The following is a 53,596-nucleotide window of genomic DNA, read 5'->3' on the forward strand; positions in this document are numbered from 1 at the left end:
GATGACCCCCGCGGGTTCGGTGTCCTGGCCCCGGGCGGGGGGGGCGGCCGCCGCCGGGGGGCGGGGGGGGGGGGGGGGGGGCCCCCCCGGGGCCCCCCGCCGCCGGAAACGGGGAAGCGGGTGGTTCCGGGCCGGAAGGCCCGAGACCACCCGCTTCCCCGTCGCGCCGTCAGGCCGTGACGGGACTGAACGGGGCGAGCAGCGCGGCGAGCTCGCTGTGCACCCGTGCCTTGATCAGCGTGCCGTCGGCGGTGTGCTCCTCGGAGAGCACCTCGCCCTCGGCGTGCACCCGCGAGACCAGCCCGCCCTGGGTGTACGGCACGAGCGCCTCGATCTCGACCTCGGGGCGGGGCAGCTCGGCGTCGATCAACGCGAGCAGTTCCGCGATGCCGGCGCCGGTGCGCGCCGAGACGGCGATGGCGTGCTTCTCGACCCGCAGCAGCCGCTGGAGGACGAGCGGGTCGGCCGCGTCCGCCTTGTTGACCACGACGATCTCGCGCACGTTCGTAGCGCCCACGTCGCGGATCACCTCGCGCACGGCGGCCAACTGCTCCTCCGGGGCGGGGTGCGCGCCGTCCACCACGTGGAGGATCAGGTCGGACTCGCCGACCTCCTCCATGGTGGAGCGGAACGCCTCGACCAGATGGTGCGGCAGGTGCCGGACGAACCCGACCGTGTCCGCCAGCGTGTACAGACGGCCGCTCGGCGTCTCGGCCCGGCGGACCGTCGGGTCGAGGGTGGCGAACAGCGCGTTCTCCACCAGCACGCCCGCGCCGGTCAGGCGGTTGAGCAGGGACGACTTTCCGGCGTTGGTGTACCCGGCGATGGCGACCGACGGCACCTTGTTGCGCCGGCGCTCCTGCCGCTTGATGTCGCGGCCGGTCTTCATCTCCGCGATCTCCCGGCGCATCTTCGCCATCTTCTCGCGGATCCGCCGCCGGTCCGTCTCGATCTTGGTCTCACCGGGACCGCGGGTGGCCATGCCGCCACCGCCGCCGCCACCCATCTGACGGGAGAGCGACTGGCCCCAGCCGCGCAGCCGCGGCAGCATGTACTGCATCTGCGCGAGGGCGACCTGTGCCTTGCCCTCCCGCGACTTGGCGTGCTGGGCGAAGATGTCGAGGATCAGGGCGGTCCGGTCGACCACCTTGACCTTGACGACGTCCTCGAGGTGGATCAGCTGGCCCGGGCTCAGCTCACCGTCGCAGACGACGGTGTCGGCACCGGTCTCCAGGACGATGTCCCGCAGTTCCTCGGCCTTGCCGGAGCCGATGTAGGTGGCCGGGTCCGGCTTGTCGCGACGCTGGATGACTCCGTCCAGCACGAGCGCGCCCGCCGTCTCGGCGAGGGCGGCCAGCTCGGCCAGGGAGTTCTCCGCGTCCTGCACGGTCCCCGAGGTCCAGACGCCCACCAGCACGACGCGCTCCAGGCGCAGCTGCCGGTACTCGACCTCGGTGACGTCCTCGAGCTCGGTGGACAGGCCCGCCACGCGTCGGAGCGCCGCGCGCTCCGAGCGGTCGAGCTGCTCGCCGTCCCGCTCGCCGTCGATCTCGTAGCTCCAGGCGACGTCCTCTTCCATCAGGGCATCGGCCCGAAGGCTCTCGGCGCGGGTCAGCTCCGCGGAGCTCTGCTCGTCCTGGGAAGGGGAAGAAGAGGAGGTCATTTGATCCTTACGTCGATGGAAAAAAGCGGTACGTCGGTGACAACGCGTGCTCTCCCCGATTGATTCCCGGGAAGGCGCCGGGTGATGCCCCGGCCGCGCCGCCGACGTGACGATGGTCGCACGGGGTGGATGACCGCGTCACGCGGGTTTCGCGTTCGACGGGGCCTTGCTGCGCCAGTCGGGGTGGCCGGGCATGGCGGGGGTCCGCTCGCCGTACAGCCAGCCCCGCAGGAAGCGCGTCAGGTCGCGGCCCGCGACGTCGGAGGCGAGGCGGACGAAGTCGGCGGTGCCGGCCGTGGCGTGCGCGTGCCGGGTGACCCAGCGGCGCTCCAGCTCGCGGAAGGCGGTGTCGCCGATCTCCTGGCGCAGGGCGTACAGGACGAGGGCGCTGCCGTCGTAGACGACGGGGCGGAACAGGCTGATCTTCTGTCCGGGCGCGGGCGGGCGGGGTGCGGCGGGGGGTCCGCCGGCGGCGCGCCACCGGTCGGAGGCGGTGTACGCCTCGCGCATCCGGCTCTCCAGGGTGCGGTGGCCGGCGTCCTCGGCCCACCGCGCCTCGTACCAGGTGGCGTGGCCCTCGTTGAGCCACAGGTCGGACCAGGCCCGGGGGGAGACGCTGTTGCCGAACCAGTGGTGCGCCAGCTCGTGCACCATGATCGACTCGATGTACCAGGCGGGGAGGTCGGGGTGGGTGAACAGGCCCCGCTCGAAGAGGGAGAGGGTCTGGGTCTCCAGTTCGAAGCCGGTGGCCGCGTCGGCCACGAGCACCCCGTACGTCTCGAAGGGGTAGCGGCCGACCTCGTTCTCCATCCACCGCAGGTGGTCCGGGGTCTTCGCCAGCCACGGCTCCATCCGCTCCCGGTCGGCGACCGGGACGACGTCGCGGACGGGCAGGCCGTGCGGGCCGGTGCGGCGGACGACAACGGAGCGGCCGATGGAGACCTGGGCCAGTTCGGTCGCCATGGGGTGGACACCGCGGTAGGTCCAGGTGGCGGCGGGGCCGGCGACGCTCCGCGCGACCGGCAGCCCGTTGGCCACGACGACGAGGTCCTTGGGGGCGGTGACGTGGAAGGTGAAGTACGCCTTGTCGGCCGGGTGGTCGTTGCAGGGGAACACCCGGTGGGCGGCGTCCGCCTGGTTGGCCATGGCGAGGCCGTCGGAGGTGCGGATCCAGCCGCCCGACGCCTTGGGCGCGGCGGGGTCGCTCGTGTGGGCGACGGTGACGGTGAGCCGCGTGCCCGGTTCGACGGGCCGCCCGGTGTCGACGACCAGGTCCTCGCCGGTGCCGGTGAAGTCGGCGGGGCGGCCGTCGACGTGGACCGTCTTGACGGTGCCGTGGGAGAAGTCGAGGTTGAGGCGCTCCAGCCGCTGGGTGGCCCGGGCGTCGATCCGTGTGACGGCGTCCAGCGGGGTGCGGTTGTCACCGCCGTAGGTGAGGGCGATGTCGTAGGCGAGGACGTCGTAGCCGGGGTTGCCGAGGTGGGGGAAGAGGGGGTCGCCGATGCCGAGCGGCTCGGGTGCGGGCACGGCGGCTGCGATGAGCCCCGCGGACGCCGTGGCCACGAGCGCGGCGCGCAGGCGTGGAGAGGTGAGGGACATGGCCTCACCGCTACCAGCGCCCCCCGCGCACGCCCCGGCGGCGCGCGCCCGGCGCACCCGAACGGACGGCCGCCGAGGGCACACCCGTGCGCCGTACGGCCCCCTCCGGACGCCCCTCGGCGGCTGGCCCGGCGCGGGCGGCCCCGGGGGTGGGCGCTTCGGTCAGTGGGCGCCCGCCGGGTGCTGGGCGCGGCTCACGTCGTACACGCCGCGCACGTCGCGCATGGCGCGCATGAGGGCGGGCAGGCCGGTCGCGTCGGGGAGCTGCAGGGTGTACGTGTGGCGGACGCGCTGCTCGCTGGGGGGTTCGACGGTGGCGGAGACGATCGCCGCCCCGGCGGTGGCGATGGCGTCGGTCAGGTCGGCCAGCAGACAGGGCCGGCCGAACGCCTCGGCGACCAGCGTGACGCGGCACTGCGCGGGTCCGCTCCAGCGCACGGTGACCGGCTGCCTGCCGAGGTTCCGCATGCGGAGCACGGCGTGGCACTCCGCGCGGTGCACCGTGACGGCCCCGCCGCGCACGGCGAAGCCGGTGATGGTGTCGGGCGGTACCGGCGTACAGCAGCCGGCCAGGCGGACGCCGGTGTGCGGGGCGTCGACGACGGCGTTCGCCGTGGGCTGGCGGTCGGCGACGACCGCGGAGGGCGGGCGCGGGTCGGCGGCGGGCATGTCGGGGCCGTGGGGGTGGGCGGTGAGCCAGCGGTCGATCGCGATGCGGGCGGTGGGTGTGCGGGCGTGTTCGAGCCAGTCGGGCGACGGGCCGGAGCCGCTGTCCGCGGCGAGCAGCGGTTGGACGGTGTCGCCGTCGCGCAGGACGGTGCCGAGGGTGGCGAGGCGTCCGTTGACGCGGGCGCCGACGCAGGCGTGGGCGGTGGTGCCGTACTGCTCGTAGGCGGCGTCCACGCAGGTCGCGCCGGCGGGCAGGGCGAGGGTGCCGCCGTCGGGGAGGAAGACGGTGATCTCGCCGTCCTGGGCGAGGTCGGCGCGCAGGGAGGTCCAGAAGGTGTCCGGGTCCGGCGTGGACTGCTGCCAGTCGAGGAGGCGCGAGAGCCAGCCCGGGCGCGTGGGGTCGGCGCGCTCTCCGTCGTCGCCCGGGTCGGAGCCGTCGGCCGGGGCGGCGGCGTAGGGGTTGCCCAGGGCGACGACGCCGGCCTCGGCGACCTTGTGCATCTGGTGGGTGCGGATGAGGATCTCGGCGACGGCTCCGTCGGGTGCGGCGACGGCGGTGTGGAGCGACTGGTACAGGTTGAACTTGGGGGCGGCGATGAAGTCCTTGAATTCGGAGGTCACAGGCGTGAAGCAGGTGTGCAGCTCACCGAGGACGGCGTAGCAGTCGGCGTCCTCGCCGACGAGGACCAGCAGCCGCCCGAAGTCCGTGCCGCGCAGCTCGCCGCGTTTGCGGCTGACCCGGTGCACGGAGACGAAGTGGCGGGGGCGGATGAGGACCTCGGCGGTGATGCCGGCCTCGCGCAGCACGGTCCGCACGTCGTCGGCGACCGCGGCGAGGGCGTCACCGGCGGTGGCGTTGTCGGCGATGAGGGCGCGGGTCCGCTCGTACTCGACGGGGTGGAGGATCGCGAAGACCAGGTCCTCCAGCTCGGTCTTGAGCGCCTGCACGCCGAGTCGTTCGGCCAGGGGGATGAGGACGTCCCGGGTGACCTTGGCGATGCGGGCCTGCTTCTCGGGGCGCATGACGCCGAGGGTGCGCATGTTGTGCAGCCGGTCGGCGAGCTTGATCGACATGACGCGGACGTCGTTGCCGGTGGCGACGAGCATCTTGCGGAACGTCTCGGGTTCGGCGGCGGCGCCGTAGTCCACCTTCTCCAGCTTGGTGACGCCGTCGACGAGGTAGGCCACCTCGTCGCCGAACTCCTCACGGACCCGGTCGAGGGTGAGGTCGGTGTCCTCGACGGTGTCGTGGAGGAGGGAGGCGGTCAGTGTCGTGGTCTCGGCGCCGAGCTCGGCGAGGATGAGCGTGACGGCCAGCGGGTGCGTGATGTAGGGCTCGCCGCTCTTGCGGAACTGACCGCGGTGGGAGGACTCGGCCAGTTCGTAGGCGCGGCGCAGGACCGCGAGGTCGGCGTCGGGGTGGTGGGCGCGGTGGGCGTCGGCGACGTGGCCGATGGCGTCGGGGAGGCGGCCGCGGGCGGTGGGGCCGAGGAGCGCGGCGCGGCCGAGCCGGCGCAGGTCGAGTCTGGGGCGGCCGCGCCTGCGGCTGGGGACACTGGGATTGGTGGCCTCTGCACTCATGGGCACCTCCGGCGGCGTCGACCGGCGGTGGGTGGGGCACGGCGCCGGTGCTTGATGCTACCGAGCCCACCACGTGGCGCAGTCCCGCTCTCGCTCAGCGTGAAGGGGATCACCCATTCGAGCGACGTTTGGACGGCCGTGGTTTCGCTCCGTGACCGACGCGGGCTCCGGCGTGGGTGTCGAGGCGGGTATCGACGTGCGCCGGGGCCGACCGGACCCGTCGGTGCGCGAGCGGGGCCGGCCGGGCTCGTGGGCGCGCGGGAGCGGCCGGGCGTCAGGCGGAGGCGCCGGCGAGCCAGGCGGCGTCGATGTGGCCGTCGGCGACGATGACGGCGGGCCCGGTCATCTCGACCCGGCCGTCCGGCCGCTCCGTGATGAGGAGCGTGCCGCCGAGGACATCGACGGTGTACGTGACGGGGGCGCCCGTCTCCGCCGGGTCCAGGCCGTCGCGGCGGGCGGCGGCCACGGCGACCGCGCAGGCGCCCGTGCCGCAGGAGCGGGTCTCGGCGGCACCCCGCTCGTGGACGCGCATGGCGACGTGCCGGGGGCCGCGGTCGGCGACGAACTCGATGTTCACCCCGTCCGGGTAGACGGCCGCCGGGGTGTACGGGGGCTCGGTGTGGAGGGTGCCGGCGTGGGCGAGGTCCTCGACGAAGGCCACCGCGTGGGGGTTGCCCATGTTGACGTTGCGCGCGGGCCAGGAGCGGCCGTCGACGGTGACGGTGACGCCGTCACCGGACAGGACCGCGCGGCCCATGGAGACCGTGACGTCGCCGTCCTTGTCCAGGTGGGCCTGCTTGACGCCGGCGCGCGTGGCGACCGCGACGTCACCGGCCGTGATGTGGCCGGCGTGCTCCAGGTAGCGGACGAACACGCGGACGCCGTTGCCGCACATCTCGGCGGCGGAGCCGTCGGCGTTGCGGTAGTCCATGAACCACTCGGCCTCGTCGGCCATGTGGCGGGCGTCGGGGTGGGCGGCGGCGCGGACGACGTGCAGCACCCCGTCACCGCCGATCCCGGCGCGCCGGTCGCAGACCCGGGCCACCAGGGAGGCGGGCAGGTCGATGGCGTTGTCCGGGTCGGGCAGGATCACGAAGTCGTTCTCGGTGCCGTGGCCCTTGAGGAAGGCGAGGGGTGCGGTGCTCACGCGATCAATCCTACGGGGCGGGTGCGACACCGTGCCGAGCCGTCCGGCCGCCGGAACCACGCCGCGCGCGGGGCGGCCCCGGTCACGGACGGGACCGTCGGATGGGCTCGGTCCGGGTGGGCCGTCGGGGGGCTCGCTCCGGCTCCCTTCGGTCCGGACGGGCCGTCGGGTGCTCCTTCCCGGCTCCGCCCGCTCCGGGTGGCTTCAGCGGAGGCGGGCGACGCGCCAGACGGCGAGGACGACCAGGAGGGTGACCCCGGCCGCGTACAGGGCGATCACGCGCCAGTCGGGGCGCCCGCCCGAGCCGCGCGGGGGCAGGCCGGGCCAGGTGTACCCGACGCGACGGGCGGCCATCATGCCCCAGCCGGCCGCGCAGCCGCAGAGCAGGAGCCCGAGCATCGCGAGGACCGCGCCGCCGTCACCCGAGCCGAAGGCCAGGGGGAAGGCGAACATCAGGGAGCCCAGCGCGCCGAGGCCGACGATCGGGGCGAGCTGCCAGATGCGCAGCCGCCGCTGGGGGCGCAGCTCGACCTCGACCTCGTCGGGGACGACCTCCTGCACCCCGTCCTCGGTCAGCTCCGGGCCGTCCGGGGTGAGTCCGGGGGCCTCCGGAACCGACGCGTCGCCGCCGTCCGGTGCCTGAGCCGCTTCTCTGTCGCGAGGGCCGGCCTCCATCGCCACGCGCCCTCCCCACTCGGATCCACTGGTCGATCGATGCTCGATGATGGCACGCTCCCGGCCGCCTGCATGACGGACAGTGCGTCCCGATGCCATCACGTGATCAGGCTGTGACCGCTCGTTCGACCAACGTCAGTGCCCGCCCGGGGAGTTCCCCGCGGTCGGCGACCGCGCCGCTGAGCCAGTGGACGCGCGGGTCACGGCGGAACCAGGAGTCCTGGCGGCGCGCGAAGCGCTTGGTGGCGCGGACGGTCTCGTCGCGGGCCTCCCGCTCGGAGCACTCCCCCGCGAGCGCGGCGAGGACCTGCTGGTAGCCGAGGGCGCGGGAGGCGGTGCGGCCCTCGCGCAGGCCCCGCCCCTCCAGTGCGCGGACCTCGTCGACCAGTCCGGCGTCCCACATCCGGTCCACGCGCGCCGTGATGCGGGCGTCCAGCTCGGGACGCGCCACGTCGACGCCGATCTGCACGGTGTCGTACACGGAGTCGTGGCCGGGGAGGTTGGCGGTGAAGGGCCGACCGGTGATCTCGATGACCTCCAGGGCCCGCACCACGCGGCGGCCGTTGCTGGGCAGGATCACGCGCGCGGCCTCGGGGTCGGCGGCGGCGAGCCGGGCGTGCAGGACGCCGGAGCCCCGCTCCTCCAGCTCGGCCTCCAGACGGGCGCGGACGGCGGGGTCCGTCCCGGGGAACTCCAGGGCGTCGATGGCGCCGCGTACGTACAGCCCTGAGCCGCCCACGAGGACCGGGGTTCGCCCCTCGGCGAGCAACCGGTCGATCTCGGCGCGGGCCAGGCGCTGGTACTCGGCGACGCTGGCCGCCTCCGTGACGTCCCAGATGTCGAGGAGGTGGTGCGGAACTCCGCCGCGTTCCTCCGGCGTCAATTTGGCGGTGCCGATGTCCATCCCTCGGTACAGCTGCATGGAGTCGGCGTTGACGACCTCCCCGCCGAGTTCACGTGCCAGGTGGACGCCCAGATCGGACTTTCCTGCTGCGGTGGGGCCGACGACGGCGATGACGCGCGGGGCGGGGTTCGTGCTGCTCACCGCATCAGTGTCCCAAACGTCGGGGGGTGTCCCCGAACGAGTTACGTGACGGGGCGGGAGCGGCGTCGTTCCCAGTTGCGAGGTTCCGACCGCCGGTTCCAGGGACCGGCCTCGCCGGGCGCCGCAATGGGACGCTCCGGACTGCGCGGGATTTCGCCCACACGAGTACGCTATGGAGTTGATATGGGCGTTTTTGCATGGTTTCGCCGGAAGGGTGAGAAGGGCGAGGAGACGGCCGGAGCCACCCCCGACGAGGCGGCGGGCACCACGGTGACGGACGGGCCGGAGGAACGGGCGGAGGAGCGCGCCGAGGGGTCGTCGGACGGGGCGGAGACCCCGGGAGCCGAGGCCGCGGCCGCGAAGGCCCCGGCGGAACCGGCCTCCGATGAGGCGGCGTCCGGTGAGGCGGCCGACGGCGTGGACATCCCGAAGCAGCAGTCCGCCGGGGAGGCGGCGGACAACGAAGCCGGCGAAGGCGCCCGCACGTAGGTGTGCCGGTGCGTCCGGCCCGTACGGAGGGAAGGTGGGCCATGAGCTTCCTGGACACGCTGAAGACCAAGCTCGGCCCGGCGAGAGGCAAGGTCTCGGACCTCGCCCATCAGCACGGCGACAAGATCGACCACGGCATCGAGAAGGCGGCCCGGATGGTCGACCAGCGGACCAAGGGCAAGTACAGCGACAAGATCGAGTCCGGCACGGTGAAGGCCCGGAACGCGGTGGACCGGCTCGCGCACCGCGACGACGACGGCGCGGCGCCGCCACCGCCTCCCCCTCCGCCGACGGCCTGACCCCCGGGTCCGGGGCCGGGCGGCGACACGGCGGGGGGGGGGGGGGGGGGGGGGGCGGCCGCCGGCCCGCGCCGGGCCGTGCGGCCGGGGCCGGGGGCCGGGCAGGCGCGCAGGGGGGGGGGGAACAGCACCAGCCGCAGCGGCAGGGTGCGGGGCGCCGGGGGGGGGCGGCCGCGCCGCCGGCCGGCGTGCAGGGCGCCGTCGCCGTGGCCGCCCGCCGTGTGTCGTGTCGCCGGCCCGGCGACGACCTTCGTGAGGGCACGTGTCCACGGCGCCCGCGTCAGGGCGGCGCACCGTGCCCGTCCGGGCCGGCCCCGTGTGAGGACGCTGCCCGTCCCACGGTCCGCGGGACCCGGCGGCCCCAGGCCCGTCGCGGGTCCGTGCCGCGAGGGTCAGTGTCACGAGGCCCGTGTCACGAGGTCCGTGTCACGACCAGGTGGCGACGGTGTAGCCGACGCCGTAGGGGGCGCCCTCGTACAGCAGGCGGCCCTCCAGACCGCCCTCCACGCGCGCGGGGCCGTCGCCCCGGCCTGCCGCCGCCCCCGCGAGCACCTGCCACGGGGCGCGGCCGGCCGCCTTCAGCTCGTGGGCGAGGTCGGCGTCGAGCGCGGCCAGGGCGGCCACGTCGGCGGAGCCCAGCGCGCGCGTGGCGGCCGCGTCGAAGTCCTCGGCGCGCTCGTCGAGGTACCCGGGCGCCTTGACGCTGCGGCACGCGCTGCCGTCGCCCATCACCAGCAGCGCGACGCGCGGCGCCCTCGCGGCGAGCTCCCGTCCGACCTCCGCGCAGCGCGCGGGTGCCAGCCGCTCGGCCACGCCGAGACCCTCGACGGGGGCGTCGGCCCAGTCGGCGCGCTGCAGCAGCCACGCGGCCACGGCCAGCGGGGCGGGCAGGGGGCGCGCGGGGGCGTCCCGGGGCTCGCCGGGCCCGAGCCGTACGTCGAGGTCCACGCCGAAGCCGCGGAGGTCGCCGGCGGCTCCGTGCGGGTAGGGCAGGGTGCCGCCCCGCGCGGGATCGGCGTGCGGGTCGGGGCCGACCACGACGAGCCGGTCGGGCCGCGAGGCGGCCAGGACGCCCAGGGCGTCGACACAGGCCGTGCGCGCGTCGTCCAGCTCGGGCGCGGCGCCGGCGGCGACGGCGGGGACGAGGAGCGGCGGACAGGGGCAGACGGCTGCGGCGACAAGCATGATCCGCAGCGTAACGGCCCGGGAGCGCCGGAGCGGCGCCGCCCGGCCCGTCGACGACGCGTCACGGCCACCCGCGCGCGGGTGGCCGTGAGGATGGAGGGCCGGGGGTCACCCGGACGGGCGGGTCAGTTGACGGCGCAGCCGTTCGTGGCGGGCGGCAGGGGGGCCGGGACGCCGATCCGGGGCAGGCCGAGCATGACGCCCGACGGCGTGGGCGCCTGGGCGGTCGTACGGCGCTCCCAGGCGTCGCCGGCCCGGGTGCGGCGCACCGCCGCGACCGGGCCCTCGGCGAGCAGGTGGTGCGGGGCCGCGTACGTGATCTCCACGGTCACCACGTCGCCCGGGCGGACGTCCTCGTCGGGGCGGGTGAAGTGGACGAGCCGGTTGTCGGCGGCGCGGCCCGACAGGCGGCGGGTGGCGTCGTCCTTGCGGCCCTCGCCCTCCGCGACCATGACCTCCAGGGTCCGGCCGACCTGCTTCTTGTTCTCGTCCCAGGAGATCTCCTCCTGGAGGGCGACGAGCCGCTCGTAGCGCGCCTGGACGACCTCCTTGGGGATCTGGCCGTCCATCTCGGCCGCGGGTGTGCCGGGGCGCTTGGAGTACTGGAAGGTGAACGCCTGCGCGAACCGGGCCTCGCGCACCACGTGCAGGGTCTGCTCGAAGTCCTCCTCCGTCTCGCCGGGGAAGCCCACGATGATGTCGGTGGAGATCGCCGCGTGCGGGATGGCGGCGCGGACCTTCTCGATGATGCCGAGGAAGCGCTCCTGGCGGTACGAGCGGCGCATCGCCTTGAGGACGGTGTCCGAGCCGGACTGGAGGGGCATGTGCAGCTGCGGCATCACGTTCGGCGTCTCGGCCATCGCCGCGATGACGTCGTCGGTGAAGTCGCGCGGGTGGGGCGAGGTGAAGCGGACGCGCTCCAGCCCCTCGATGCGCCCGCAGGCGCGCAGCAGCTTGCCGAACGCCTCGCGGTCGCCGATGTCGGAGCCGTACGCGTTGACGTTCTGGCCGAGCAGGGTGATCTCGGAGACGCCCTCGGCGACGAGGGCCTCGACCTCGGCGAGGATGTCGCCGGGCCGGCGGTCCTTCTCCTTGCCGCGCAACGCCGGGACGATGCAGAAGGTACAGGTGTTGTTGCAGCCGACGGAGATGGAGACCCACGCGGCGTACGCCGACTCGCGGCGGGTGGGCAGGGTGGAGGGGAACGCCTCCAGCGACTCGGCGATCTCGACCTGCGCCTCCTCCTGGACGCGGGCGCGCTCCAGCAGGACCGGCAGCTTGCCGATGTTGTGGGTGCCGAAGACGACGTCGACCCACGGCGCCCGCTTGACGATCGTGTCGCGGTCCTTCTGGGCGAGGCAGCCGCCGACGGCGATCTGCATGCCGGGTCGCCCGGCCTTCTTCGGAGCGAGCCGGCCGAGGTTGCCGTACAGCTTGTTGTCGGCGTTCTCGCGGACCGCGCACGTGTTGAAGACGACGACGTCCGCCTCGCCGTCGGCACCCTCGGGCGCGCGGACGTAGCCGGCGTCCTCCAGCAGGCCGGAGAGACGCTCGGAGTCGTGGACGTTCATCTGGCACCCGTAGGTGCGCACTTCGTAGGTTCGCTTGACGTCCACTGCCTGGCTCCGGTCGCTGCTGGTCATGGGACAAGGGTAGGCGGTGCCGGGACCGCCTCCGCCCCGAGCCGGGGAACGCCGGGGGCCGGGCACAGACACGGGCCCGGGGCGCGGTGCGGCGGGTCGTCGCGGTCCGGCGGGTCGTCGCGGTCCGTACCCGCCCTCGGTTCCCCCGGCGGGGGCGCGGCTGGCAGGATCGCCCCATGCCTGCCTCCCCGAACCGGTCCGCCCGCGTGCTCCGCGCCGGCCGCCGCCGCGCCCTGCCGCTCGCGGCGGCGCTGCTGGCGCTGGTCGGGGGGGTGCTGTGGTGGCTGCTGCCGCTCGGGCAGGAGCGCCCGAGCGGGGAGATCACCTTCAGCACGGGCGTGCGGACCGGGGTCTACCAGCGGTACGGCCAGCTCCTGAAGGAGGCGCTCGACCGGCGTCTGCCCGACGTGACGACCACGCTGCGCGACAGCGAGGGATCCCAGCAGAACCTGGCGCGCGTGGCCTCCGGTGAGGCGCACTTCACCATCGCCACGGCCGACGCCGTCGCCACGTACGTCCAGGAGGGCCGGCCCGGCGCGGCCGGCCTGCGCGGCTGTACCCGGCTGTACGACGACTACGTCCAGCTCGTCGTGCCCCGGGGCTCCGCCGTGCGGTCCGCGCGCGACCTGGCCGGGCTGCGGGTCGGCGTCGGGCAGCCGGGTTCCGGCGTGCGGCTGCTCGCGGACCGGCTGCTGGGTGCGGCGGGGCTGGACCCGACGAAGGACATACGGGCCGTGTCGGCCGGCATCGACACCATGCCGGCGCTGATGGAGGGCGACCGGCTGGACGCGTTCTTCTGGTCCGGCGGCCTGCCCACCAACGCGGTCCTGCGGCTCTCGGAGCGCTTCCCGATCCGGCTGGTGCCGCTGGAGCAGGAGCTCGTCGACACGGTCCACGCGGAGGGCGGCCCGAGCCGGTACTACCGTTCCGCCGTGATCCCGGCGGACGCCTACCCGCTGGCCCAGGAGGGCGAGCCGGTGGCGACGGTGGCCGTGGCGAACCTGCTGGTGACGACCGAGCGCATCGACCCCGCGCTGACCGAGGGCGTCACGCGGACGGTCATCGGGAGCAGGGACCGGATCGGCCGGGAGGTGCACCCCGCGCAGGTCGTCGACCTGCGGACGGCGCTCTACACCGACCCGCTGCCCCTCCACGACGGCGCCCGGCGCTACTACCGGTCGGTCAAACCGTAGGCGCCGGCGACGGCCGGGGGCTCGGTGCGCGGCAGGGAGACCGTCACGCGCAGGCCGTGGGGGTCGTTGCGGGCGAAGTCGAGGGAGCCCCCACCGGCGGCGAGCAGCGCCCGCGTGATGGACAGGCCCAGTCCCGAGCCCTTGACGTTCTGGTGCCGGCCGCTGCGCCAGAAGCGGTCGCCGACGCGGCCGAGCTCCTCGTCGGTGAGGCCCGGGCCGTTGTCGCTGACCACGACGGTGGTGGTGTCGCCCCGGGCGGCGACCTCGACCGTGACCTCCTCCCCGCGCGGGGTGAACTTCAGGGCGTTGTCGATCACCGCGTCGAGCGCGCTCGACAGCGCGACGGGATCGGCCCACGCGGTGACGGCCGGTCCCCGCCCCGTCAGCCGCACCCCCCGCTCGTCGGCGAGGGGCCGCCAGGCGGCGATCCGCTCGGCGGCCAGCTCCTTGATGTCGGTGAGGCGCAGGTCGGCGGAGGCGTGCTCGGCCAGCGCCAGACCCAGCAGGTCGTCGAGGACCTGGGCCAGGCGCTTTCCCTCCGCCTGGACGGAGGCGATCTCCTCGTTGCCCTCCGGCAGCTCCAGCGCGAGCAGCTCGATCCGCAGCAGCAGCGCGGCGAGCGGGTTGCGCAGCTGGTGCGAGGCGTCGGCGACGAAGGCGCGCTGCTGCTCCAGCACCTGCTCGACGTTGTCCGCCATCTCGTTGAAGGAACGGGCCAGGCGGCGGAGCTCCGGCGGTCCCCCGCCGGCGGCGACGCGGGAGTTGAGGCGGCCGGTGGCGATGTCGTGGGTGGCCGCGTCGAGGACGCGGACGGGCCGCAGCACCCAGCCGGTGAGCCGGAAGGCCGCGCCGACGGCGAGCAGCATGGCCGCGCACTCGCCGGCGGCGATGACCAGCCAACCGCGCAGGATCCGACCGCGCAGCTGCCCGGTCGGCGAGTCGGTGACCACCACCGCGACGACGTCCCCGTCCCGTACGACCGGTGAGGCGACCGCCAGGCGGGCGTCCGGCTGCCAGGGCCACACCTGGGGCGGGTCGTGCGAGCGCCGGCCGAGCCGGGCCTCGACGAGGGCGCGCCGCAGCTCGCCCTCGTCCGGTACGCGCCACCCCTCGGGGGCGGCGGCCATGGCGCTGCCGTCGCGGTAGAAGACGCCGGCGTGGATGCCGTACACGTCCTGGTAGCGCAGCAGCTCGCCCTGGAGGGTGGCCTTCCGCTCGTCGATGCCGGGGCCGCTCTCGGTGACGTACTGGGCGAGCGCCGCGAACCGGGCCGTGTCGTCGATGCGGTCGACGACGACGGTCTGCTGGTAGGCCGAGGCCATGCTCACGGCGAGCGGGAAGCCCAAGGCGAGCAGGACACCGGCCATGAGGACGATGAGGAGCGGAAGGAGTCGTGTGCGCACGGTCGCCCGTCGTTCCGGGGCCCGGCGCTAGACGCCCGGAGGCGCGGCGGGGGGCGTGGCGGGCGGCACGGGCGGGGGCGCGACGGGGGGCGCGGACGGGGCGGCCGGGGACGCGTCGCCGGGCACGGTCGGCGCGGTCGGGGGCATGGCGGGTGGCATCGCGGGCGGAGGCGCGTCGCCGACGGGCGCCGGGGGCGTGACGGGCGCGGGCGGGGCGGCACCGGGGGGTGTCGTCGGGACGACGAGGCGGTAGCCGACACCGCGCACGGTCTCGATGAGCGTCGGCATCCGCAGCTTCGCGCGCAGGGACGCCACGTGGACCTCCAGGGTCCGGCCCGTCCCCTCCCAGCTGGTGCGCCACACCTCGCTGATGATCTGCTCGCGGCGGAACACCACGCCGGGCCGCTGGGCGAGCAGGGCCAGCAGGTCGAACTCCTTGCGGGTGAGGGGGACGAGCGTGCCGTCGACGCTGACCCGGCGCGTGGGCAGCTCCACGACGACCGGACCGAGGCGCAGCGGCTCGGCCGAACTCCCGACCACGGGCAGGGAGCCGGTGTCCTCGGGGTCGGCGCCGCCGGTGGCGCGCCGGCTGACGGCGTGGATGCGGGCCAGCAGCTCACCGGTGTCGTACGGCTTGACGACGTAGTCGTCGGCGCCGAGGTTGAGGCCGTGGATGCGGGAGCGCACGTCGGCCCGCGCGGTCACCATGATGACCGGCGTCGAGGTGAGCTTCCGGAGCTTGCCGCAGACCTGGTAGCCGTCCTGGTCGGGCAGGCCGAGGTCGAGGAGGATCACGCCGAAGGGGCTCCTGCCGGGCTCGTCGGAGGGGAGGACGGCCTTGAGCGCCTCCTCGCCGTTCCTGGCGTGCGTGACGGCGAAGCCGTGCTTCTTGAGGATGGCGGACAGGGCGGCGGCGACGTGGTCGTCGTCCTCGACCAGCAGCAGTCTCAATTCGGGCCCCCCTCCGGAAGCGGTCCTGTGGCGTACGGCGTGCGAGCGTACGTGCATACCGGCGCATAGGCGTTCACTCGTGCGGGTGAGCCCGCGCGAGCACTCGGCGGCGTACGGTCGGTGCGGTGTGTCGGGTGCAGCGTCGTCGGTGCACCTGAATGGTGCCAGGGCATGGCGGTGCCCGGGCGCCGTTTCGTACTCCGCATGAACTCCGATGGCGGAGCGCGAGTCAAGTGCGGCGCCGGGGACCGCCGCGATCCGTTATGCAGCCGGTATTGCGACACCGCCCTGTTCACGCGGTGTGTCCGGTTGCGGCCGGATCGTTATGCTCAATTTCCGCTCAGATGTGATGACGCTGCTCGTGGGGCGTGCTTAATGTCCTCTGCAACCGAGCAGGACGGAGCGAGAGGCGATGAGCGGAGTGTCAGTCACCAAGGGCGCAGCGGACGCCGCACCGACGGCGGGCGACCTGGTCGTACTGAGCAACGTCAACAAGCACTTCGGCGCGCTGCACGTGCTCCAGGACATCGACCTGACGATCGCCCGCGGCGAGGTCGTGGTCGTCATCGGGCCGTCCGGGTCCGGCAAGTCCACGCTGTGCCGCACCATCAACCGCCTGGAGACCATCGACTCCGGCACGATCACCATCGACGGCCGGCCGCTGCCCGACGAGGGCAAGGAGCTGGCACGGCTGCGGGCCGACGTCGGCATGGTCTTCCAGTCCTTCAACCTCTTCGCGCACAAGACGGTGCTCGAGAACGTGATGCTGGGCCAGCTCAAGGTCCGCAAGACCGACAAGCAGGCCGCCGAGCAGAAGGCCCGGTCCCTGCTGGACCGGGTCGGCGTCGGTTCGCAGGCGGACAAGTACCCCGCGCAGCTCTCCGGCGGCCAGCAGCAGCGCGTCGCCATCGCGCGGGCGCTGGCCATGGACCCGAAGGTCATGCTCTTCGACGAGCCCACGTCGGCGCTCGACCCCGAGATGATCAACGAGGTCCTCGAGGTGATGCAGCAGCTGGCACGCGAGGGGATGACGATGGTCGTCGTCACCCACGAGATGGGCTTCGCGCGGTCCGCCGCCAACCGGGTCGTCTTCATGGCCGACGGCAGGATCGTCGAGGAGGCGTCGCCGGAGGAGTTCTTCAGCAACCCGCGCAGCGACCGGGCCAAGGACTTCCTGTCGAAGATCCTCCACCACTGACCACCCCGATGCCGAACCACCACGGCCGGACCACGACACAAGGGATGTTCACCATGCAGTTCCGCAAGACCAGTGCGGCCCTCGCCGCGGTCGCCACCCTCTCGCTCACGGCGACCGCCTGTGGCTCCGGCAGTGGCGACGGCGACGGCGACAAGATCGTCGTCGGCATCAAGTACGACCAGCCCGGCCTCGGCCTGAAGACGCCGGACGGCAAGTACACCGGCTTCGACGTCGACGTCGCCACGTACGTCGCCAAGGAGCTCGGCTACAGCGCCGATAAGATCGAGTTCAAGCAGGCGCCCAGCGCCGAGCGCGAGAACCTGATCCGCAACGGTGACGTGAAGTTCGTCGTCGCCAGCTACTCGATCAACGACAAGCGCAAGGCCGTGGTGGACTTCGCCGGTCCCTACTTCCTCGCCCACCAGGACCTGCTGGTCCGCGCGGACGACAACTCCATCAAGCAGGCGTCGGACCTCAACGCCAAGAAGCTCTGCTCGGTCACCGGCTCGACGTCGGCGCAGAACGTCAAGGAGAAGCTCGCCCCCAAGGCCGACCTCCAGGAGTTCGGCGGCTACTCCGAGTGCATCACCGGCCTGGAGAACGGCGCGGTCGACGCCCTGACCACGGACAACTCCATCCTGGCGGGCTACGCCGCGCAGAAGGAACACCAGGGCAAGTTCAAGCTGGTCGGCCTGAAGCTGAGCGACGAGCACTACGGCATCGGCCTCAAGAAGGGCGACAAGGAGCTCCGCGACAAGATCAACGCCGCGCTCGAGAAGATGAAGTCGGACGGCTCGTGGGAGAAGGCCGTCAAGGCCAACTTCGGCCCTGCCAACTACAAGAACGAGCCCGCGCCGGCGATCACCGAGAAGTGATCCGGCCCCGTCGCGCCTGAGCGGCGGCGGTCCCGCCGCCCCGGGGCGGCGGGCGGAGCACAGCCAGCAGCAGCGGAGAGGCGCCGTCGGCCCCGGCCGGGCCGGCGGCGCCCTCACGATCCAACCAGGGGAGAGCGCGGGTCATCGTGTTCGACTTTCTAGATAATCCGCAGTACGACCTGCTCGGCGCGTTCTGGGTGACGGTCCAGCTCGCCCTCTACTCGGCGCTGGGGTCCCTGATCCTCGGCACGCTCCTGGTGGGGATGCGGGTCAGTCCCGTGCCGCTGATGCGGGGCTTCGCCACCACGTACGTCAACGCGGTGCGCAACACGCCGCTGACCATCGTGCTCATCGGCTGCTCGCTCGTGCTCTACCAGACGCTGGGGATCACGCTCGCCGGAGGCGACTCCAAGACCATCGGGTTCCGCATGGCGGTCCTCGGCCTGGCGGCGTACACCGGCACCTTCGTCTGCGAGGCCCTGCGCTCCGGCATCAACACGGTGCCCGTGGGGCAGGCGGAGGCGGCGCGGGCACTGGGGCTCAGCTTCTTCCAGGTGCTGACGCTGATCGTGCTGCCGCAGGCGTTCCGCTCGGTGATCGCCCCGCTCGCCAACGTCCTGATCGCGCTGACGAAGAACACCACCGTCGCCGCGGCGATCGGTGTCGCGGAAGCCTCCCTCCTCATGAAGGAAATGGTCGAGAACGAGTCCGACTCGCTGCTCGCCGTGTTCGGCGTCATCGCCTTCGGGTTCGTCCTCCTCACCCTCCCCACCGGCCTGCTCCTGGGCTGGGTGGCCAAGCGCATGGCGGTGAAGCGATGAGCTCCGTGCTGTACGACACCCCGGGCCCCCGGGCCAAGCGGCGGAACCTCCTCTACTCCGCGCTCTTCCTCGTCCTGCTGGCGGCCGGCGTCTGGTGGGCGCTGTCGATGATGGCCGAGAAGAACCAGCTGACCGCCGAGAAGTGGTCGCCGTTCGTCACCGATTCCGCCATCTGGACCACCTTCCTGTTCCCCGGCCTCGGGGAGACCCTCAAGGCGGCGGGGCTCGCGCTGGTCATCGCGCTTCCGCTGGGCGCCCTGCTCGGCATCGGGCGACTCTCCGACCACGCCTGGGTACGGGTGCCGATCGGCGCGGTGGTGGAGTTCTTCCGCGCCATCCCGGTCCTGGTGATGATGGTGTTCGCCAGCGCGATGTTCGTGCAGTTCACGACCATCGAGTCGGAAGTCCGGCCGCTGTACGCGGTGGTCACCGGGCTCGTCCTGTACAACGCCTCCGTCATCGCGGAGATCGTTCGCGCGGGCATCCTCTCCCTGCCGTCCGGACAGACGGACGCCGCCAAGGCGATCGGCATGCGCAAGGGCCAGACGATGCGGTACGTGCTCCTGCCGCAGGCCGTGACGGCGATGCTGCCGGCCCTGGTCAGCCAGCTCGTGGTCATCGTGAAGGACACCGCCCTCGGCGGCGCGGTCCTCGGTTTCTCGGAGCTGCTCTTCCAGATCCGCTCGATCACCGCCAACTACGGCGCCAACACGATCGCGGCGTTCACCGTCGTCGCGCTCATGTACATCGCCGTCAACGGCCTCCTCACCCGGTTCGCCGGCTGGCTCGAGCGCCGGCTGCGGCAGGGCGGGAAGAGCTCCGGCGCGACGGTCGACATCACGGACATCGACACGGAGCTCGGCGGCGGTGTCGCCGAGGAGGTGGCCGTCCGCAAGGGTCACGGCACCGGGACCTGACGGCCGGGGAGCGCCGACGGCGTGGGCGGAGGTCCGCGCCGTCACGGGAAGGGGTGGTGGCATACGGCCGCCGCCCCTTCACGCGTTCGTGCGCCACTGCCCCGTCACTTGACGCAAGCACGCGCAGTGGGTTGCATACGTTCTGTGATCAATCACCGGGTTCTCGTCGCACTTCCACGTGTTTCCCCTGCTCGTCGCATGACCACTCAGGTCGCAGGAGCCACAGGAGTCACGCCGTGGATCCGGTGATCGTCGTCGGCGCGGGACCGGTCGGTCTCGCCCTGGCCCTCGCGCTCGCCGCGCAGGACGTGCCGTCGGTCGTCCTGGACGAGGCTGCCGGTGCGGACGAGTACCGCCCGGCCAGGACCGCCGTACTGCGGCCGGACACCGCCGCCTTCGTCGAGCGGCTGGGCTGCGCCGAGACGCTGCGCGAGGAGGGCACCCGCTGGTCGGGGTGGCGGTCGATGCGCCGTCGGCAGGTGGTCCGGCACGTGGCCTTCGCCGACGCGCGTGGTGGCGTGTCCGGTGGCGAGGCGGGTGGCGCGGACGGCCGGGGGCCCGATGACGGGTCCGGTGAGGGGTACGACGAGAGGCGCGGCGGGACGACGGCCCGGGAGGCGCCGGGCAGGGGTGGACAGCAGCTCGGGCCGGGCGACGGACCGGCGTACGGGCCCGGCGACGAGCCGGGCGTGGAGTCGCCGCTGCACGTCCCGCAGCACGCGCTCACCCTCGCGCTCCGCCAGGCCGTCGCGGCACCGCAGACCCGGGGTCTCGTGCAGATCGTCGGGGACAGCCGTCTGGACGCGCTCGACCAGGACGCGAGCGGTGTCTCCGCGCACACCCGCGGCCCGCGGTCGGCGTGGTGGCGGGGCAGCCATCTGGTGGGCTGCGACGGTGCCCGGTCCACGGTCCGCAAGCTGCTGGGGATCCGCTTCCCGGGGCGCACGGCCGTGGAGCGCCACGCGGTCGCCATGCTCCGCGCCGAACTGCCCTGGCCGGGCGAGGCGGTCCTGCACCGCCAGCCGCCGTGGCGCGGCGGCGGGGACGAGGTGACGGCGCGTCCCCTTCCGGCGGGCGGCTGGCGGCTGGACTGGCTGCTGCCGCCGCGCGGAGACCTGGTGACACCCGAGGCGCTGGTAGGGCGGATCCGGGAGACTCTGGCCGGGTGGTGCGCGGAGGTCCCCCCGTACGACCTGGTCGACACCGGTGTGTACACGCTGCACCACCGGCTCGCGCGGAGCTGGCGCGTCGACCGGGCGTTCCTGGCCGGGGACGCGGCGCACCTGCTCGGCGCGCTGGGGACGCAGGGCCTGGACGAGGGGCTGCGCGACGCGGAGAACCTCGCGTGGAAGCTGGCCGCGGCGTGGCACGACGGGCCGTCCGAGGTGCTGCTCGACAGTTACGAGGCGGAGCGGCGCACGGCGGTGGCCGCGCGGCTGCGGGCAGCGGACCAGTCGCTTCCGGTACTGCGCGGCGGGGGCGGGCTGCGGACGTACCTCGGCGGTTCGCGGCAGCACGACGCCCTGCTGACCGACGGGCACCTGGGTCTCGGCCCGCTGGGCGCCCCGCCGTCGTACGTCCACTCGCCGCTGGCGCCGCTCGGTCCCGAGGCGCGGGTGGAGGTCGGTACGGAGGCGGGTGCGCCGGTCGACGACGTGCCGGTGACCTCGCCGGACGGCGCGACGGGGCGGCTGCGGGATCGGTTGGGGCGGGGCGTGCTCGTGGTGCTGGTGGCCCCGGGGACCGGGGTGTGGGACCGGCGCCACTGGGTGAGCGCGGGGGTGATGCCCCGGCTGGCGGAGGCCGTACGGGCGCTGCCGGTACGGGGCGAGCTGCTGGTGACCGAGGCGTACCCGGGGGCGGCCGCGCACACCGTGCTGCTGGTGCGGCCCGACGGGCATCTGGCGGCGGCCTTCGCGGGCGTGCGGCCGGCGGAGCTGCGCGCGGCGGCGGAGGCGCTGCGGGGCGGACCGGGGCGGGACGCGGACGGCGAGGTGCGCGCCGAGGAGACGGCTGACGTCCACTGACGGTCCTCCGCCGGGCTCCCTGACGTCCCGCCATGGCGCCCGGCCGGCGAGGCCGTGTCGTGAAGCCGCCGGCACTCTGTCGGCCCCGGCTGACGCCCGACCTGACCGCGAGGCCCGACGCCCCCACCACCAGAGGCTTGGCTGGCTGACGCCTGACCGCGAGGCCCGCCGGCTCCCGCCGCGGAGCCCCGTGACGGCCACCGGAGCTCTCTCTGACGAAGCGAGCCGCGGGGAAAGAAGCCCGCGGATGACCTGGGAGCGCCGCGAAGCCCCTGGCGCCGGTGCGGACCGTGTGGTCCGGCCTCCCCGGCCCCGTGCGGACCGTGCGGTCCCGGCCTCCCCGGCCCCGTGCGCCGGAACGTCACATGGTGTCGAAGTCCAGATCCTCGGTCTCCTCGCCCTCCTCCTCCAGCGCGCGGCGGACGACGCGGAGGGCCAGACCCTCCGGGTAGCCCTTGCGGGCGAGCATGCCGGCCAGGCGGCGGAGCCGGCGGTCGCGGTCGAGCCCCCGGGTGGAGCGGAGCTTGCGCTGGACGAGCTCGCGCGCGGTCTCCTCCTCCTGTTCGGCGTCGAGCCGGCCGACGGCCTCGTCGATCAGGGCGGAGTCGACCCCCTTGGTGCGCAGCTCGCGGGCCAGGGCGCGGCGGGCCAGGCCGCGGCCGTGGTGCCGGGACTCCACCCATGCCCCGGCGAACGCGGCGTCGTCGATCAGACCGACGTCCTCGAAGCGGGAGAGGACCTCCTCGGCGACCTCCTCCGGGATCTCCTTCTTGTGCAGCGCGTCCGCGAGCTGCTTGCGGGTGCGCGGCGTCCCGGTGAGCAGGCGCAGGCAGATCGCCCGCGCCCGCTCAGCCGGATCTTGGGGCGGCAGCTCCTTCTCGGCCCTCGACGAGTCGGGGCTGCCGCCCGGCCATTCGGTGCGCCGGGCCATGGGTTACCCCTTGGCCGCCGCTGCGGCCTTGGTCGCCTTGGTGGTCTTGGTCACCGGGGCGGGGACCGACTTGGCCGCATCGGCCGCGGCGTCCGCCGGGGCCACCGCCGCGTCGACCGCGCCCGGCTCGGCCGCCGGGGTCTCCGGCCGGACTCCGACGCCCAGCTTCTCCTTGATCTTCCTCTCGATCTCGTTGGCGAGGTCGGGGTTGTCCTTGAGGAAGTTGCGGGCGTTCTCCTTGCCCTGGCCGAGCTGGTCGCCCTCGTACGTGTACCAGGCGCCCGCCTTGCGGATGAAGCCGTGCTCCACGCCCATGTCGATCAGGCCGCCCTCGCGGCTGATGCCCTCGCCGTAGAGGATGTCGAACTCGGCCTGCTTGAACGGCGGGGCGACCTTGTTCTTGACGACCTTGCACCGGGTGCGGTTGCCTACCGCGTCCGTGCCGTCCTTGAGGGTCTCGATGCGGCGGATGTCGATGCGCACCGAGGCGTAGAACTTCAGGGCGCGGCCACCGGTCGTGGTCTCCGGCGAGCCGAACATCACGCCGATCTTCTCGCGGAGCTGGTTGATGAAGATCGCGGTGGTCTTGGACTGGTTGAGCGCGCTGGTGATCTTCCGGAGGGCCTGGCTCATCAGGCGGGCCTGGAGGCCCACGTGCGAGTCGCCCATCTCGCCCTCGATCTCCGCGCGCGGCACGAGCGCGGCGACGGAGTCGATGACGATCAGGTCGAGCGCGCCGGAGCGGACCAGCATGTCGACGATCTCCAGGGCCTGCTCGCCGTTGTCCGGCTGCGACAGGATCAGGTTGTCGATGTCGACGCCGAGCTTCTTGGCGTACTCGGGGTCGAGGGCGTGCTCCGCGTCGATGAAGGCGACCTGTCCGCCGGCCTTCTGCGCGTTGGCCACCGCGTGCAGGGTCAGGGTCGTCTTACCGGAGGACTCCGGGCCGTAGACCTCCACCACACGGCCGCGCGGCAGGCCACCGACGCCGAGCGCGACGTCGAGCGCGGTCGAGCCGGTCGGGATGACCTCGATGGGCTCGTTCGACCGCTCGCCCATGCGCATCACGGCGCCCTTGCCGAATTGCCGTTCAATCTGTGCGAGCGCGGCGTCGAGCGCCTTCTCGCGGTCGGTTCCTGCCATGGGTTCCACCCGATTTGCTTGAGTCGATCGCTTCACGTCAAAGACGCTAACCCCTGCCACTGACAACGCGCCCCGACGGACCTCCCGGCCTGTGGAAAACCTCCCGCCGCTGACGCGGAGGGCCAGGCCACGCCCCCATAAGAATGGATGTTCGATTTTGGTGTCAAGCGAGCCACACCGGCTGTGGACGAAGCCGCCGGGGCGCCGCTCCGGCACGGCCACGGCCTCGCCGTGCCCCCGCCACGACACCCCCACCCGCCGCACCGCCTACCCCGCCACACCCCGTGCCACCGCCGCACCACCTGCCCCGGCACGCACCCGCGCCACCACCGCGCCGCCTCCGTGGTGGCGCCTATCCTTCCTGGCATGCCCCTCCGCTCCCCCGTCCGCCGCGTTCGGACGTCCGTGCGGTCGGCCTCGCCGCCCGACGCCCCGAGGGACGCCGAGGACATCGCGCCGCCCGCCGTGAGGACGGCCGACCTGGTACTGACCGCGGTCGTCACCCTCTTCGTCGTCGGGTGGACCGCCGTCTCCGTGGCCGCGGGTGAGGAGAGCGAGCCGTCGGGCCGTACGGCGCTGGGCTGGGCGCTCGTGGCGGTCGGCTGCGGGTCCCTCGTGCTCCGGCGCCGCGCGCCCGTCGCCGTCGCCGCGGTCACCCTCGCCGTCTGCGCGGTCTACTACCCGACGAGCACGTACGACGGTCCGCTCCTGGTCACCTTCGCGCTCGCCCTGTACACGACCGCCGCCGAGGGCCGGTTCGCCGCCGCCGTCGCGCTGGCCTCCGTCACGCTGCTCGCCGTCGGGGTCGGTGAGATCCGCCAGGGGCCCGGCCGCCGACAGATCGACGACACGTCCCTCGTGATGCTCGCGGGCTGGTTGATCAGCCTGGTCGCCGTGGGCCGCGCACAGCGCACCCGGCTGGCGTACCTCCACGAGGTGGAGCAGCGGGCGCTGGCGGCCGAGCGGGAGCAGGAAGCCAGGGCCCGGCAGAGCGCCACGGAGGAGCGGCTGCGCATCGCACGCGAGGTGCACGACGTCCTCGGCCACAGCATCTCGCTGATCAACGTCCAGTCCAGCGCCGCACTGCACCGGCTGGCCAAGGGCCCCGGTCCCGCCGAGGCGCTGCCCGCCGCCACGGAGGCCCTGGAGGCCGTCAAGGCGACCAGCAAGGACGCCCTGCGGGAGTTGCGCGGCACGCTCGTGGCGCTGCGCCGGGCCGACGAGCCGGCGCCGACCGCACCCGTGTCCGGACTGGAACGGCTCGGAGAACTGGCCGAGCGGACCCGTGCCGCCGGGCTGACGGTCGTGACCCGCACCGAGGGCACCGCGCGGCCGCTGCCGCCGGCCCTGGACCTGGCGGCGTACCGCATCGTGCAGGAGTCGCTGACGAACGTGACCCGGCACGCCCGCGCGAGCACCGTCGTGGTGACCCTGGCGTGGACCCCGGACGAGCTGCGTCTGCGCGTCGAGGACGACGGCGGGGGCTCGCCCGACGGGCCGTCCCCGGGCAGCGGCGTCCAGGGCATGGCCGAGCGCGCCAGGGCCTTCGGGGGCGAGCTCACCGTGGGCAACACCGACCGGGGGTTCCGGGTCTCGGCCCGGCTGCCGCTCACCACCGACACCGCCACCAGGGGGACCGCATGATCCGCGTCGTGCTCGCCGACGACCAGAACCTCGTACGGGCAGGGTTCCGGTCGATCCTCGACGGCGAGGCGGACATCGAGGTCGTGGGCGAGGCCGCGGACGGCGACCAGGCCGTCGCCCTCGCGCACGAGATGCGCCCGGACGTCGTCCTGATGGACATCCGGATGCCGGGCATGGACGGCCTGGAGGCCACGCGTCGCATCACCGGTGACCCGCGCCTGACGGATGTGCGCGTGGTCATCCTGACCACCTTCGACGTCGACGACCACGTGTACGGGGCGCTGCGCGCGGGGGCGTCCGGTTTCCTGGTGAAGGACACCGAGCCGATGGAACTCCTGCACGGCGTGCGCGTGGTGGCGCGCGGCGACGCGCTGATCGCACCGGCCGTGACCCGCCGCCTGATCGCCGAGTTCGCGGGCCGGGCCCGGCAGCCGGATCCGAGCCCGCGGCTGAACGCGCTGACCGAGCGGGAGCGGGAGGTCATGGGCCTGGTCGGCGCCGGCCTGTCGAACGACGAGATCGCCCGGCGACTGGTCCTCTCGCCCGCCACCGCCAAGACGCACGTGAGCCGGATCATGACGAAGCTCGCCGTCCGCGACCGGGCGCAGTTGGTGGTCCTCGCCTACGAGTCGGGGATGATCACGCCCGGCTGGCTCGCCTGACGCCTGTTCGACGCCCCCTACCCGTACTCCCCGATCAGAGTCAGGGGCAACGGGAAGGGCCAGGGGGGCAGGGCCAGGGGGCCCTGAGAGCGGTGGTCCTGCTCGCGGACCCCACCCGCGCGCGGGATGCCGGTCCGGGCCGCAACCAGGGGGGTACGCGCGCGGGGCCGGGCGCAACCCGTGGGGTACGGCGACCGACGACCGTGGGGTGACGACCGGGCCCGGGTCGTACGCCGAGGCTGGCCGTGTGGAACCAGACGCCTCGGAAGTCCTCGACCTCGCCCGGCTGCAGTTCGCGCTCACGGCCGGCGGCCACTTCCTGTTCGTCGCCCTCACGCTGGGCCTCGCGACCGTCGTCGCGTGCCTGCAGACGAAGGCGACGGTCGGGGGCCGCGCGCTGGACGCGCGCCTGGTGCGGTTCTGGGGGCAGCTGTACGTCGTCAACTACGCCGTCGGGATCGTCACGGGCATCGTGATGGAGTTCCAGTTCGGGCTGAGCTGGAGCGGTCTGACGCACCACGCGGGCAACGTCCTCGGGGCGTCGCTGGCGGTGGAGACGATCGTCGCGTTCTTCGTCGAGTCCACCTTCCTCGGCCTGTGGATCTTCGGCTGGCACCGGCTGGGCCGCTGGGCGCACCTCGCGGCGATCTGGATCGTCACCCTCACCGCGTACGCCTCGGCCTACTGGATCCTCGTCACGAACGGCTTCCTCAACAACCCGGTGGGACACCGCGTGGCGGGCGGGCGGCTGGTCCTCGACGACCCGGTCGCGGTGCTGACCAACCCGAGCGCGCTGCTGGCCTTCGGCCACATCGCGGCCGGGGCACTGCTCACGGCGGGCTTCTTCATGGCGGGGGTGAGCGCCTACCACCTGTTCCGGCGGACGGCCGAGTGGGAGTTCTTCGGCCGCAGCCTGCGCGTCGGGGTGTTCCTGTCCTTCCCCGCCCTGTTGGCCACGGCGGTTCTCGGTGGCCTCCAGCTGTCCTCGCTCGCCACGGTCCAGCCGGTGAAGGCGGCGGTGTTCGAGGGCGACCGGGCGGAGATCGCCAGGTTGCAGGCGGAGTTGACGGCGACCTTCGGGCCGGGCGACTACGTCCCGTCGGAGGCGTGGACCCGGGGCGGCGCCCTGGTGATGCTGATCGTCTTCGCGCTGATGCTGTACTTCACGTTCGCCGGGTTCGTGCTGGCGTGCTTCCGGACGGTCGTACTCCGGTTTCGGCTGTGGCACGTGGCGCTCATCGCCGCGGTGCCCCTGCCGTACGTGGCGATGACCAGCGGCTGGGTGTTCCGCGAGGCGGGCCGCCAGCCGTGGGTGGTGTACGGGCTGCTGAAGACGGAGGACGCGGTCTCCGACCTCTCCCCCACCGCGATGCGCGCCTCCCTGGTCCTCTTCACCGCCCTCTTCGCGCTGCTCGCCGCCGTCAACGCCTGGCTGCTGGTGCGGCTCGCCCGGCGCGGCCCGGTGGACATGGGCCTGGGCCGCGACGAGCGCGGCGCGGGCGCGGCGCCGGACGGCGACCCGGGCGGGTCGGACGGCCGGGCGGGCGGACCGGGCGGGTCGGACGGCACCCCCGGCGGACCGGACGGCCGGGCGGGCGGACCGGGCTGCGGGAATGGACCGGGCGACGGGGGCGGTCCGGGTGACTCCGACGACCCCGCCGACGCCCTGCCCGCGCCGCGCTACTGACCCCGACCCCGAGGAGCTGTCCGTGGACACCCTGGCCATCACCCTGCTCGGCTTCTACGCCGCCGGGTACTTCGTCCTCGCCGGTGCGGACATCGGCACCGGGATGCTCCTGCCCCACCTGGGCCGCTCGGACGACGAGCGCCGACTGGTCGTCGCGTCCTTCGCGCCGTTCCTCCTCGGCAACGAGGTGTGGCTGGTCGCCACTGCGGGCGTGTTCATCGGCTGCTTCCCGGTGCTGGAGGGCGAGGTGCTCAGCGGCCAGTTCACGGTGGTCGTCCCGTTGCTGGCCGGCTGGATGGTCCGGGACGCGGGGCTGTGGTCGCGCGGGCGCGTGACGGGCCGGGCGGGGCCCGTCTGGCGGGCCGTGTGCGACGGCGCCACGGTGTGCGGCAGCTGGGTGGTGGCCTTGTCCTGGGGCCGGCTGCTGGCCGGGCTGCTCGCCGGTACGCCCCACGTGCCCGCGAGCGGCGCGGCGGCGCTGGTCGCGGCCCTCGCCGTGGCCGCGCTGTTCGCGGCGCACGGGGCCGGCTTCGCGGCCGTCCGCCTGACCGGCCCGCCGTTCGAACGGGCCCGGCGGCTCGTCGGGCGGACCCGTCCCTGGCAGTCGTTCGCGCTCACGGCCGTCCTCATGGCGGCGCTGCCGGTGGCCGCCGGGTCGTCGCTGCCGCTGGCCCGGTCGGCGGCGGACGGCGCCACCCTCGCCCTGCTCGTCCCCGCCCTGCTCGTGGTCACGCCGCTGCTCGTCGCCGTCCAGGCGTGGACCTGGCACGCCTTCCGCCGGCGCGTGACCGGGCCGTCGTACCTGTGACGCCGGTGGACCGCTCCGCGGGCGGCGGCGCCGGTCAGGCGCCGCCCGGCGGCGTCCCGTCCCGGCCGCTGGCGCGCAGCGCCCGCTGCACCCGGGCGAGGACCATCTCGCCGTGCCTGCGGTGCCCGTGGACACGCGGGTCCTCCGTCACGGCATACCGCTTGACGTAGGCGCCGAGGAACGCCTGCAGGGTGGCGACCGCGGGGATCGCGATCAGCGCGCCGACGGCCCCCAGGAGCGCGGTGCCCGCCACGACGGAGCCGAAGGCGACCGCCGGGTGGATGTCCACGGTCCTCGCGGTGAGCTTCGGCTGCAGCAGGTAGTTCTCGAACTGCTGGTACACGACGACGAACGCCAGCACCCACAGGGCGTACCAGGGGGCGACGGTGAACGCGATGAGCATCGGCAGGGCGCCCGCCAGGTATGTGCCGATGGTCGGCAGGAACTGCGAGACGAGGCCGACCCACACGGCGAGCGCCGGCGCGTAGGGCACGCCGAGGAACTCCAGCAGGACGAAGTGGGCCAGGCCGGAGAAGAGCGCCATCAGCCCGCGCGAGTAGATGTAGCCGCCGGTCTTGTCGACGGCGATCTCCCAGGCGCGCAGGACCTCCGCCTGCTTCGCCGGGGGCAGCACGGAGCACAGGGCGCGGCGCAGCCGGGGACCGTCGGCGGCGAAGTAGAACGAGAACAGGAAGATCGTCAGGAGCTTGAAGAGGCCCCCGAGGACGGTGGTGGAGACGTCCAGCACACCGCTCGCGCTGTTCTCCACGTACTTCCGCAGCCACTCCGAGCGCAACAGGCTGTCCTGGACGGCGACCCTGGACAGCTTGGTGTCGAAGGTCTGGTTGCTCCAGTTGATCAACGAGTCGAGGTACTTGGGCAGGTCGTCGACCATGCTGACGATCTGGCCCGCGAGCATCGACCCCAGCAGGACGACGAAGCCCACGCCCACCACGAGGACGCCCAGGAACACCAGCATCGTGGCCAGGCCCCGGCGCATCCCCCGGGCCGCCATGCGGCCCACGGCGGGCTCGACCGCGAGGGCGAGGAAGAACGCGATCAGGATGTTGACGAGCAGCCCGATGAGCTGGTGGAAGGCCCAGCTGCCCAACTGGAAGCAGGCGTAGAGGGCCAGCGCGAGCACCATGGCGCGGGGCAGCCAGCGGGGCATGCGCGCCGGGAGCACCGGTGCCCCGGTCGGACCCGCCGAGCCGGCCGGGGCACCGGTGCTCCCGGCGCCGGCCGTCGTACCGGCCGCCGCGGGGGCCGGTGAGGCCGCGCCCCGCACGGTCTTGGTCCCGCCGGCACCGGCGGCCGCGGGGTCGTCGGCGGCCGTGGGGGCCGCTGCCCCCGGGGTGGCAGCCGGGCCGGTGGCGGGGGCGACGGTGGGATCGGGTCGGGGAGCCCCGTGGGAGGACGGTTCGGGGTCGGGGCTGGGGTTCTGGGTCTCGTCAGTCGGGGCCACGGGGCAAGTGTCGCTCACCGCTGCGACAACCCGCCGTGGCCCTGTGGACAACCGGCCACGGACGGTCGGCGGACGGCTGGTGGACGGCTGGTGGACGTACCGGCGACCGACGGACGGACCCGGGCCGGCCGGACGGCCGGGGGCCCGGGACCGGGGACCGGCCACCGTGGCCCGGGGCCGGGGGCCCGGTGGGGTCCGGGGGCGGACCGGACGCCGGAGCTCCGGTCAGCGCTTGTCGGCGGGGACGCCCACGGCCGCGCACACGGCGCGCCACACGTCCTTCGCCTCCCAGCCGGCGTCCAGCGCCTCGTACACCGTCCGGCCGCCCAGTTCGGACATCACGTGGTCGCGGGCGAAGGACTCGGCGTACGCCGCGCCGAAGTGGTCCGCCATCCGCTCCCAGAAAATCGTCAACCGCATGCGTCCAGTATCGCGCTCCTGAGAGTGCTGCCCGGTCCCCGCGCCCCGACGGCAGCCGTTCACGCCCTACGGTCGGGACATGGGTCGACACATGGCTGGAACTCCCCTTGCGCGGGCCGAGCGGTTCATCTGGCTCACGGCTCGCGTGCTCGAACAGCGCCGGTTCGCCTACCACTTCCTCGGTGGGGGCGCAGACGCCGTCGAGACCGCCCTCGCCCCGTACGCCAACGACGACGGCGGCTACGGGTACGCCCTGGAACCGGACGTACGGGGGCCGGTCAGCCAACCGCTGCACACCGCCCACGCGCTGCGGATCCTCGACTCGATCGGCCGGTGCGGCGGGCGGCGCGTGGAGCGCGTCTGCCGGTACCTGACCTCCGTGTCGACGTACGACGGGGCGCTGCCCGCCGTCCACCCGTCCGTCCGTGGCCATCCCGTCGCGCCGTTCGTCCCGGTCGTCGACGACCCGCCCAGCGACCTGCTGGCCACGGGCCCCGTGGTGGGGCTGCTCCACCGCAACCAGGTGTGGCACGCGTGGCTGTTCCGGGCGACCGACTTCTGCTGGGCGGCGGTGGGTTCGATCATCGAGGAGGGGCGGTCCCACCCGTACGAGGTGGAGGCGGCCGTGGCGTTCCTCGACGGCGTCCCCGACCGCACCCGGGCCGAGGCCGCGGCGGACCGGCTCGGGCGCGTGGTGCGGGAGCGGCGGCTCGCGGTGCTGGAGCCGGACCGCGTCGACGCGTACCCGACGGCACCCGGGTACGCGCCGGGCGAGCACCACTTCCCGCACGACTACGCGCGCGTGCCGGACTCCTTCGCCCGGGGCTGGTTCACCGACGCGGAGATGGCCCGCTCCCTGGACCACCTGGCGGCCCGGCAGGACGAAGACGGCGGCTGGCCGGTCACCTGGCGCCAGTGGGCCCCCGGTACGGCCCTGGAAGCCCGCCCGGCCGTCACGATCGAAGCCCTGCGCACCCTGCGGGCCCACGGCCGCACCGTCGACTGACCGGTGCCGGCACCGGCACGAGCCCGGCCGCCCCGTGGCGTGCCGTACCGGGTCGGCACGGCATGCCCGACCGGCACGGTCGGCACCGCGCGGCGCGGGCGGTCAGGCGCCCAGCGCCCGGACCCCCGCCGTCACCACCACGGCCGCGGCGACGACCACCAGGAACGGCGCGCGCAGCAGCAGGGCGAGGGCGGCCGCCGCGATACCGGCCGCCCGCGCGTCGAGGACCAGCGCACCCCCGGAGGCGAACGTCTGCTGGGCGGTGAGCGCGGCGAGCAGGGCCACCGGCAGCAGCCCCGACAGGCGCCGTACCAGCGGGCGCTCCAGGGTCTCGGCCGGCACCAGCAGTCCGCCGAGCTTGAGCAGGTAGCAGCCGACGGCCGTCAGGCCGATCGCGAGCCAGATCCCGGTCCCGCTCATCGTCCGGCCTCCCCGCGTCCCTTGAGCCACAGCACGGCGGGTGCTGCCAGCGCCGCCACGAGCACGGGCACCCCGGCGGGCAGCACCGGCAGGAAGCCGAGCCCGAGGAGGACCGCGAGTCCGGCGACGGCCCGCTCCGTGGCCGTCCGCAGCATGGGGGCGAGCAGGGCGAGGAAGACCGCGGGCCCGGCCGCGTCCAGGCCCCAGACGGCGGTGTCGCCGATGGCCTCGGCGCCGAGCGCGCCGAGGAGCGTGGTGAGGTTCCACAGCACGTAGAGGGTCAGGCCGGTGACCGTGAAGCCGATCCGCGCGGCGCGGCGGTCCGGCTGGGCGAGGGACACCGCGGCGGTCTCGTCGATCACCCAGTGTGCGGCGAACGGGCGCACCGCGCGCGGGAGCGCCAGCAGCTGCGACAGGCGCAGTCCGTAGAAGGCGTTGCGCGCGCCGAGGAAGAAGGCTCCCGCGGCGGCGGTGAAGGGGTTGCCGCCGGCGGCGAGCGCGCCGACGAGGGCGAACTGCGAGGCGCCGGTGAAGACGAGCAGGCTCAGGGCACAGGTCTGGAGGAGGTCGAGGCCCGCGCCGACCGAGGTCACGCCGAAGGCGAAGCCGGAGAGTCCGACGGCGACGCCCACACCGAGGGAGTCCCGCACGACGGCCCTGCCCGGCTTCCCCGTCTCCGGCTCCACCACGTCCGAGCCGACCCCACGCGAGCCCACCGCGTCGGGCCCCACGCCACGCGAGCCCACCGTGTCCGGCCCCATGGCAAGCGGCTCGACCGCACGCGGCTCCGCACCGCTCGGCCCGGCGGGCGGTGCGCCGGGCGGACCGGCGCGACGTGCTGCTGATGTGTTTCGTTCTGCCACGCCCGGGACGCTACGGCGGCCCCTGCCGACCGGTCTTGTACGTTCTTGCACGCTCACGCTGGTACGCGCCGGGCGGCACCCCCACGATGCGGGTGAAGTGCCGGTTCAGGTGCGGCTGGTCGCTGAAACCGACCACCGCGGCCGCCGCGGCGGGTGCCGTACCGTCCTCCAGGAGGCGGCGGGCGGCCCGTACGCGCGCGTTGGTGAGCCATGTGTGGGGTGGCATCCCGTACGCCGCCTTGAAGGCCCGCAGCAGCGCGAAGGGGCTGGTGTCCAGCTCCCGGGCGAGCTCCTCCAGGGAGGGCGGCGCGGCCATGCGGTCGAGGAGCACCTCGCGCGCGGTGGCGGCGGCGCGGGCCCCGGCGACGAGGGGCGTGCGGGGCGGGGCGCTGCGGCCGTGGCGGCGCAGGAGTCGGGCGACGGCGACGCGCAGGACGGTGTCGGCGGCCAGGGCGTTGCCCTCCTCGGCCGCCCGGTGCACGGCCCGGACCAGCCGCGCCGTGCTCTCGTCCTCGACGATCGTCTCGGCGAACGCGACGGTGCCGCGCAGGGTGGTCTCCTCCTCGGCGATGCCCGCGACCAGCCGCGACGAGGGGTAGAGCGTCGCGTACGACCAGCCTTCGGGCACCCCGGCGTGCGCGGAGTGCGGCACCTCCGGGTTGATCATCACGACCGTGCCGGGGCGGGCCTGGATCGTGCCGTCCGGCAGCACCACGTCCTCGACGCCCCGGCGGACCGCGCCGAGGACGTACCCCTCGTGGCTGTGGCGGGAGAAGGAGTGGCGGACGTAGCGGGCGCGCAGCAGGTCGAGCCCGGGCACGCCCGGGTACTGCCAGTGCCTGGCCCACTCGTCGGTCCGGTCGCCGCCCTGATTGCTCCCCATGACTCCATTCTGCGTCCCGGCCCACCCTTCCTGACCTGCGTGTCCGCCGCGTGGACGGCCTTTGTCAGTGGCGCGGTGCACGATGGTGGGCATGGCCGGGACCGCACTCGACTCCTTCTCCCCCGCGACCCGCGGCTGGTTCACGGGGGCGTTCGACGCGCCCACGCCCGCCCAGGAGGGCGCCTGGCGGGCGATCGGCGCCGGGTCGGACGTGCTGGTCGTGGCGCCGACCGGCTCCGGCAAGACGCTCGCCGCCTTCCTGGCGGCCCTGGACCGGCTCGCGTCGACGCCGCCGCCCGCCGACGCGAAGAAGCGCTGCCGCGTCCTGTACGTGTCACCGCTCAAGGCCCTCGCCGTCGACGTCGAGCGGAACCTCCGCAGTCCGCTGACGGGCATCCGGCAGGAGGCCGTGCGGCGGGGGCTGCCGGAGCCGGAGGTGCGGGTCGGCATCCGCTCGGGCGACACCCCGGCCGCCGAGCGGCGCTCGCTGGCGACGCGCCCTCCGGACATCCTGATCACCACGCCCGAGTCGCTCTTCCTCATGCTCACCTCGGCCACCCGGGACGCGCTGGCGGGCGTGGAGACCGTCATCCTCGACGAGGTGCACGCCGTCGCCGGCACCAAGCGCGGCGCCCACCTCGCGCTCTCCCTGGAGCGGCTGGACGAGCTCCTGCCCCGCCCCGCGCGCCGCATCGGCCTGTCGGCGACGGTCCGGCCGGTGGACGAGATCGCGCGGTTCCTGTCGCCGCAGCGGCGGGTCGAGGTGGTCCAGCCCCCCTCGGGCAAGGAGTTCGACCTGTCCGTGGTGGTGCCCGTCGAGGACCTGGGCGAACTCGGCGGCGCCCCCGCCGCCGACAGCGGGGGCGGGGGCGGGCCCGCCGAGAAGGCGTCCATCTGGCCGCACGTGGAGGAGCGGATCGCGGACCTCGTCCAGGCGCACCGCTCGACGATCGTCTTCGCCAATTCGCGGCGGCTCGCGGAGCGCCTGTGCAATCGGCTCAACGAGATCGCGTACGAGCGGGCGACGGGCGAGCCGTTGCCCGCCGACGCCTCCCCGGCGGAGCTGATGGCCCAGTCCGGTGCCGCGAAGGGCGCTCCCGCGCTGCTGGCGCGGGCGCACCACGGCTCGGTCTCCAAGGAGCAGCGGGCCCTGGTCGAGGAGGACCTGAAGGCCGGCCGGCTGCCGGCGGTGGTGGCGACGTCCAGTCTGGAGCTGGGCATCGACATGGGCGCGGTCGACCTCGTCGTCCAGGTGGAGTCACCGCCGTCGGTCGCGTCCGGGCTGCAGCGCGTGGGCCGGGCCGGGCACCAGGTGGGCGCCGTGTCGCGGGGTGTGGTGTTCCCGAAGTACCGGGGCGACCTGGTGCAGTCGGCCGTGGTGACGGAGCGGATGCGCCAGGGCGCCATCGAGTCGCTGCGCGTCCCCGCCAACCCGCTGGACGTGCTCGCCCAGCAGCTGGTCGCGATGGTCGCGCTGGACACGTGGAGCTACGACGACCTACTGGCCCTGGTGCGGCGGGCCGCCCCGTTCGCCTCGCTGCCCGAGTCGGCGTTCACGGCCGTCCTGGACATGCTCGCCGGCCGTTACCCGTCCGACGCGTTCGCGGAGCTGCGGCCGCGCGTGGTGTGGGACCGGATCACCGGTGCGATCACCGGGCGCCCCGGCGCCCAGCGGCTCGCCGTCACCTCCGGTGGCACCATCCCCGATCGGGGCCTGTTCGGCGTGTTCCTGGCCGGCGCCGATCCCAAGCGGGGCGGTGGCCGCGTCGGTGAGCTCGACGAGGAGATGGTGTACGAGTCGCGCGTCGGTGACGTGTTCACGCTCGGCACGTCGTCGTGGCGGATCGAGGACATCACCCGCGACCGGGTGCTGGTGTCGCCCGCGCCGGGCGTGCCGGGCCGGCTGCCGTTCTGGAAGGGCGACCAGCTGGGCCGCCCGCTCGAACTGGGCCGCGCCCTCGGGGCGTTCCTGCGGGAGATCGGCTCGCTGACGCCACAGGACGCGCGACTGCGGCTGACCGCCGCGGGGCTCGACGCGTGGGCCTCGGAGAACGTCCTGGGATACCTCGACGAGCAGCGCCGCGCCTGCGGGCACGTCCCCGACGACCGGACGATCCTGGTGGAGCGGTTCCGTGACGAGCTGGGTGACTGGCGCGTCGTCGTGCACTCGCCGTTCGGAGCGCAGGTGCACGCCCCGTGGGCGCTCGCGCTCGGCGCCCGCCTCGCCGAGCGGTACGGCATGGACGCGCAGGTCATGCACGCCGACGACGGCATCGTGCTGCGCCTGCCGGACGCCGACCTGATGGGCCTGGACTTCCTCGACCAGGACCCGGCCGCGCCGGCCGCGCCGGGCGGCGGACCGGAGTACGACAGCGAGCAGTCCCCGATCGGCGCCAGCGACGTCGTGTTCGACAGCGCCGAGGTCGACCGGATCGTCACCGAACAGGTCGGCGGTTCGGCGCTGTTCGCGTCCCGCTTCCGGGAGTGCGCGGCCCGTGCGCTGCTGCTCCCCCGGCGCACCCCGGGCCGGCGCACGCCCCTGTGGCAGCAGCGCCAGCGCGCGGCGCAGCTCCTGGAGGTCGCGAGCGAGTTCGGTTCGTTCCCCATCGTCCTGGAGGCCGTCCGCGAGTGCCTGCAGGACGTGTTCGACGTGCCGGGCCTGAAGGAGCTGATGGGCGACCTGGAGGCGCGGCGCGTGCGGCTGGTGGAGGTGACGACGCCCGAGCCGTCGCCGTTCGCCCGCTCGCTCCTCTTCGGCTACGTGGCGCAGTTCCTGTACGAGGGCGACTCGCCGCTCGCCGAGCGCCGCGCCGCCGCCCTGTCGCTCGACTCGCGGCTGCTGTCGGAGCTGCTGGGCCAGGCGGAGCTGCGCGAGTTGCTCGACCCCGAGGTCCTGGCCGAGCTGGAGCGGGAGTTGCGGTGGCGCACGGACGACCGGCGACTGAAGGACGCCGAGGCGGTCGCGGACGCCCTGCGCGTACTGGGCCCGCTCACCGACGCCGAGCTGACCGAGCGGGGCGCCGACCCGGCGTGGGCGCAGGAGCTCGCGGCGACCCGCCGGACGATCCGGGTGCGGATCGCGGGCGCCGACCACTGGGCCGCCGTGGAGGACGCGGGACGGCTGCGTGACGCTCTCGGCACGGCCCTGCCGGTCGGTGTCCCCGAGGCGTTCACCGAACCGGTGAAGGACCCGCTCGGCGACCTCCTGGCGCGCTTCGCCCGCACGCACGGCCCGTTCACCTCCGCGGACGCCGCCGCGCGGTTCGGCCTCGGCACGGCCGTCACCGACGGGGCCCTGCACCGGCTCGCCGCGGGCGGCCGCGTCGTACAGGGCGAGTTCCACCCCTCCGGCATCGGCCAGGAGTGGTGCGACGCCACCGTCCTGCGCCGGCTGCGGCGCCGCTCCCTGGCCGCGCTGCGCCAGGAGCTGGAGCCGGTGGCGCCCGCCGCCCTCGCCACGTTCCTGCCCCAGTGGCAGCACGTGGGCGGCAGCAGCCTGCGCGGCCTCGACGGCCTGGCCCGGGCGGTCGAGCAGTTGCAGGGTGCCCCCGTGCCCGCGTCGGCGCTGGAGCGGCTGGTCCTGCCGTCCCGCGTCCGCGACTACAGCCCCACCCTCCTCGACGAGCTCACGACCACCGGCGAGGTCGTCTGGGCGGGCGCGGGCGCCCTGCCCGGCAAGGACGGCTGGGTGTCGTTGTACCTCGCCGACGCCGCGCCCCTGCTCCTCCCGCCGCCCCACCCGCTGGAGCTGACCGCGCTGCACGAGTCGGTGCTCACGGCCCTGTCCGGCGGGTACGGGCTGTTCTTCCGCCAGATCGCCGACCAGGTCCGCGCCACCACGCACCCGGAGGCCACGGACCCCGCCCTGGCCGACGCCGTGTGGGACCTGGCCTGGTCGGGACGGCTGACCAACGACACCCTGGCCCCGCTGCGCGCCATGCTCGGCTCGGGCCGCACGGCGGGTTCCACGGCGCACCGCGCGCGACGCCCGGTCCCCCGCGGCCGGTACGGCACGCTCACGGCGGCGGCCCGGACCGCGTCCCGCTCCGGCCCGCCCACGGTGAGCGGCCGCTGGTCCCTGCTGCCGCCCACCGAGCCGGAGCCCACGCACCGCGCCCACGCCCTGGCCCGCACCCTGCTCGACCGGCACGGCGTCGTCACGCGCGGAGCGGTGGCCGCCGAGGGCGTCGAGGGCGGCTTCTCCGCCACGTACCGGGTCCTGTCCGTGTTCGAGGACAGCGGCCAGGCCCGGCGCGGGTACGTCGTGGAGGGCCTGGGCGCCGCACAGTTCGCCATGGACGGTGCCGTGGACCGGCTGCGGGCCGCCGCGGCGGCCCGGGACCGCGCCGACGGCACCACCGCCCCGCAGGCGGTGGTGCTCGCCGCCGCCGACCCGGCCAACGCGTACGGCGCCGCCCTGTCCTGGCCGGAGCCGCCGGACGGCGCCTCGCACAAGCCGGGCCGCAAGGCCGGCTCCCTGGTGGTGCTGGTCGACGGCGAGCTGACGCTGTACGTGGAGCGCGGCGGCAAGACGCTGCTGTCGTGGGCCACCGATCCGGACGCACCCGCCCTGCAGGCCGCGGCGGGCGAGCTCGCCGCGGCCGCCCGCGCCGGCGCGCTGGGCACGGTCACGGTGGAGCGGATCAACGGCACGGCCGCCCTGACCTCCCCGCTCTCCCGCGCCCTGGAGGCGGCGGGCTTCCACGCGACGCCGCGAGGTCTGCGCCTGCGCGCGTAGCGGGCCTCGTACGGGCGCGTGCGTGTCCGGCGGGCCCCGTACGCCTCGCCTGCGGACCGAAGCCTGGCGGGCCCGTACTCGTAGGGACGTGGAGACGTCGCGAAGGCGTGGCGCCGACCTGCCGGCGGGGAACGGACCGCGACGCGGACGCGCCGCGTACGGGTGTGGACGGGCCGGGCCCGAGCATCATGGACCCATGCCCGAAGGAGACACGATCTGGCTCACCGCCCACCGCCTCCACGGCGCCCTCGCCGGCCGCCTGCTGACCCGGTCGGACCTGCGGGTGCCGAAGCTGGCGACGGTGGACCTCACCGGGCGCACGGTCGTCGACGTCACCTCGCGCGGCAAGCACCTGCTGACGCGGATCGAGGGGGGCCTGACCCTCCACTCGCACCTGCGGATGGACGGCTCCTGGCGGCTGTTCACGGCGGGCGAGCGCTGGCGCGGCGGTCCCGACCACCAGATCCGCGCGGTCCTGGGCACCGCCGAGCAGACCGCGGTCGGCTACCGGCTGCCGGTGCTGGACCTGCTGCGGACGGTGGACGAGCCGACCGTCGTCGGCCACCTCGGGCCGGACCTGCTGGGCCCGGACTGGGACTTCGAGGAGGCGGTGCGCCGTGTCGTCGCGGACCCGGCGCGCCCGCTCGGTGAAGCGCTGCTCGACCAGCGCAACCTCGCCGGCATCGGCAACGTCTACAAGTGCGAGCTCGCCTGGCTGGCGCGGGTGACGCCGTGGCTGCCCGTCGGGGAGCTGGAGACCGGCGTGCCCGAGCGGCTCGTCGCGACGGCGCACCGCCTCCTGGAGGCGAACAAGCACCGCTTCGACCGCCGGACCATGCCGGGCGACCGGCCCGACCGCCGCCTGTACGTCTACGGTCGGCTGCGCCGCTCCTGTTACCGGTGCGGGACCCCGATCCGCAAGCACGGCGCGGACGACGATCCGCGCGACCGCGTCTCCTACTGGTGCCCCGGCTGCCAGACCGGCCCGGCGCCCACCGACTGACCCGGCGCCACCGGCCTGGCGGAGCCCCGCCCGGCCACCGCTGACGCGGCGCCACACCGTCGATCGCGGCGCCGACCACGGCCGTTCCTCGCTACCCGCCGTCCCCGTGGCCGGCTCGGCGCTCATCAGGCCGCTCGACGGCCTCACCCAGGGCGCCCACCGGCTCTCCGCGTTCCCGGCGAAGCTCCCGGACCCCCGGCCCCTCCAGGCCCTCCGGACCTCCCGGGCCCTCGCTCCGCTCCTCGCGCGCCCGCCGCGGTCCTCCTCGGCCGAGGGCCCGTACGACGTCCCACACGACGCCGCGCAGGGCCTCGGGGAACGACTCCCGCACGAGGGTCCGCCAGCGGGGGCGCCGTCCGGCTCCGCGGGCGGCGCCGGGCGCGGCGGTGACGTGCACGGGCAGCAGGCTCAGGCCCCAGCCGCTCGCCGCGGCGGCCTGTTCGACGATCCCGACCTGTTCCGGTACGAGGGCCAGGCGCAGCACCGCCCACCACCACAGCCCGCCCAGTACGAGCGCCGACGCGAGCGCCGGCAGCGGGACCCGTCGCCCTACCATGGCCGCCTCCTCCGGTCGACGCTAGACCGGGCCGATCACCAGGCGGCAGGGCGCACCGGAGCGATCACCGGCGCGTCCGGCGCCCCGTGCCCCGCTCGCGGTGCCGCGACCCCGCGGCGCGGCGCCCCGGGCGTCGTGCCCGGGGCGCCCGCGGCGGGACGGCTCCCTGCCCTGGTGGTGCGCATCAGGCGTTCTCGGCCTGGAACATCCACGCGTGCTTCTCCAGCTCGCCCGTCAGTCCGATCAGCAGGTCCTGGGTGATCGGGTCGGGCTCCTCGGTCACGGTGATGCGCTCACGCATGCGCTCGATGACGGTGACGAGGGCGTCCACCAGGATCCGCACGGCGTCGCCGTCCTGGATCCAGCCGGTCGGGACGGACGCGATGGCGCTGCCCGAGGCGACGGTGGCGGCCCGGCCGTCGGGGTTGATGCCCAGGGCGGACGCGCGCTCGGCCATGACGTCGGAGTGGGTCCGCGCGGTCGTCACGACCTCGTCCAGCTGCAGGTGGATCGACCGGAAACGCGGGCCGACGACGTTCCAGTGGACCTGCTTCGCGACAAGCGACAGGTCGACGAGGTCCACCAGCGCGCCCTGCAGGGCTTCACCGACCACCTTGCGGTCGGCCTCGGACAGCGAACTCTTGACGACAGCCATGCGAATCCTCCATTCCGTGCGCACGTTCACCATGACACACAGTGCACAAAACAGGCATTCGCTGCAAAGGATGCAAAGCGAAGGCCCCGGTCAGTACCTCGGGTACCGACCAGGGCCTGGCTTCAAACGTCGATCCTGCGAATCCGGACTGGTCCGGGCGGGATCGGGGTCTCAGGCGGCGACGACGTCGACCGCCTCGGCGGGTGCCTTGATGGTCACCCGCTCCGTCGGCACACCCGCCACCGACGTCACGGACACAGAATTGAGCATCGGACGTACTGGCGCGGGCACCGGCTCACTCGCCGCTGCCGATTCCGCCAGCTCCGCCAGCGACAGCTCGTCGCTCACCTCTCGCATGAGCTCGGACATCCGTACGTCCAGCGCGTCGCAGATAGCGGAGAGCAGCTCGGAGGAAGCCTCCTTCTGCCCCCGCTCCACCTCGGAAAGATAGCCGAGCGATACTCGGGCGGACGAGGAGACTTCGCGCAGAGTACGGCCCTGGCGCTGGCGCTGCCGACGCAGCACGTCACCCAGCAGGCGACGGAGCAGAATCATCGGTGGCTCCCTCCTCGGACCGCGTAGCCGCATCCTTCACGCCCCACCGTACCGCCTCGTGCTGCGGCCGTGCGGGGAGCGATGTCGTGTTCACTCAGGGCTGCAAACATCAATTCTCCCCGTTCTGTTCCGTATCCTTTGCCCGCGCATTCTCCGAGAGTTCGCCCATGAGGAGCTCCAGCACGCTCCGTACGCTCTCCCTACGGATTTCCGCACGGTCGCCGTTCAACCTCAGTGCGGCCACTTTCCCGGTCCCGGCGGTGCTGTCGGGCGGTCCCCAGACGGCGACGAACACCGTGCCCACGGGCTGCCCGTCCTGCGGTTCCGGGCCTGCCACGCCCGTGGTGGCGGCCCCCCAGCAGGCGCCCAGCCGACTGCGGACACCCCGCGCCATCTGCAGTGCCACGTCCGCGTCGACCGCGCCGCGCCGCTCCAGCAGCCCGGCGTCGACGTCCAGCAGATCCCGCTTCAGCGGGGTCGCGTAGGCCGTGACGGACCCGCGGAAGGTGCGGGAGGCCCCGGGTACCGCCGTCAGCTCGGCGGCCACGAGACCACCCGTGAGTGACTCCGCCACGGCGAGGCTCTCGTCACGCTCGGCGAGCAGACCCAGGACGCGCGCCGCCGCGGAGGCCGTCCCCGGACCGTCGGCCGGGCGCCCGGCCGCGGCCCGTGCCGGCTCTCCTTCGCGTACCGCCCGTCTCACCGGGGCGGCTCCGGAGCACTCGACGCGGCGGGTCCGGCGGGTCCGGCGGAGGCAGCCGGGCCGGCGGGATCCGCAGGATCCGCGAGACGGGCGGACGCAGCGGGGTCAGGGACAGCAGTGGGCGCGGCCGGACCGGCGGACCCGGCGGGTTCGACGGAGGCGGCGGGCCCGGCCGTACCCGCGGGTTCCACCGGCACGGCACTCGCGAGGGCCCGCTCGGCGGCCAGCCCCCGGCGCCGCAGGACGACGGCCTGGCGCACGTAGTCGAGGCCCGTGACGAGCGTCAGGACCACGGCGAGGGCCATCACCCACCAGCGGAGGGTGGCCAGCGGGCCGGTGAGCGCCAGGACGTACATGCCCACCGCGGCGCCTTGGGCGAGCGTCTTCACCTTGCCGCCGCGGCTGGCCGGGATGACCCCGTGCCGGATGACCCAGAACCGCAGCAGCGTGATGCCCAGCTCGCGGAAGAGGATCACCCCGGTCACCCACCAGGGCAGGTCGCCGAGGCCGGACAGGCAGATGAGCCCGGCCGCCATGATCGCCTTGTCCGCGATCGGATCGGCGATCTTCCCGAAGTCCGTCACGAGGTTGTACGTACGGGCCAGGTGCCCGTCGAAGATGTCCGTGATCATGGCGACGGCGAACGCCGCCCAGGCCCACGCGCGCCATGCGGGGTCGTACCCGCCGTCCTGGAGCAGCAGCACCACGAACGCCGGGACGAGCACCAGCCGGATCATGGTCAGGATGTTGGCGATGTTCCACAGGCTGGCCTGGTTCACGGCCGCCGCTCCCAGCTTCCCGCCGGGTGCCCTCCTCCCCGAGCCGCCTGTGGCGGACGCCGGGACTCCGGTCATCTGCCCGCCTCCTCGACTACCTCGGCCACCAGGTCGACGCCTTCCGTGCCGACGACCTCGGCCTTGACGATACGGCCCACGGCGAGTCCGTCGCCCCGGGCGAAGAGCACCTGGCCGTCCGTCTCGGGCGCCTGGTGCGCCGCACGGCCGGCCCCGGCGTACTCGTCCTCGTCGACGTCCTCGGTCTCGACCGACTCGACCAGTACCTCCAGGGTCTCTCCGATCCGCTCCTCCGCGCGCTGGGCGGTGAGCTCCTCGGCGAGCCGGGACAGGTGGGCGAGGCGCTCGTCCACGACCTCCTGGTCCAGCCTGGCGTCGTACGACGCGGCCTCGGTGCCGTCCTCGTCGGAGTAGCCGAAGACGCCGACGGCGTCGAGGCGGGCGTGGACGAGGAAACGCTCCAGCTCGGCGAAGTCGGCCTCGGTCTCGCCGGGGAAGCCGACGATGAAGTTCGACCGCACGCCGGCCTGCGGCGCCTTGCCGCGGATGGTGTCCAGCAGCTCCAGGAACCGGTCGGTGTCGCCGAAGCGCCGCATGGCGCGCAGCACGGCGGGGGCGGAGTGCTGGAACGACAGGTCGAAGTAGGGCACGACCTTCTCGGTGGAGGTCAGCACGTCGATGAGGCCCGGGCGCATCTCGGCCGGCTGGAGGTAGCTGACGCGGACGCGCTCGATGCCGTCGACGGCGGCGAGCTCCGGCAGCAGCGTCTCCAGGAGGCGGATGTCGCCGAGGTCCTTGCCGTACGAGGTGTTGTTCTCGGAGACCAGCATGATCTCCTTGACGCCCTGCTCGGCGAGCCAGCGGGTCTCGCCCAGCACGTCGCTGGGGCGCCGCGAGACGAAGGAGCCGCGGAACGACGGGATCGCGCAGAACGAGCAGCGGCGGTCGCATCCCGAGGCCAGCTTCACGGAGGCGACGGGGCTGGTGTCCAGGCGGCGGCGCAGCGGCGCGCGCGGACCGGAGGCGGGCGCGATGCCCTCGGGCAGGTCGGCGGGGGCCTCGGGCGCCTCGGTGGCGGACCCGGCGGCCCCGTGGCCCGGCAGGGCGACGGCCGTGGCGGCGCCCTGGCGCTCCACGGGGCTGAGCGGCAGCAGCTTGCGCCGGTCGCGCGGGGTGTGCGAGGCGTGGACGCCGCCGCTGAGGATCGTCTGGAGGCGGTCGGAGATGTCGGCGTAGTCGTCGAAGCCGAGCACTCCGTCCGCCTCGGGCAGGGCCTCGGCGAGCTCCTTGCCGTACCGCTCGGCCATGCAGCCGACGGCCACGACGGCCTGGGTCCTGCCGTGGTCCTTCAGGTCGTTCGCTTCGAGCAGGGCGTCGACGGAGTCCTTCTTCGCGGCCTCGACGAAGCCGCAGGTGTTGACGACGGCGACATCGGCGTCCGCGGCGTCCTCGACGAGGTGCCAGCCGTCCGCTGCCAGGCGGCCTGCGAGCTCCTCCGAGTCCACCTCGTTACGGGCGCAGCCAAGAGTGACAAGGGCGACGGTACGGCGTTCGGGCATGGACTCAAGACTACTTCGTCCCCGGAGCCCCTCCCGCGCGCAGGTCCGGCACCCCGTCCCGACCGTCGCAGGCCCCGCCCGTGCCCCCGGTGGCCGGGGGTACGGGCGGGGCCTGCGACGGATGGGGTCCGGGCCGGTCACGGTCCGGTACCGGGCTCGCTCCGGGACCGGGCGAGACGGAGCGGGCGGGCGCGGCCGGGGCGGGCTCAGCCCACCTGCGGATCACCCTTCGTGTAGGACAGCCGTTCGACCTGGCCGGTGGCGAACTCGTCCTCGACCTTCTTGCCGTTGACGAAGAGCTCGATCGCGCCGGCGTTGCCGAGGATCAGGTCGAGCCGCTCGTCGTCCTGGAAGGTCTTGGTGTCGCCCTTGAGGAGCAGTCCGTCGAAGAGGAGCTTGCCGTCCCGGGCCTTCGCCGAGATCCAGCTCTTGTCGTCGACGGCGGTGAGCTTGACCGTGACCTTGTCCCGGGGGACGGCCGCGATCGCGCTGTCGGAGGCGGCCGGCGTCGGCTTGGGCTTCACCGGCTTGGGGGCCTGGGGGGCGGAGCGGGACGGGGCGGGACCTTCGGCCACGTGCTGGGTGCCGCCGCCGTCGCCGCGGCCGAAGAGGGTGAAGCCGACGAAGCCGACCACCGCGACGATCGCGGCGACCATGGCGGCGGTCCAGTTGGGCCGGCGCCGCTCGGGGCGGATGCGCTCCGCCTCGAACATGGGGCCGGCCGGGGTGGGGGCGGGGCGGCCGCCGTTCTCCGCGTCGTACTGCGCGACCAGGGCGGACGGGTCCAGCCCGACGGCCCGTGCGAGCGTGCGCACGTGTCCGCGGGCGTAGACGTCGCCGCCGCAGCGCGAGAAGTCGTCCTCCTCGATGGCGTGCACGATGGGCACGCGCACCCGGGTGGAGTTGCTGACCTCTTCGACGGTCAGGCCGGCGTCGACGCGGGCCTGGTGGAGCGTGCGGCCGATCGATGGCCCGTCACTCGCGGGGGGCGAGGGGCGGTCGTCTTCGGGTGAGTTGCCGTCGGGGGCGTTGCCGATGGACACGAGAGCGCCTTTCGAGCGTGTAACCACCTGCTGGAGGTTCAGTCTATGGGTGGTACGAAAGGGTGGAGCAACCGGACGGGCGCCGTTTGTACGCCATCGGAATGGCCGTCGCCGCGGGGTGCGGGGACTCACATTGTCCGCCCCGTTCCCTCAACTTGACGTGCGGCCGGGGGAAACGGTTGCTCACGGTTCTCTTACGGGTGAGACACGATCGGACTCATGAGTCCGTCTCACCGCGGATCGAGGCCAGTACACCGTCCAGGTCGTCCGGTTTCACCAGGACGTCCCGCGCCTTGGACCCCTCGCTGGGGCCGACGATGTTCCGCGACTCCATCAGGTCCATGAGCCGGCCGGCCTTGGCGAAGCCGACGCGCAGCTTGCGCTGGAGCATCGACGTCGAGCCGAACTGGGTCGACACGACCAGCTCGGCCGCCTGGCACAGCAGGTCCAGGTCGTCGCCGATCTCCTCGTCGATCTCCTTCTTCTGCTTGGTCCCGGTCGTGACGTCGTCCCGGAAGACCGGCGCCATCTGGTCCTTGCAGTGCCGCACGACGGCCGCCACCTCGTCCTCGGTGACGAAGGCGCCCTGGAGGCGGACCGGCTTGTTCGCACCCATCGGCAGGAAGAGGCCGTCGCCCTTGCCGATGAGCTTCTCGGCACCCGGCTGGTCGAGGATGACCCGGCTGTCGGCGAGCGAGGAGGTGGCGAAGGCGAGGCGGGAGGGGACGTTCGCCTTGATCAGACCGGTGACGACGTCGACGGAGGGCCGCTGCGTGGCCAGCACCAGGTGGATGCCGGCGGCGCGCGCCAGCTGGGTGATGCGGACGATGGCGTCCTCGACGTCGCGCGGCGCGACCATCATCAGGTCCGCCAGCTCGTCGACGATGACGAGCAGGTAGGGGTACGGCTGGAGCTCGCGTTCGCTGCCCGGGGGCGTCGTGAGCTTGCCGCTGCGCACGGCGACGTTGAAGTCGTCGATGTGCCGGTAGCCGAAGGCCGCGAGGTCGTCGTAGCGCAGGTCCATCTCCCGCACGACCCACTGCAGGGCCTCGGCGGCCCGCTTGGGGTTGGTGATGATCGGCGTGATCAGGTGCGGGATGCCCTCGTACGCGGTGAGCTCCACCCGCTTGGGGTCGACGAGCACCATCCGTACGTCCTCGGGGGTGGCCCTTATCATCACCGAGGTGATCAGGCAGTTGATGCAGGACGACTTGCCGGAGCCGGTGGCGCCGGCGACCAGGACGTGCGGCATCTTCGCCAGGTTGGCCATCACGTAGCCGCCCTCGACGTCCTTGCCGAGCGCGACCAGCATCGGGTGGTCGTCCTCGGCCGCGTCCGCGAGCCGCAGCACGTCACCGAGGTTGACCATCTCGCGGTCGGTGTTCGGGATCTCGATGCCGACGGCGGACTTGCCGGGGATCGGCGAGATGATCCGCACGTCGGGGCTGGCCACGGCGTACGCGATGTTCTTGGTCAGCGCCGTGATCCGCTCGACCTTGACGGCGGGGCCGAGCTCCACCTCGTAGCGGGTGACCGTCGGGCCGCGGGTGAAGCCGGTGACGTCCGCGTCGACCTTGAACTCGGAGAAGACCGTCCGCAGGGACGCGACGATGGCGTCGTTGGCCGCGCTGCGGGTCTTGCCGGGGCCGCCGCGCTCCAGCAGGTCGAGCGGGGGCAGGGCGTACGTGACGTCCCCGGCGAGCCGGAGCTGCTCCGCCCGGGCGGGCAGCGCCTCGGACACCTCGCGCGCGGGTGCGGGCTTGGTGAGGTCCGGTACGAGCCCCGTGTCGTCGGGGGCGTCGCCGTCCTCGCGCGTCGCGGGCACGGCCGCGGGCGTGGCCGCGGCGTCGCGGTTCCGTCCGCGTCCGCCGCTGCCGCCGGTGTCGTGACCGGTGCGGGCGGGGTCGCTGGTGACGTCCCGGGTCAGGTCGGCGACGAGGGGCGAGGGCGGCATGCCGTTCAGGACGGCGCCGTCGAGGTCCGCGGCGGCGGCCGCCGCGAGGTCGACGGCGTCCCGCGGCCGGTCGAGGCCGGCCCGGGCGGCGGGCGCCCTGCGACCGCGCGACCTCCCGCGCCGGGCGAGCGCCTCCTCCTCGGCGAGGTCGGGGCCGGCGTCCCCGCGCGGGCCGGCGGCGCGGCGGCGCGGGGCGCCGCCCGGCAGGGCCTCGCGCCACTGCTCGTCGTACCGCTCGTCGTCCTCACCCCAGTCCTGGTACGGCTCGATGACGCCCAGCCGTTCACCGAGCGCCCGCAGTCGGCGCGGGATGGCGTTGACGGGCGTCGCCGTGACGACGAGCAACCCGAAGACGGTGAGGAGCACGAGGAGGGGGACGGCGAGGACCTCGCTCATCATGAAGACGAGCGGCTTGGACGCGGCCCAGCCGATGAGGCCGCCCGCGTCCTGGAGGGCCTGGGCGCCCGCGCCGCGGCCGGGGGAGCCGCAGGCGATGTGGACCTGGCCGAGGACACCGATGACGAGGGCGGAGAGGCCGATGACGATGCGGCCGTTCGCCTCGGGCCGCTCCGGGTGCAGGATCAGCCGGACCGCCATGGTCCCGATGAGCAGCGGTACGAGCAGGTCGAGCCGGCCGAACGCGCCGGTGACCAGCATGTCGACGAGGTCGCCCACCGGACCCTGCAGACCGGCCCAGGTGCCGGCCGCGACGATCAGCGCGAGGCCGAGCAGCAGCAGGGCGAGTCCGTCCTTGCGGTGGGCCGGGTCGAGGCCCTTCGCGCCCCGCCCTATGCCCCGGAACGTGGCGCCGACGGCGTGGGCGAGGCCGAGCCAGAGGGCGCGCACGAGGCGGTAGACGCCTCCGGTGGGGGACGGCGCGGCCTTGGGCGCCGTCCTGGCCGTCGCCCTCTTCGCGGGGGCCTTCCTGGCGGGGGCCTTCTTCGCGGCACCCTTGCGCGCGGGCTGCTTGGCGGCGGCGGTCTTCCTGACGGGCGGCTTGCCGGGCGCCGCCTTCTGCGCGGCGCCCGTGGTACGGCCGGCGCGCGGCTTCGCGGTGCCCGCCGTGCCCTGGGAACCCTTGCCGGACGTACGTGAGGCCATGGGGGTGAGGTTACCGGTGTGGGCGTCGAGGAACACGCGTCCACCCGCTTCACCCGTTCGTGTCGCCCGGATGAGGTCGTGGTGCTGACGCGACCTCAAGGCGGCGCACCGGGGCGGCCACTGCCCCGCGCTGCCCGGCCCGGCGGGGAGTGTGGGCCGGAGGCACGGGTCCGGGTGGACGAGTGCAGGCCCCGGGCGGACACGGGCGCGGGATCCCGGCGGGAACCCGGGCGGACTCAGGCGGAGAGACCAGGCGCAGATCCCGGGCGGACTCGGGTACTGGACCCGGGCGAAGGGCCCGGGCGGACTCGGGTACTGGACCCGGACGGCCCCGGGCGCAGATCCCGGGGCCTCAGCCGGGGAGGCCCCCGCCGGGTGCGCCGGGCTCCAGGGCGTCCAGCGCCCGGCGGAGCCCGGTCAGCTTCCGCTCCAGGTGGGCGGCGGTGGCGACGGCCGCGGCGTCCGCGGACTCGTCGTCCAACTGTTTGGAGAGCGCCTCGGCCTGTTCCTCGACGGCGGCGAGCCGCGCGGACAGTTCGGCGAGGAGACCCGCGGACTCCTTGGCGGCGACGCCCGCCTGGCCGCCGCTCCCCTCCAACTGGAGGCGCAGGAGCGCGGCCTGCTCGCGGAGCTGACAGTTCTTCATGTACAGCTCGACGAAGACGGAGACCTTGGCCCGCAGGACCCACGGGTCGAACGGCTTGGAGATGTAGTCGACCGCGCCCGCGGCGTAGCCCCGGAAGGTGTGGTGGGGGCCGTGGTTGATGGCGGTCAGGAAGATGATCGGGATGTCGCGGGTGCGCTCGCGGCGCTTGATGTGCGCGGCGGTCTCGAAACCGTCCATCCCCGGCATCTGGACATCCAGCAGGATGACCGCGAAGTCGTCCGTCAGCAGCGCCTTGAGCGCTTCCTCCCCTGACGATGCCCGCACCAGCGTCTGATCGAGCGCGGAGAGGATGGCCTCCAGCGCCAGCAGATTCTCCGGCCGGTCATCGACCAGGAGGATCTTGGCCTTCTGCACCATGGCCCGTCCTCCTCGCCCCGGCAGTTGGCCGGGCGCCGCCCCAGGGGACGACTCCCTTGTGCCGTCCGTCCTTGTGCCGGTCATCGTAGCCGCACCCCGCCTGTCGCCACACCCTGTCACCGCGATGTCACTGTGCACGTACCGGAAACGCGGTGCGAGACCAGAAAGTTCCCCGGAAACCGGCCTCCCACACGCTTCCGGCCAGGACCGGACGGCACGTTATGAAAACTTCTTCAACCATCGACCCCTTTGATCATTGACGGTTCATCCACTGGTCCATGACGGACAACAGGTGGTCGGGGTCGACGGGCTTGGTCACGTAGTCCGAGGCCCCGGACTCGATCGCCTTCTCGCGGTCGCCCTTCATCGCCTTCGCCGTCAGCGCGATGATCGGCAGCCCGGCGAACTGGGGCATCCTGCGGATCGCCGTCGTCGTGGCGTAGCCGTCCAGCTCCGGCATCATGATGTCCATCAGGACGACCGCCGCGTCGTCGTGCTGCTCCAGGACCTCGATGCCCTCCCGGCCGTTCTCCGCGTACAGCACCGACAGGCCGTGCTGCTCCAGCACGCTGGTCAGCGCGAAGACGTTGCGGATGTCGTCGTCGACGATCAGGACCTTCTCGCCGTCGAACCGGAAGGTGCGGCCCGGCGCCTGCCCCTCCTGCCCGGTCGGCGCCTCCGCCCCCGGCCTGGTGGCCGGCTGGCCGGCGGCCTGGCCCGGCAGGGCGGGCCGGGACTCCGCCCCGGCGGGCGCCTTGCGGCGGTGCCGGAACAGCGCGCCCGACCCGGCGGGCCGCGCCTCCCCCGTACCGCCGGTCACCGCTGCCCCGGCCGACGGCGCGACCGGCGCGGCGGCGGACGACGGCGCGGGGCCGACGGCCCCGTCGTGGGCGGCCTCGTCGGCCGTCCCGGCGTCGGCCTCCTGCCCGGGCCCGTAGCCGTGCGGCGGCAGCTCGTTGACGTGGAGCGGCAGGTACAGGGTGAACGTCGAGCCGCGGCCCGGCTCGCTCGCCGCGTGGATCTCCCCGCCCAGCAGCCGGGCGATCTCCCGGCTGATCGACAGGCCGAGGCCGGTACCGCCGTACTTGCGGCTCGTCGTGCCGTCCGCCTGCTTGAACGCCTCGAAGATGACGCGCATCTTGCCGGCGGCGATGCCGATGCCCGTGTCGGTGACCGAGAAGGCGATCAGGTCCGCGTCCGGGTCGCGCAGCGAGCCCGCCTCCAGCAACTGCTCGCGGATCGACGCCGGCACGTCCGCCTTCGCCGGCCGGATCACCAGCTCCACCGCGCCCGTGTCGGTGAACTTCACGGCGTTGGACAGCAGGTTGCGCAGCACCTGGAGCAGCCGCTGCTCGTCGGTGTGGAGCGTCGCGGGGAGCTCGGGCGAGACCCGTACCGAGAAGTCGAGGCCCTTCTCGGCGGTCAGCGGCCGGAACGTCGCCTCCACGTAGTCGACCAGCTGCACCAGCGCGATCCTCGTCGGGCTGACGTCCATCTTGCCCGCCTCGACCTTCGACAGGTCGAGGATGTCGTTGATCAGCTGGAGCAGGTCGGAGCCGGCGCCGTGGATGGTCTCGGCGAACTCCACCTGCTTCGGCGAGAGGTTCCCCGCGGCGTTGTCGGCGAGCAGCTTGGCCAGGATCAGCAGCGAGTTGAGCGGCGTGCGCAGCTCGTGGGACATGTTCGCGAGGAACTCGGACTTGTAGCGCATGGAGACGGCGAGCTGCTCGGCCCGCTCCTCCAACACCTGCCGGGCCTCCTCGATCTCGGTGTTCTTCACCTCGATGTCGCGGTTCTGCTGCGCCAGCAGCTCGGCCTTCTCCTCCAGCTCGGCGTTGGAGTCCTGCAGCGCCTTCTGCCGGTTCTCCAGCTCGGCCGACCGCTCGCGCAGCTGCTCGGTGAGCTCCTGCGACTGCTTGAGCAGCACCTCGGTCTTGCTGTTCACGCTGATGGTGTTGACGCTCGTCGCGATCATCTCGGCGATCTGGTTGAGGAAGTCCCGCTGGATCTGCGTGAACGGCTGGAACGACGCCAGCTCGATCACCCCGAGGACCTTCCCCTCGAAGAGCACCGGCAGCACGATCACGTGTGCGGGTGCCGCCTCGCCGAGCCCCGACGAGATCTTCAGGTACCCCGGCGGCACGTTGACCTGGATGGTCCGCTTCTCCTCGGCGGCCGTCCCGATCAGCGTCTCGCCCGGCCGGAACGACGTCGGCATGGACCCGGCGGAGTAGCCGTAGCTCGCCCGCATCCGCAGCTCGTACGAACCGTCGTCGACACCGCCCGGCTCGACGACGCCGCCGCCCGTGGGCACCGCCAGGAAGAACGCTCCGTGCTGGGCCGAGACGACCGGCGTCAGCTCGCTCATGATCAGCGAGGCGACGTCGTCGAGGTCCCGGCGGCCCTGCATCAGGCCGGAGATGCGCGCGAGGTTGCCCTTCAGCCAGTCCTGCTCCTCGTTGGCGAGGGTGGTGTCGCGCAGGTTGGCGATCATGGTGTTGATGTTGTCCTGGAGGACCTGGATCTCGCCGGAGGCGTCCACGTCGATCTTCAGGTTGAGGTCGCCGCGGGTCACCGCGGTGGCGACGGCCGCGATGGCGCGCACCTGCCGGGTGAGGTTGCCGGCCATCTCGTTCACCGACTCGGTCAGGTCCCGCCAGGTGCCGTCGACGTCGCGGACGCGGGCCTGGCCGCCGAGGATGCCCTCGGTGCCCACCTCTCGGGCGACCCGGGTGACCTCCTCCGCGAAGGACGACAGCTGGTCGACCATCGTGTTGATGGTGTTCTTCAGCTCCTGGATCTCACCGCGCGCGTCGATGTCGATCTTCTTGGTGAGGTCGCCCTTGGCGATGGCGGTGGTGACGGCGGCGATCTGCCGCACCTGGCCCGTCAGGTTCGAGGCCATCGAGTTCACCGACTCGGTGAGGTCCTTCCAGGTCCCGGAGACACCGGGCACCCGCGCCTGACCGCCCAGCTCGCCCTCGGTGCCCACCTCGCGGGCGACCCGGGTCACCTCGTCGGCGAACGACGACAGCGTCGTCACCATGGTGTTGACCGTGTCGGCCAGCTCGGCGACCTCGCCGCGCGCCTCGACGGTCACCTTCTTCGTCAGGTCGCCGTTGGCGACCGCCGACGACACCCGCGAGATGTTCCGCACCTGCGAGGTGAGGTTGTTGGCCATCACGTTGACGTTGTCGCTGAGGTCCTTCCAGATGCCGGTGACGCCCCGCACCCGGGCCTGACCGCCCAGGATGCCCTCGGTGCCGACCTCGCGGGCCACCCGGGTCACCTCGTCGGCGAAGTTCGACAGCTGGTCCACCATGGTGTTGACGGTGGTGACGAGGTCGAGGATCTCGCCCCGCGCGTCGACCGTGATCTTCTTCGACAGGTCACCCTTGGCGACGGCCGTCGTCACCTGCGCGATCTGCCGCACCTGCGAGGTCAGGTTGCTCGCCATGAAGTTGACCGACTGCGTCAGGTCCTTCCAGGTGCCGGAGACGCCCTGCACCTCCGCCTGGCCGCCGAGGATGCCCTCCGTACCCACCTCGCGGGCGACGCGCGTGACCTGCTCGGCGAAGTTCGACAGCTGGTCCACCATCGTGTTGAGGGTGTTCTTCAGCTCCTGGATCTCCCCGCGGGCGTCCACGTCGATCTTCTGCGACAGGTCGCCGCGGGCGACCGCGGTGGCCACCTGCGCGATGTTGCGGACCTGCGCGGTGAGGTTCCCGGCCATGCTGTTCACGGAGTCCGTCAGGTCGCGCCACACCCCGGCCACACCCGGGACCTGCGCCTGACCGCCGAGCCGCCCCTCCGTGCCCACCTCGCGGGCCACCCGGGTCACCTGCTCGGCGAAGGCCGAGAGCTGGTCGACCATCGTGTTGATGGTGTTCTTCAGCTCCAGGATCTCCCCGCGGGCGTCCACGTCGATCTTCTGCGACAGGTCACCACGTGCCACGGCCGTCGTCACCTGGGCGATCTGACGCACCTGCGAGGTGAGGTTCCCGGCCATGAAGTTGACGGAGTCCGTCAGTTCCTTCCAGGTGCCGGACACCCCGTCGACCCGTGCCTGACCGCCCAGCCGGCCCTCGGTACCCACGTCCCGCGCCATCCGCGTCACCTGGTCGGCGAACGACGACAGCTGCGCCACCATCGTGTTGACGGTGTTCTTGAGCTCCAGCATCTCGCCGGCCACGTCCACCGTGACCTTCTGCGACAGGTCGCCGTTGGCGACCGCCGTCGTCACCTGCGCGATGTCCCGCACCTGACCGGTCAGGTTCCGGAACGCCGTGTTGACCGAGTCCGTCAGGTCCTTCCACGTACCGGCCGCGCCCGGCACCCCGGCCTGACCGCCGAGCCGCCCCTCGACACCGACCTCGCGCGCGACCCGCGTCACCTCGGAACCGAACGCGGAGAGCTGGTCGACCATGGTGTTGACGGTGTTCTTGAGCTCCAGCATCTCGCCGGCCACGTCCACCGTGACCTTCTGCGACAGGTCGCCGTTCGCGACCGCCGTCGTCACCTGCGCGATGTCCCGCACCTGACCGGTCAGGTTCCGGAACGCCGTGTTGACCGAGTCCGTCAGGTCCTTCCACGTACCGG

Annotated in this window: 41 protein-coding genes and 1 pseudogene; 15 read left to right on the forward strand and 27 right to left on the reverse strand. The window is 73.7% G+C overall.

Annotated elements, in window-relative coordinates; all coding sequences use genetic code 11:
* Positions 1–169 precede the first annotated feature (169 nt).
* The 6 genes from hflX to miaA all read right to left on the reverse strand — a co-directional run bounded on the left by hflX (position 170) and on the right by miaA (position 8,379).
* Positions 170–1,663, reverse strand: coding sequence for a GTPase HflX (gene hflX, locus ACF053_RS21565; RefSeq protein ID WP_391955388.1), 1,494 nt, complete (start codon positions 1,661–1,663; stop codon positions 170–172).
* 138 nt (positions 1,664–1,801) lie between these two features.
* Positions 1,802–3,262, reverse strand: coding sequence for a M1 family metallopeptidase (locus tag ACF053_RS21570; protein ID WP_391955389.1), 1,461 nt, complete (start codon positions 3,260–3,262; stop codon positions 1,802–1,804).
* A 162-nt stretch (positions 3,263–3,424) separates the two neighbouring features.
* Positions 3,425–5,512: a RelA/SpoT family protein gene (locus ACF053_RS21575; RefSeq protein WP_391955390.1), complete on the reverse strand. Its 2,088-nt coding sequence runs from the start codon at positions 5,510–5,512 to the stop codon at positions 3,425–3,427.
* Between the two features lie 274 nt (positions 5,513–5,786).
* Entirely contained in the window at positions 5,787–6,659 is an 873-nt protein-coding gene (dapF, locus tag ACF053_RS21580) for a diaminopimelate epimerase (protein ID WP_391955391.1), read from the reverse strand.
* A 204-nt stretch (positions 6,660–6,863) separates the two neighbouring features.
* Complete coding sequence (locus ACF053_RS21585) at positions 6,864–7,334, reverse strand: hypothetical protein (protein WP_391955431.1); 471 nt, start codon at positions 7,332–7,334, stop codon at positions 6,864–6,866.
* A gap of 106 nt (positions 7,335–7,440) precedes the next feature.
* Entirely contained in the window at positions 7,441–8,379 is a 939-nt protein-coding gene (miaA, locus tag ACF053_RS21590; RefSeq protein WP_391955392.1) for a tRNA (adenosine(37)-N6)-dimethylallyltransferase MiaA, read from the reverse strand.
* A gap of 183 nt (positions 8,380–8,562) precedes the next feature.
* Between miaA and ACF053_RS21595 the strand changes: the two genes are divergently transcribed.
* Both ACF053_RS21595 and ACF053_RS21600 read left to right on the forward strand, forming a co-directional pair.
* Positions 8,563–8,868, forward strand: coding sequence for a hypothetical protein (locus ACF053_RS21595; protein WP_391955393.1), 306 nt, complete (start codon positions 8,563–8,565; stop codon positions 8,866–8,868).
* A 41-nt stretch (positions 8,869–8,909) separates the two neighbouring features.
* Positions 8,910–9,167, forward strand: coding sequence for an antitoxin (locus ACF053_RS21600; RefSeq protein ID WP_391955394.1), 258 nt, complete (start codon positions 8,910–8,912; stop codon positions 9,165–9,167).
* A gap of 426 nt (positions 9,168–9,593) precedes the next feature.
* Here ACF053_RS21600 and ACF053_RS21605 read toward each other — a convergent pair whose 3' ends face one another.
* Positions 9,594–10,352: a hypothetical protein gene (locus tag ACF053_RS21605; protein ID WP_391955395.1), complete on the reverse strand. Its 759-nt coding sequence runs from the start codon at positions 10,350–10,352 to the stop codon at positions 9,594–9,596.
* Positions 10,353–10,477: 125 nt separating this feature from the next.
* Positions 10,478–11,995 carry a tRNA (N6-isopentenyl adenosine(37)-C2)-methylthiotransferase MiaB gene (miaB, locus tag ACF053_RS21610; RefSeq protein WP_391955396.1) on the reverse strand — a complete coding sequence of 506 codons (1,518 nt, stop codon included), beginning with the start codon at positions 11,993–11,995 and terminating at the stop codon, positions 10,478–10,480.
* 176 nt (positions 11,996–12,171) lie between these two features.
* Here miaB and ACF053_RS21615 point away from each other — a divergent pair, with 176 nt between their 5' ends.
* On the forward strand, positions 12,172–13,188 hold the full coding sequence (locus ACF053_RS21615) for a TAXI family TRAP transporter solute-binding subunit (RefSeq protein WP_391955397.1): 1,017 nt from the start codon (positions 12,172–12,174) through the stop codon (positions 13,186–13,188).
* Here ACF053_RS21615 and ACF053_RS21620 read toward each other — a convergent pair.
* Positions 13,167–14,591 (reverse strand): sensor histidine kinase, encoded by a 1,425-nt coding sequence (locus ACF053_RS21620; protein WP_391955398.1) that lies wholly within the window; start codon positions 14,589–14,591, stop codon positions 13,167–13,169. The two genes, ACF053_RS21615 and ACF053_RS21620, sit on opposite strands and share 22 nt — an antisense overlap.
* 234 nt (positions 14,592–14,825) lie before the next feature.
* Positions 14,826–15,542, reverse strand: a pseudogene (locus ACF053_RS21625) (response regulator transcription factor); the annotation flags it as partial.
* A gap of 412 nt (positions 15,543–15,954) precedes the next feature.
* On the opposite strand from ACF053_RS21625, the gene ACF053_RS21630 reads away from it, so the two are divergent.
* From ACF053_RS21630 to ACF053_RS21650, 5 genes are all read left to right on the forward strand, one after another.
* Positions 15,955–16,740 (forward strand): amino acid ABC transporter ATP-binding protein, encoded by a 786-nt coding sequence (locus tag ACF053_RS21630; RefSeq protein WP_391955399.1) that lies wholly within the window; start codon positions 15,955–15,957, stop codon positions 16,738–16,740.
* A gap of 53 nt (positions 16,741–16,793) precedes the next feature.
* Positions 16,794–17,615 carry a glutamate ABC transporter substrate-binding protein gene (locus ACF053_RS21635; protein ID WP_391955400.1) on the forward strand — a complete coding sequence of 274 codons (822 nt, stop codon included), beginning with the start codon at positions 16,794–16,796 and terminating at the stop codon, positions 17,613–17,615.
* 146 nt (positions 17,616–17,761) lie between these two features.
* Positions 17,762–18,436 carry an amino acid ABC transporter permease gene (locus ACF053_RS21640; protein WP_058945177.1) on the forward strand — a complete coding sequence of 225 codons (675 nt, stop codon included), beginning with the start codon at positions 17,762–17,764 and terminating at the stop codon, positions 18,434–18,436.
* Positions 18,433–19,353 carry an amino acid ABC transporter permease gene (locus tag ACF053_RS21645; RefSeq protein WP_391955401.1) on the forward strand — a complete coding sequence of 307 codons (921 nt, stop codon included), beginning with the start codon at positions 18,433–18,435 and terminating at the stop codon, positions 19,351–19,353. Before ACF053_RS21640 ends, ACF053_RS21645 begins: the two co-directional genes overlap by 4 nt.
* Before the next feature lie 236 nt (positions 19,354–19,589).
* Complete coding sequence (locus ACF053_RS21650) at positions 19,590–21,380, forward strand: FAD-dependent monooxygenase (RefSeq protein ID WP_391955402.1); 1,791 nt, start codon at positions 19,590–19,592, stop codon at positions 21,378–21,380.
* Between the two features lie 361 nt (positions 21,381–21,741).
* Here the strand turns inward: ACF053_RS21650 and recX are convergent, their stop codons facing one another.
* Both recX and recA read right to left on the reverse strand, forming a co-directional pair.
* Positions 21,742–22,311: a recombination regulator RecX gene (recX, locus tag ACF053_RS21655; RefSeq protein ID WP_391955403.1), complete on the reverse strand. Its 570-nt coding sequence runs from the start codon at positions 22,309–22,311 to the stop codon at positions 21,742–21,744.
* Between the two features lie 3 nt (positions 22,312–22,314).
* Positions 22,315–23,454 carry a recombinase RecA gene (gene recA / locus ACF053_RS21660; RefSeq protein ID WP_391955404.1) on the reverse strand — a complete coding sequence of 380 codons (1,140 nt, stop codon included), beginning with the start codon at positions 23,452–23,454 and terminating at the stop codon, positions 22,315–22,317.
* 366 nt (positions 23,455–23,820) lie between these two features.
* Between recA and ACF053_RS21665 the strand changes: the two genes are divergently transcribed.
* The 4 genes from ACF053_RS21665 to ACF053_RS21680 all read left to right on the forward strand — a co-directional run bounded on the left by ACF053_RS21665 (position 23,821) and on the right by ACF053_RS21680 (position 28,255).
* Positions 23,821–25,098, forward strand: a complete 1,278-nt coding sequence (locus ACF053_RS21665; RefSeq protein WP_391955405.1) for a sensor histidine kinase — start codon at positions 23,821–23,823, stop codon at positions 25,096–25,098.
* On the forward strand, positions 25,095–25,760 hold the full coding sequence (locus ACF053_RS21670; protein WP_391955406.1) for a response regulator: 666 nt from the start codon (positions 25,095–25,097) through the stop codon (positions 25,758–25,760). The genes ACF053_RS21665 and ACF053_RS21670 overlap by 4 nt, the downstream gene beginning before the upstream one ends.
* 247 nt (positions 25,761–26,007) lie before the next feature.
* Positions 26,008–27,447: a cytochrome ubiquinol oxidase subunit I gene (locus tag ACF053_RS21675; RefSeq protein ID WP_391955407.1), complete on the forward strand. Its 1,440-nt coding sequence runs from the start codon at positions 26,008–26,010 to the stop codon at positions 27,445–27,447.
* A 22-nt stretch (positions 27,448–27,469) separates the two neighbouring features.
* Positions 27,470–28,255, forward strand: a complete 786-nt coding sequence (locus tag ACF053_RS21680; protein ID WP_391955408.1) for a cytochrome d ubiquinol oxidase subunit II — start codon at positions 27,470–27,472, stop codon at positions 28,253–28,255.
* Positions 28,256–28,289: 34 nt separating this feature from the next.
* Here ACF053_RS21680 and ACF053_RS21685 read toward each other — a convergent pair whose 3' ends face one another.
* Both ACF053_RS21685 and ACF053_RS21690 read right to left on the reverse strand, forming a co-directional pair.
* Entirely contained in the window at positions 28,290–29,426 is a 1,137-nt protein-coding gene (locus tag ACF053_RS21685) for an AI-2E family transporter (RefSeq protein ID WP_391955432.1), read from the reverse strand.
* A 519-nt stretch (positions 29,427–29,945) separates the two neighbouring features.
* Positions 29,946–30,140 (reverse strand): DUF3046 domain-containing protein, encoded by a 195-nt coding sequence (locus ACF053_RS21690; protein WP_058944293.1) that lies wholly within the window; start codon positions 30,138–30,140, stop codon positions 29,946–29,948.
* A gap of 91 nt (positions 30,141–30,231) precedes the next feature.
* Between ACF053_RS21690 and ACF053_RS21695 the strand changes: the two genes are divergently transcribed.
* On the forward strand, positions 30,232–31,146 hold the full coding sequence (locus ACF053_RS21695; RefSeq protein WP_391955409.1) for a hypothetical protein: 915 nt from the start codon (positions 30,232–30,234) through the stop codon (positions 31,144–31,146).
* A 102-nt stretch (positions 31,147–31,248) separates the two neighbouring features.
* On the opposite strand, the gene ACF053_RS21700 is transcribed toward ACF053_RS21695, so the two are convergent.
* From ACF053_RS21700 to ACF053_RS21710, 3 genes are all read right to left on the reverse strand, one after another.
* Entirely contained in the window at positions 31,249–31,566 is a 318-nt protein-coding gene (locus ACF053_RS21700; RefSeq protein WP_391955410.1) for an AzlD domain-containing protein, read from the reverse strand.
* A complete protein-coding gene (locus ACF053_RS21705; RefSeq protein ID WP_391955411.1) occupies positions 31,563–32,327 on the reverse strand; it encodes an AzlC family ABC transporter permease in 765 nt (254 codons plus the stop codon). The genes ACF053_RS21700 and ACF053_RS21705 overlap by 4 nt, the downstream gene beginning before the upstream one ends.
* Before the next feature lie 112 nt (positions 32,328–32,439).
* Positions 32,440–33,312 carry an AraC family transcriptional regulator gene (locus ACF053_RS21710; protein ID WP_391955412.1) on the reverse strand — a complete coding sequence of 291 codons (873 nt, stop codon included), beginning with the start codon at positions 33,310–33,312 and terminating at the stop codon, positions 32,440–32,442.
* 91 nt (positions 33,313–33,403) lie between these two features.
* On the opposite strand from ACF053_RS21710, the gene ACF053_RS21715 reads away from it, so the two are divergent.
* Positions 33,404–38,050 (forward strand): Lhr family ATP-dependent helicase, encoded by a 4,647-nt coding sequence (locus ACF053_RS21715; protein ID WP_391955413.1) that lies wholly within the window; start codon positions 33,404–33,406, stop codon positions 38,048–38,050.
* 196 nt (positions 38,051–38,246) lie between these two features.
* Positions 38,247–39,053 (forward strand): DNA-formamidopyrimidine glycosylase family protein, encoded by an 807-nt coding sequence (locus ACF053_RS21720; RefSeq protein WP_391955414.1) that lies wholly within the window; start codon positions 38,247–38,249, stop codon positions 39,051–39,053.
* Positions 39,054–39,144: 91 nt separating this feature from the next.
* Here the strand turns inward: ACF053_RS21720 and ACF053_RS21725 are convergent, their stop codons facing one another.
* The 10 genes from ACF053_RS21725 to ACF053_RS21770 form a co-directional block, all read right to left on the reverse strand.
* Positions 39,145–39,609, reverse strand: a complete 465-nt coding sequence (locus tag ACF053_RS21725; RefSeq protein ID WP_391955434.1) for a hypothetical protein — start codon at positions 39,607–39,609, stop codon at positions 39,145–39,147.
* Between the two features lie 184 nt (positions 39,610–39,793).
* Positions 39,794–40,264, reverse strand: coding sequence for a Dps family protein (locus ACF053_RS21730; protein WP_058944288.1), 471 nt, complete (start codon positions 40,262–40,264; stop codon positions 39,794–39,796).
* 171 nt (positions 40,265–40,435) lie between these two features.
* Positions 40,436–40,819 carry a helix-turn-helix domain-containing protein gene (locus ACF053_RS21735; RefSeq protein WP_019889909.1) on the reverse strand — a complete coding sequence of 128 codons (384 nt, stop codon included), beginning with the start codon at positions 40,817–40,819 and terminating at the stop codon, positions 40,436–40,438.
* Between the two features lie 109 nt (positions 40,820–40,928).
* Entirely contained in the window at positions 40,929–41,522 is a 594-nt protein-coding gene (locus tag ACF053_RS21740; RefSeq protein WP_391955415.1) for a CinA family protein, read from the reverse strand.
* Positions 41,519–42,376: a CDP-diacylglycerol--glycerol-3-phosphate 3-phosphatidyltransferase gene (pgsA, locus tag ACF053_RS21745; RefSeq protein ID WP_391955416.1), complete on the reverse strand. Its 858-nt coding sequence runs from the start codon at positions 42,374–42,376 to the stop codon at positions 41,519–41,521. The genes ACF053_RS21740 and pgsA overlap by 4 nt, the downstream gene beginning before the upstream one ends.
* Complete coding sequence (gene rimO, locus ACF053_RS21750) at positions 42,373–43,875, reverse strand: 30S ribosomal protein S12 methylthiotransferase RimO (RefSeq protein ID WP_391955417.1); 1,503 nt, start codon at positions 43,873–43,875, stop codon at positions 42,373–42,375. Before rimO ends, pgsA begins: the two co-directional genes overlap by 4 nt.
* 206 nt (positions 43,876–44,081) lie before the next feature.
* Positions 44,082–44,918 carry a helix-turn-helix domain-containing protein gene (locus ACF053_RS21755; RefSeq protein ID WP_391955418.1) on the reverse strand — a complete coding sequence of 279 codons (837 nt, stop codon included), beginning with the start codon at positions 44,916–44,918 and terminating at the stop codon, positions 44,082–44,084.
* A gap of 217 nt (positions 44,919–45,135) precedes the next feature.
* Complete coding sequence (locus ACF053_RS21760) at positions 45,136–47,973, reverse strand: DNA translocase FtsK (protein ID WP_391955419.1); 2,838 nt, start codon at positions 47,971–47,973, stop codon at positions 45,136–45,138.
* Between the two features lie 352 nt (positions 47,974–48,325).
* Positions 48,326–48,997 (reverse strand): response regulator, encoded by a 672-nt coding sequence (locus ACF053_RS21765; protein ID WP_058944284.1) that lies wholly within the window; start codon positions 48,995–48,997, stop codon positions 48,326–48,328.
* A 253-nt stretch (positions 48,998–49,250) separates the two neighbouring features.
* On the reverse strand, positions 49,251–53,596 hold a 4,346-nt coding region (locus ACF053_RS21770), incomplete at its 5' end, for a HAMP domain-containing protein (protein ID WP_391955420.1).

The sequence above is a fragment of the Streptomyces kanasensis genome (assembly GCF_043077165.1).
Lineage (GTDB): Bacteria > Actinomycetota > Actinomycetes > Streptomycetales > Streptomycetaceae > Streptomyces > Streptomyces changanensis.

Excerpts from the sequence above, each read along its gene's own strand:
- hflX (WP_391955388.1), bottom strand. The coding sequence starts at position 1,663 with ATGACCTCCTCTTCTTCCCCTTCCCAGGACGAGCAGAGCTCCGCGGAG.
- ACF053_RS21570 (WP_391955389.1), bottom strand. The coding sequence starts at position 3,262 with ATGTCCCTCACCTCTCCACGCCTGCGCGCCGCGCTCGTGGCCACGGCG.
- ACF053_RS21575 (WP_391955390.1), bottom strand. The coding sequence starts at position 5,512 with ATGAGTGCAGAGGCCACCAATCCCAGTGTCCCCAGCCGCAGGCGCGGC.
- ACF053_RS21585 (WP_391955431.1), bottom strand. The coding sequence starts at position 7,334 with ATGGAGGCCGGCCCTCGCGACAGAGAAGCGGCTCAGGCACCGGACGGC.
- ACF053_RS21595 (WP_391955393.1), top strand. The coding sequence starts at position 8,563 with ATGGGCGTTTTTGCATGGTTTCGCCGGAAGGGTGAGAAGGGCGAGGAG.
- ACF053_RS21600 (WP_391955394.1), top strand. The coding sequence starts at position 8,910 with ATGAGCTTCCTGGACACGCTGAAGACCAAGCTCGGCCCGGCGAGAGGC.
- ACF053_RS21605 (WP_391955395.1), bottom strand. The coding sequence starts at position 10,352 with ATGCTTGTCGCCGCAGCCGTCTGCCCCTGTCCGCCGCTCCTCGTCCCC.
- miaB (WP_391955396.1), bottom strand. The coding sequence starts at position 11,995 with ATGACCAGCAGCGACCGGAGCCAGGCAGTGGACGTCAAGCGAACCTAC.
- ACF053_RS21615 (WP_391955397.1), top strand. The coding sequence starts at position 12,172 with ATGCCTGCCTCCCCGAACCGGTCCGCCCGCGTGCTCCGCGCCGGCCGC.
- ACF053_RS21630 (WP_391955399.1), top strand. The coding sequence starts at position 15,955 with ATGAGCGGAGTGTCAGTCACCAAGGGCGCAGCGGACGCCGCACCGACG.
- ACF053_RS21635 (WP_391955400.1), top strand. The coding sequence starts at position 16,794 with ATGCAGTTCCGCAAGACCAGTGCGGCCCTCGCCGCGGTCGCCACCCTC.
- ACF053_RS21645 (WP_391955401.1), top strand. The coding sequence starts at position 18,433 with ATGAGCTCCGTGCTGTACGACACCCCGGGCCCCCGGGCCAAGCGGCGG.
- recX (WP_391955403.1), bottom strand. The coding sequence starts at position 22,311 with ATGGCCCGGCGCACCGAATGGCCGGGCGGCAGCCCCGACTCGTCGAGG.
- recA (WP_391955404.1), bottom strand. The coding sequence starts at position 23,454 with ATGGCAGGAACCGACCGCGAGAAGGCGCTCGACGCCGCGCTCGCACAG.
- ACF053_RS21665 (WP_391955405.1), top strand. The coding sequence starts at position 23,821 with ATGCCCCTCCGCTCCCCCGTCCGCCGCGTTCGGACGTCCGTGCGGTCG.
- ACF053_RS21670 (WP_391955406.1), top strand. The coding sequence starts at position 25,095 with ATGATCCGCGTCGTGCTCGCCGACGACCAGAACCTCGTACGGGCAGGG.
- ACF053_RS21685 (WP_391955432.1), bottom strand. The coding sequence starts at position 29,426 with ATGCCCCGCTGGCTGCCCCGCGCCATGGTGCTCGCGCTGGCCCTCTAC.
- ACF053_RS21690 (WP_058944293.1), bottom strand. The coding sequence starts at position 30,140 with ATGCGGTTGACGATTTTCTGGGAGCGGATGGCGGACCACTTCGGCGCG.
- ACF053_RS21695 (WP_391955409.1), top strand. The coding sequence starts at position 30,232 with ATGGCTGGAACTCCCCTTGCGCGGGCCGAGCGGTTCATCTGGCTCACG.
- ACF053_RS21700 (WP_391955410.1), bottom strand. The coding sequence starts at position 31,566 with ATGAGCGGGACCGGGATCTGGCTCGCGATCGGCCTGACGGCCGTCGGC.
- ACF053_RS21705 (WP_391955411.1), bottom strand. The coding sequence starts at position 32,327 with ATGGGGCCGGACACGGTGGGCTCGCGTGGCGTGGGGCCCGACGCGGTG.
- ACF053_RS21710 (WP_391955412.1), bottom strand. The coding sequence starts at position 33,312 with ATGGGGAGCAATCAGGGCGGCGACCGGACCGACGAGTGGGCCAGGCAC.
- ACF053_RS21715 (WP_391955413.1), top strand. The coding sequence starts at position 33,404 with ATGGCCGGGACCGCACTCGACTCCTTCTCCCCCGCGACCCGCGGCTGG.
- ACF053_RS21720 (WP_391955414.1), top strand. The coding sequence starts at position 38,247 with ATGCCCGAAGGAGACACGATCTGGCTCACCGCCCACCGCCTCCACGGC.
- ACF053_RS21725 (WP_391955434.1), bottom strand. The coding sequence starts at position 39,609 with ATGGTAGGGCGACGGGTCCCGCTGCCGGCGCTCGCGTCGGCGCTCGTA.
- ACF053_RS21730 (WP_058944288.1), bottom strand. The coding sequence starts at position 40,264 with ATGGCTGTCGTCAAGAGTTCGCTGTCCGAGGCCGACCGCAAGGTGGTC.
- ACF053_RS21735 (WP_019889909.1), bottom strand. The coding sequence starts at position 40,819 with ATGATTCTGCTCCGTCGCCTGCTGGGTGACGTGCTGCGTCGGCAGCGC.
- pgsA (WP_391955416.1), bottom strand. The coding sequence starts at position 42,376 with ATGACCGGAGTCCCGGCGTCCGCCACAGGCGGCTCGGGGAGGAGGGCA.
- rimO (WP_391955417.1), bottom strand. The coding sequence starts at position 43,875 with ATGCCCGAACGCCGTACCGTCGCCCTTGTCACTCTTGGCTGCGCCCGT.
- ACF053_RS21760 (WP_391955419.1), bottom strand. The coding sequence starts at position 47,973 with ATGGCCTCACGTACGTCCGGCAAGGGTTCCCAGGGCACGGCGGGCACC.
- ACF053_RS21765 (WP_058944284.1), bottom strand. The coding sequence starts at position 48,997 with ATGGTGCAGAAGGCCAAGATCCTCCTGGTCGATGACCGGCCGGAGAAT.